The organism is Novosphingobium sp. (assembly GCF_040079535.1).
In the GTDB taxonomy this organism is placed as follows: Bacteria; Pseudomonadota; Alphaproteobacteria; order Sphingomonadales; family Sphingomonadaceae; genus Novosphingobium.
Genome location: NZ_JBEBKB010000013.1, coordinates 1 through 55,658, shown reverse-complemented (window position 1 = coordinate 55,658; position 55,658 = coordinate 1). Strand labels below are relative to the sequence as shown.

Sequence of the window (55,658 nt, the reverse complement as noted above, 5' to 3'; positions counted from 1 at the left end):
GAAGCCCAGCGCCAGCTGTTCCAGCTCTTCCAGACTAAGTACATCCTTGCGGGGCAGGAAAACCTGAGCCTCGGGCATGCAATAGGTGCAGCGCAGATCACAGCGATCGGTGACAGACAGGCGAAGATACCTGATCCGGCGACCAAACTGGTCGATTAAAGGCGCAGTTGTGCTCATGTCGCAGAGCTTACCACAAGTCCGGCCCCGGCGTCATCCAGCACAAGGTACTGCCCGGTAATTCCCTCTGCGGTTTCCAGATAGGCGCAGGCCGCATTCCGGGCCGCCGCACCGCCGCCCGAAATGGCATTGATCCGCGCCGGAGTATGTTCGCGTGCCAATGTCTGCACGATTGCCAGCCTCCAGCCGCTGTGGGTGTAATCGGCGCCATCGAAAGCCAGAACCAGACACCCTTCTCCAGCATCAAGCCGCTGCTTGATCTGAGTTAGGACATCGCAGTGAAACGCCGCCGCCGCCGCGCTGGGGGATTCAGGCAGGCCGGATACGTCCAGCACGGGCATCAGCGCCGCTCGCGCGTTAGCGTCATGCCGATCTTTTCGCCATTTTCGCTGATCGCCAGTTTGACGATCTTGACTGTCACCGCTTCCACGCGCGCGTCCTGAACGAACAGCGTATCGCAGACATGATCGGCCACGGCCTCGATCAGCTTGAAATGCACGCCTGCCGGAAAGGCCGAAGACGCAGCCAACTTGAGGTCCATGTAGTTCTTGCTCGCCTCAAGCGGGGTGTCCGGTTCGTAATGCGGTTGCGCTTTGAGCCGCACCAAAATCGTAAAGCGCAGCGGCTGCGGACGGCCGGTTTCTTCCGAGTATATCCCGGTAAGAACGTTGTGCTCGAAATCGGCGACTTCCAGGATCAGGCTATCAGCCATTCAATCGTTGCTCCACCGGGCGAATATCGCAGTTGGCAGCAGCCGGCCATCAGCGCCGTCTTCTTGCACCGCCAGATCGCCATGCTCCAGTTTGCCGGGCAGGTCGCGGAAAATTTCATCGATTAGCCCGATCAATGCCAAGGATGACATTCGCACCGCATAAACCGTCAGGAACAAAAATTGGCTGTCTGCATCCAAAAGCTGACGGCAATCGGCCAGCAGGCCGGGAAGATGTTCCTCCAGCCGCCATACCTCGCCTTCTGGGCCGCGGCCAAATTTGGGCGGATCCAGAATAATCCCGTCATAACGCTTGCCCCGGCGCACCTCGCGCGCGGCAAATTTACCGGCATCGTCCACAATCCAGCGCACCGGCCGATCAGCGATCCCGGCCAGTTCAGCGTTGGCACGGGCCTGGCTGACTGATTTCTTGCTGGCATCAACATGGGTAACCGGGCCGAACTGGCTTAAGGCCTGGGTGCCAACCCCGGTATAGCCGAACAGGTTCAGCGTGGAGGCATCATTGCGCCCGCCCAGCCGCGCTCCCATCCAGTCCCACACCGGGGCCATATCGGGGAAGAAACCAAGATGGCGAAACGGGGTGCACTGGGCAGTAAATTTGGCTTCATGCCATGCCAGCGGCCAGCCGTCCTGCGGCACTGCGCGGCTTCCATAGGCCCAGCGCCCGCCGCCGTCCTCATCGCTACCCGGCACGAACTCTGCATCGGCAGGCCAGTGTTCCAGCCGCGGAGTCCACATCGCTTGCGGCTCGGGCCGAATGAAGCTGTAGGGGCCATAGCGTTCATATTTGCGGCCATGCCCGCAATCGACCAAACCGTAATCAGCCCAGCCATGCCCCGTCATGATCACGGGATCGAGAATCAATTCGGCCATCAGCCTTGTGCCGCGGCGTGCGCGGCAACATAATCGGCAATTGCAGCATAGTCGCCCGGCAGCTCCACCAAGCGCTCTTCACGCTGGAACAGTTCACCAATCCGGCTGGGTAACGTGGGCCGCTGGCCGGTCGCGCGTTCAACCGCATCGCGGAATTTGGCCGGATGTGCAGTGGCCAGCGTTACCACCGGAACTTCGCGCGCCAGCCCTGCGCTGCGCGCGGCATGAAGGCCGATCGCAGTGTGCGGATCCAGCAACTCGCCGGTGTTTTCCCAGCCCCAGCGGATCGCCTGACTCATTTCGTCAGGCGTAGCCCGCGCTGAAGAGAACAGCCGAGCTGCGCCTTCGCGTTGCAGGTTGGTCAATTGCATCGCCTTGGTGCTTTCGAATCCTGCCATCTGCGCCGCCAGCGCCGCCCCATCGCGTCCGCCCAGATCAAACAGCAGGCGTTCAAAGTTTGAAGATACCTGGATATCCATCGATGGCGCAGCAGTGGGGGTAACCGTGCCCGCTGAATAATCGCCGGTTGAAAGCGCCCGGTGCAGAATATCGTTGACGTTGGTAGCCACGATCAACCGCGCCACCGGCAGCCCCATCTGCGCCGCAACATAGCCGGCAAAGACATCGCCGAAATTGCCGGTCGGCACGGCAAATGCCACTTCGCGGCGCGGCGCACCCAATTGCAGGGCGGCAGCAAAATAATAGACCACTTGCGCCATCAGGCGTGCCCAATTGATCGAATTGACCGCGCCGATCCGAAAGCGCCCGGTCATCGCGGTGTCGCCAAACATCCGCTTCACAATGGCCTGGGCATCATCAAAGGTGCCGTCCATGGCGATGTTGTGGACATTGGGAGCCAGCACCGTAGTCATCTGCCGGCGTTGCACATCTGAAACGCGGCCCTTGGGGTGGAGCATGAATATATCGATCTTGGCCCGCCCAGCCACGGCATCGATCGCTGCCGATCCGGTATCACCGGAAGTCGCGCCAACGATCGTCAGCGGATCACCGCCCCGGCCCAGAAATTCTTCAAACAGCAGCCCCAACAGTTGCAGCGCCACATCCTTGAACGCCAGCGTCGGTCCATGAAACAGCTCTAGCAGCCAGTTCTGCTCATCCAGCTGCTTGAGCGGGGTCACCGCCTTGTGCGCAAAGCGGCCGTATGCCTGCGTGGTGAGTTCAAGCAGGCGTTCGTAAGTCAGGCTATCGCCCACGAACGGCGCCATGATCCGCGCAGCCAGCTCGGCATAAGGAAGCCCGGCCATTGCGGCAATCTCATCGGCTGAGAAGCGCGGCCATTCGCGCGGCAGATAGAGCCCGCCATCGCTGGCCAGGCCAGCCAGCGTCGCGCCTTCGAAATCCAGCACCGGAGCGCCACCGCGGGTTGAGACATATTCCATGATCGGCGGCGTTAGCGATAGTGCGTGCAATTGAAAACCCCGCAAGCCCGCGCAGACTTATCGAAAATTGCTATGCGCCCCGCCGCCGCTTGCGCAGCGCGAGCGCGTAGATCACCAGCGCGGTGGCGGCGAACAGGAACCACTGGATCGCATAGGACCAGTGGTTGTTGGCAATGTTTGACAGATCGGGCCGGGCATTGGCCTGAAGACCGGCAAGCGGCGGATCGGCCAGGATATGCCATTGCTGCCGGTTGGTCATGCTTTCGGGCACGACAATCCCGGTAATCGCGCCGCCGCTCCACTGCACCGGTGATGGTGCCGAAGACCATCCTCCTGTCACGTTCACCTGGCCGCTGCGTCCAGCCGGCGTGTGAAATGTGCATTGAAAAATGTGAACCCAGCCGGGCTTACCCTGATCGTTGCGGCCTGCCTTGGGTCGATCCACGCCGCCATGATCGCACAGCACGCGCACGGGAGCATAGGCATCGGGATAGTCGTACAACTGGTCCCGGTTCATGTCGAACCCGTCTGGCGGATCGGCCAGGGCAGTCTCGAACTGCGTCAGCATGGTGTCCTTCTGATGCATCCGGTCAAGCTGCCAGAACCCCAGCCGGACCATCACCGCCACCGCCGCTAGCACCAGCAGCGTTGGAATCACCGGAACGCGCTTCAGGATCATGGCTTGCGCAGATCTTCGCCAGCAGCCTCAGCCGCACCGCGCTGAAATTCTGCCGCCAACAGCGCTGCCTTGGCAAGCCGAAGGCCCCACAGCGTTGCACCCAGGATCATTGGTGCCCAAAGCACCAGATGAACCCACAGCGGCGGTTCAAACGTCGATTGGACCCACAGCGCCAAACCAACGACGATTGCGCCGATTACCATGGTCAGAAACGCCGCTGGGCCGTCGCCGACATTGAAGCTTTGGTAATCGAGCCCGCAAGAGCCGCATTTCGGTGCGAACCCAGTCAGCCCACGAAACAGACCCTTGGCCCCGCATTTCGGGCAGAGCGCAAAAAAGGCAGCCTGGGCAATGCCCGGCTGCCCCTTTTGATCAGGCGGAACGCCAGTCAAATCAGTGGACCGGGTGGCCCCAGCCGCCCCAGACATAGACTGCGATGAACAGGAACAGCCACACCACGTCAACGAAGTGCCAGTACCACGCCGCCGCTTCGAAGCCGAAGTGGTGCTTGGGAGTGAAATCGCCGTTGTAGGCGCGCTTGAGGCAGACGATCAGAAAGATCGTGCCGATGATCACATGGAAACCGTGGAACCCGGTGGCCATGTAAAAGGCGCTGCCATAGGTGTTCTGACCGAAGGCAAACGGTGCACCGGCATATTCATAGGCCTGGATACCGCTGAACAGCAGGCCCAGCAGAATCGTGGCCCACAAGCCCTTTTTCAACCCATCGCGATCACCATGGATCAGGCTGTGGTGCGCCCAGGTAACCGTAGTGCCCGAGCACAGCAGAATCAGCGTATTGAGCAACGGCAGATCAAACGCGTTCATCACCGCTTCGATCGCCTTGGGCGGCCATTGCCCGGCTACAACTTCAGACAGGGCCGATGGGAACAGCGAAAAATCGAAGAAGGCCCAGAACCAGCCGACGAAGAACATAACTTCTGAAGCGATAAACAGGATCATGCCATAACGCAGATGCAACTGCACCACCGGGGTATGGTGGCCCTGATGCGCTTCAGTGATTACTTTCGACCACCACTGCCACATGGTGAACAGCACGCCCGCAAAACCAAGCGGAAATACGAATTTCCCAACCGGCATATCATGCATGAACATCACCAGCCCGCTGGTCATCACCAGCGCGGTAAGTGCGCCCATCAACGGCATGATATCGGGAGCGAGGATGTGGTATTGGTGGTTGGTCTTGCCGGCCATGACGGATCAGATCCCTGTTATCGAAAATGCCGGCAGGCCGCCCCGCCGACGTAGAATGCAAAGTGCCCTTATCGCGCCGATGTGCCCCGGTCCAGTGCCTTTGATGCGTCTTTCCCCGTCGCTGCCGACTGATCGGTCGATACGTGAAAAGTATAGCTCAGTGTGATCTGTTTGACCTGAGAGGCATCGGCATCGTTCAGGATTGCGGGATCGACATAGTAGTTGACTGGCATACTCACCGTCTGGCCGGGCTGCAGCGTTTGCAGATTGAAACAGAAACATTGGATCTTCATGAAATAGCGCGCCGCATATTCGGGCTCGACATTGAAGCTCGCCACCCCGGTTATCGGCCGGTCAGAAAGGTTCCTGGCGGTGAAATAGGCGAGCTTGCGCTCACCAATCCGCATTTCCGCGGTGACCTGGTCAGGGCCGAACTGCCACGGCATGCCCGCTGCAACATTCCCATCAAACCGTACCGAAATGGTCTGATCGGCCACTTGTACTGCTTCGGCCTCGGTCGTGCTGGCGCGCTGGGTGGTACCGCCAAAACCAGTCGCCTCGCAGAACATCCGATAAAGCGGGACCGACGCGAAACCAAGGCCCAGCATGCTGAGCGCAACCGCGCCGGCATAAAGCGCAACACGGCGATTCCTGCGCGGATCAATCGCGACCGAAAGCGCCATGTTCAGGCCATTCGCTTGACAATGGTGATCGCAAAAAACAGCACTACCAATGCCAGCAAGACCAATCCAAGCGCGGCGTTGCGCCCGCAAATGATACGGCGGCGTTGTTCCATCGGATCAGGTTCGGTCATGCAGAGACTCCAAGGATCAGGCGATCGGCCACCAATGCGCCAAACAGCGCGAAAAGGTAGATGACCGAAAAGGCAAAGAGGCGTTTTTCCGCGCGCATATCGGCATCGTTCGCCGCATTGCGGAAGGTCGCGACTTTCAGGCTGAGGAACAGGAACGCCGTGCCCAGCACCAGCGCGCTCAGGCCATAGATCCACCCGGTAAGCGCAAGCAGAAACGGTGCCATCGCGATCGGCAGCAGCAGAACGGAATAGACCAGGATCTGGCGCCGGGTGCTGTGGTGCCCGGCCACTACCGGCATCATCGGCACCCCGGCTGCGGCATAGTCAGTCTCTACAAACAGTGCGAGCGCCCAGAAATGCGGCGGGGTCCAGAAGAAGATAATCGCAAACAGCAGCACCGGCATCAGGGTGATGTCACCGGTTGCCGCGATCCAGCCGATCATCGGTGGAAACGCCCCCGCCCCGCCCCCGATCACGATATTCTGCGGGGTGCGCGGCTTTAGCCAGATCGTGTAGATCACGGCGTAATACACAATAGACAGCGCCAGAATTGCTGCCGCAAGCCAACCAACGGCCAGGCCCATCACCAGAACCGAGCCGATCGACAGGACCAACCCGAAATCGCGCGCTGCGGTGGGCTCCATCCGCCCGGCCGGCAATGGCCGATCCTTGGTGCGTTTCATCTTGGCATCAAGATCGGCTTCCCACCACTGGTTAAGCGCGCCCGATCCGCCCGCCCCAACCGCAATGCACAGGATCGCTACAAACCCCAGCACCGGATTAACCGAAATGGGCGCAGCCAGCATGCCGCACAGTCCTGTGAAAACCACCAGGCTCATCACCCTGGGTTTGGTCAACGACAGGAAATCGCGCCAATCGGCAGGCAAAGGAATCGGCGGGGCTGAAGCAAAAGGCATGGCGCGGCCTATAGGCCTGTCACACAGCGCTGGAAAGGGGCTAGAGCCGCCCCAGCCAGTCGAGCAACAGCAGGTTCACCGCTTCGGGGCGTTCCTGCTGGGTCCAATGCCCAGCCCCGGCCAGCACATGGCCTTCAACCTTGGGCGCAAACATCCGCATCATCGCCACCGGATCGGCTACTGCGCCGAACAGCGTGGTCGCAGGATCGCGGGTGCCGCCGATGAACAGGCACGGCTGTTCCAGCTGCTTGCCCTGCATTGGCTTAAGCCAATCATAGTCAAGCTCGTGATTCCGATAACGGTTCAGCGGCCCGCGAAAGCCTGATGCCTTGAATTCTGCCTCGTAATAATCGAGGTCAGCCGCGCTCAACCAGGGCACCGGGTGCGGATCGGGCAAGTCCTCTAGAAACGTAGCACCCAGCGGCTTGTTCCAGTAATCGCCCGGCGCCACATCGCCAGAGATCGAATACATCATTCGCGCCACAAAATCGCGCGGGTCCGCCTCGGCCTCAGCTTCGGCAACGCCGGGTTCCTGAAAATATTCCTGATAGAAGAACCGGCCCTGGCTGGTGAAATGTTCCCGGAATACCTCGGTAAAGGGCCGCATCGGCGCGCCTGAAAACGGCACCGATAGCCCCGCGACAGCGCGGATCCGCTCGGGCTGGGTGAACGCTGTGTTCCAGACTATTGGCGCGCCCCAATCATGGCCGATCAGAACCACCGGCTGGTCGGGAGAAAGGAAATCAGCCAGACCGATCAGATCCTGCGCGATGGCTTGCAGCGTATAGTCTTCAACCCTGGGCGGCTTGTCCGAGCCGCCATAGCCGCGCACATCAATCGCGCAGGCCGTGAAACCGGCCTTGGCGATTGGCCCGATCTGATGGCGCCAGGAATACCAGCTTTCGGGGAAGCCGTGGACCATGATGACCAATGGCCCGGTACCCTCGACCACGCAGCGCAAGCGCACCCCGCCAACATCGACAATCAGAAATGGCGGCATTCGCATCCCTCCAAAACAAAGCGCCCCGGCACCTTGCGGGCCGGGGCGCTTTCTGTCCAGCACGAAGGCCGGGATCAATGGTGGTCGTTATCCTCGATCACCGGGAGGGTTTCAAACTGGTGGAACGGCGGCGGGCTGGACAGGGTCCATTCCAGCGTGGTCGCGCCTTCGCCCCAATAGTTCCCTTCGGCCTTCTTGCCGGCGGTAAACGAGTAGATGATGTTGGCAAACCAGATCAGCATCGAGCTGGCCATCACCAGATAGCCCAGCGAAGACCAGTGATTCCAGTATTCATAGGCCGGGGCATAATCCGGATAACGGCGCGGCATGCCTTGCAGACCCAGGAAGTGCTGCGGGAAGAAGATCATGTTCACGCCGATGAAGAACACCCAGAAGTGCAGATGCGCCAGAAATTCGCTGTGCATCCGTCCGCTCATCTTGGGGAACCAATAGTAGAACCCGGCAAACAGCCCGGTCACCGCGCCAAGCGAAAGCACATAGTGGAAGTGGGCAACCACGAAGTAGGTATCATGCACCACATCATCGATTCCGCCATTGGCCAGATAGACGCCGGTCACGCCGCCTACGGTGAACAGGAAGATGAAACCGATTGCCCAGACCATCGGGCTTTTGAATTCGATCGAGCCGCCCCACATCGTTGCAATCCAGCTGAAGATCTTGATACCGGTTGGCACCGCGATCACCATCGTGGCGAGCGTGAAGTACATCTTGGTATCCAGAGTCATCCCGGTGGTGAACATATGGTGCGCCCAGACGACGAACCCGACCACGCCAATCGCGACCATCGCATAGGCCATTCCCAGATATCCGAACACCGGCTTCTTGGAGAAGGTCGAGATGATCTGGCTGATGATGCCGAAGGCCGGCAGGATCATGATGTACACTTCAGGATGGCCGAAGAACCAGAACAGATGCTGGAACAGTTCAGGATCGCCGCCGCCCTTGTGATCAAAGAAGGTGGTCCCAAAATTGCGATCGGTGATCAGCATGGTGATCGCCGCAGCCAGCACCGGCAGTGCCAGCAGCAGCAGGAACGCTGTTACCAGCACCGACCAGACGAACAGCGGCATCTTGTGCAGGGTCATCCCCGGTGCGCGCATGTTGAAGATGGTGGTGATGAAATTGATCGCCCCCATGATCGAGGCCGCGCCGGCCAGGTGGAGCGAGAATATTGCAAAGTCCGTCGCCGGACCAACCGATCCATAGGTCGATAGCGGGGCATAGGCGGTCCAGCCGATCCCGGCGCCGTTACCGGTTGGATCACCGGGGACAAATGCCGAAATCATCAGGCTGCAAAAGCCTGAAACAGTCAGCCAGAACGAGATATTGTTCATCCGCGGGAAGGCCATATCCGGCGCGCCGATCATCAGCGGCACGAACCAGTTGCCAAATCCGCCAATAATCGCCGGCATAACCAGGAAGAACACCATGATCAGGCCGTGCGCGGTGATCAGGACGTTCCACAGATGCAGCTGTGCATCAAAGCTGGCACCCGGTTCACCCAGGAATGCCGCAACTTTGCCCAGCACCTGAATGCCCGGCTCGTTCAGTTCCCAGCGCATCAAGCCCGAAACGGCCCCACCGATGATCCCCGCGAAAATCGCGAAGATCAGGTACAGCGTACCGATATCCTTGTGGTTGGTGGACATGAACCAGCGGGCAAAAAATGCCGGCTTGTGATCATGATCGGCGTGATGGTCGTCGGCGTGAGCCGAAGAGTGTTCAGCGGTGGTGGCCATGGAATTGAACCTTCTTTCGCTCGATTTCTTGGGCGCGCTTAGCGGGCAGGCTTGCCGGCTTCGGCAGGCTTTGCCCCAGCGGCGGGTTTGGTAGCGTCTGCGGCAGCCGGGGCATCGGGAGCCCCATCGATCTTGCCGCCCTGGGCGATGACCCAGGCGTTGTATTTGTCACGAGGAAGCGCCTCGATCACAATCGGCATATAGCCATGCCGCGCGCCGCACAGTTCGCTGCACTGGCCGAAATAAACGCCCGGCTTCTCGATATGGACGAAGCGTTCGTTAAGCCGGCCCGGCACGGCATCGATCTTGAGCCACAGCGAAGGCACGGCAAAGGCGTGAATCACGTCGGACCCGATCACCTGAAGGCGGATGTCTTCGCCCACCGGCACAACAATGCGGTTATCGGCGGCCAGCTGCTCTGGCCCGTCATCGTCAGTGCGAAAGCGTTCGCCCGGCTGAACCTCATTCTTTTCCTTCAGCATATTCGAAATCACTTCGAACCCGCCATTGTCCGGATAAGTATAGGTCCAATACCATTGGTTGCCCGTGGCCTTGATCGTCAGGGCCGTTTTGCCCGGATCCTTGAACTGGGCCTTGAGCAGGCTGACCGAAGGCACCGAAATTGCAACCAAGATCAAGATCGGGAGTCCGGTCCACAGCACTTCCAGCAGCGTGTTGTGCGCGGTCTGCGAAGGAACCGGATTAGCCCGCTTGTTGAAGCGGAAAATCACGATCAGCAGCAACAGCAACACAAAAATCGTGATGATCACCATCACCCAGACCAGCCCGTTGTGCATCGATTGCGCCTGATGGCCGGTGGGCGAAAACTGGGTTTGCACATCCAGCCCGCCGGAAACCGGCATGCCAACGCCTTCGACTGGTTTCATCGGGGTGTAACCGCCCGGCGCAACCTTGAAGTGGGGATCGTTGGGATCAATCGCCGGGGCGGCCGGAGCTGCTGGCGCTGCGATCACAACCGGCGCAGCGGCAACCGGGGCCGCCTTTTCTGCTGCTGCCGCATCAGCAGGAGCGACCGTTGCCGGCGCCGCATGCGCAGCAGACGCGCCAACCATCAGGGCCAGCGACAGTCCAATTGCCTTGAATATGCTTCCCGCTGTGCGGGCAGTATGACCGATCGCCATCGTTCCTCTTGCTTTCGCTTGTTCGGCCGAACGGAGCCCTAACGTGCTTCCCCTCGCCCCCCATGGAATCTCAATTTCACGCGGCCTATACGCGCGCTTTACGGGCACCTCAAGCGCCTCTAGGGGAATTTTTGTTGGTTCGGGAAAACCACCCCTCCCGGTCCTCCAAACATACGAAAGGCGGCGAGTTACAATGCAGGACGAAGAAGTGCTGGCAGAATTCCGGGCCAGCAAGGCCTTGCTCGAAGGGCATTTCTTGCTGTCATCGGGCCGCCACAGCGCACATTACCTGCAATGTGCGCGGGTTCTGGCCGATCCGATGCGCGCTGGAAGACTGGCCGAAGCGCTGGCAGCGCGAATCCCGCGTGAGCTTAGAAAAGAGCTGACCAAGGTTGTTTCGCCGGCCATGGGCGGGGTGATAATCGGCCACGAAATGGGCCGCACGCTGGGGATCGAGGCGATTTTTGTTGAGCGACCCGAAGGCACGTTTGAGCTGCGCCGCGGCTTTTCGATCGAGCCGGGCGAAAAAGTGCTGATGGTTGAAGATGTCGTCACCACCGGCCTGTCGGGCCGCGAAGCGATTCGCTGCATCGAGGAAGCTGGCGGCAAGGTGATCGCCAGCGCGGCGCTGGTCGACCGGTCTGCCGGCTCGGTCGATCTGGGCGTGCCGTTTTTCCCGCTGATCGCCATCAATTTCCCAACCTATGCCGCCGACGAATTGCCGCCTGAACTGGCAGCATCGTCTGCGATCAAACCGGGGAGCCGTGCCAAGCCGTGATTCCAGCAAGCCTCCGCCCCGATAGACTTAGACTTGGCGTGAACATCGATCACGTTGCGACCATCCGCAACGCCCGCGGCTGGGATCATCCAGATCCGGTGCGCGCGGCGGAAATCGTGGCGCGCTGCGGTGGTGACGGGATCACTGCGCATTTGCGTGAGGACCGCCGCCATATCCGCGATGAGGATCTGGCCCGGATCCAGGCCGCGACCAATCTGCCGCTCAATCTGGAAATGGCCGCAACCGACGAGATGCTGGAAATCGCGCTGCGCCACAAGCCGCACGCCGCCTGCATCGTACCCGAACGGCGCGAGGAGCGCACAACCGAAGGCGGGCTGGATGCCGCCGGGCAGCACAACCGGCTCTATCCGCTGATCCAGCGGCTAAGCGATGCCGGGATCCGGGTCAGCCTGTTCATCGCACCTGACGAACGCCAGATCGAAGCCGCGATGATGCTGAAAGCCCCGGTGGTGGAATTGCACACCGGCGAATATGCCCATGCGACGGGCGAAGCGATCGCCGCCGAACTGAAGCGCTTGGCCGATATGGCTGCGCTGGCCGCCAAGAACGGGATTGAGCCGCATGCCGGGCACGGACTGACCTATGAAAACGTCCAACCTGTTGCCGCGATCCCGCAACTGGCCGAGCTCAACATTGGCCATTACCTGATCGGCGAAGCAATCTTCTGCGGGCTGGAGCCAGCGGTGCTTAGGATGCGCGAACTGATGGATGCGGCGCGCCCGTGATCGTCTCAATCGGCTCAGACCTGTGCAACATCGAGCGGATCCAGGCCTCGCTCGACCGCTTTGGCGAGCGGTTTGAGAACCGGGTCTTTACCGAAACGGAACGCGCCAAGGCGGCACGGCGGCCCTTTACCAAAGCTGGCACGCTGGCCAAACGTTTTGCTGCCAAGGAGGCTTTTTCCAAGGCCGTTGGCACTGGGTTCAAGGCTGGAGTGTTCATGAAGGACATCGGCGTGATCAATGCTGCGTCCGGCGCACCCACGCTGCAACTCACCGGCGGCGCTGCCAGCCGCCTTGCCGCAATCGTGCCAGACGGGCATGAGCCGGTGATTCATCTTACTCTTACAGACGACCACCCTTGGGCGCAGGCCTTTGTGGTTATCGAGGCCCGCAAATTGTGACCGAAGACCAAGCAGCCGAGACCATCTGTGCTGATGTAAAAGGGGACACAGAATACGGCGTCCCCACGTCTGCCGTTTCCGCCGAGGATCCCGGCCCCCCGCTGGACTGGATCGGCGAGATCAAGGGGCTGTTCTGGATGCTGTTTGCGGTGCTATCGTTCCACAGTTTTATCGCCAAACCGTTCTACATCCCCTCAATCTCGATGATGCCCAACCTGCTGGTGGGTGACCGGCTGGTGGTTTCCAAATTCCCTTATGGATTCAACTGGGCCTCCGCCAGTTTTCACGTTTTTCCGCGCAGCACGCGGCGGTTTCTGCCGGCAACACCGGGATACGGCGATATCGTGATCGTGGTGCCGCGCAACCGCACCGATGATCTGATCAAGCGGGTGGTCGCTCTGCCGGGGGACCGGATCGCTGTGGTCAATGGCCAGATCGTGCTCAACGGCAAAGCCGTGCCCCAGGCGGTTGAACCAAACGTGCAGCTGGCCGCCGACCCGCAGCTGATGTGCGAAGACCGGGCGGTCCCTTATCACTGCTATGATGAGTTCGCGCAATTTGAACGCAAGCTGCCATCGGGCCGCAAGGTGCTGGAGCTGCCGACCTTGCGCGAAACCTTGCCTGGCGGCGCGACCTATCTGATCATCAAGGACAGGATTGATCCCGAAGCCGATAACATGGCCGAAATCACAGTGCCGATGGGCCACGTCTTTCTGATGGGAGACAACCGCAACCATTCAGCAGACAGCCGCTTTCCAACGGAGCGCGATGGCCTGGGCGGTCCGGTGCCGCTGTCCGATGTGGGCGGGCGGGCCGAATTCATCACCTTTTCGCTCAATGGCGATCAAGGCCGCAGCCCCTATTCGTTCTGGCAGGCCTTGCGTGGGGGGCGTTCGTGGAGCAGCCTGCGACCGGTGCATATCGTGAAAGGCAAGTAATGGCCGAAACCAAAGCCCGCCCAGTTCGATCTGCCAGGCCGCGCAAAGACGCCGCACCAGTTCAAGCCGGGCCAAGCGATATTTCCGATCCGATCCTGCGCGGTGAATTCAAGCGAGCAGCGGTGTGGATCGGGCTGGCGGCTACATTGGCATTGGCAATCTATCTGGCGCAGCCGCTGCTGGTCATCTTTGGCGGGATGGTGTTTGCCGCAATGATCGATGGCGGGGCGCGCCTGCTAGGCCGGGTGCTGCCGATCGGGCGCGGCTGGCGGGTCGGCCTGGTGCTGCTGCTAACCTTGGCTTTCCTGTTCTGGGTGGCGATGTTCGCCGGCACTTCGATCGCGGCAGAAGCAGCGCAGCTGCCCGGCACGGTCAAGGATCAAACGCTCAAGATCTTGTCCTGGCTCAAGGGTCAGGGTGTCCATTTCGATATGCAATCGATGGAAGGCCTGATCGAAAAGGCACTGGGCGGGGTTGGCCAGTTAACCAGTGCGGTCGGCGGGGTGATCGGAGCCTTTACCACTGCATTCCTGATCGCGGTGATGGCAATTTATTTCGCGGTCGAACCGCAGCTCTATCGCCGCGGCTTCGCCTGGCTGCTGCCCAGCAATGAGCGTGAACATTTTGAAGGCACCGCAACGATCATGGGCAAAACCTTGCGCCGGCTGCTGGCTGGACGGTTGCTGGGGATGCTGATCGAAGGCGTGGCCACCTGGGCATTGCTGGCGGCCTATGGCGTGCCGATGGCCGGATTGCTGGGCCTGCTGACTGGCCTGTTGGCTTTTCTGCCCAATATCGGCGCCCCGATTTCTGGTGTGCTGATGGTGCTGGTCGGCTTTTCGGGTGGGGCCGAAATGGGCATCTATTGCGTCATTGTCTATGTGGTGGTGCAGGTGGTGGATGGCAATATCATCGTTCCGATGGTGGCCAAGCATACCGCCGATCTGGCCCCGGCGCTGGTGCTGGGCGCGCAGCTTATCATGGGGGCCTTGTTTGGTCTGCTGGGGCTGATGCTGGCCGATCCATTGGTAGCGATGATCAAGGTTGCGCTTGAACGCCAATCCGAACGCAACGAAAGCGCCTGAACCTTGGCCCGCAAGTTTCTGTACTTCATTGCGTTTTGTATTGTGGCAGTTATTGCGGCCGGCTTTACTCTAAGCCTTTGGCCGGCTGAGCTGACCCGGCTGACCATGACCCCCAGCGTCCAGTTCGAAGCGTTGCCGGCACAGGCCGTAAACGCTTATACCGATCCGGCATTGTGGCATGCCCGCCCTGGCAAGCCGGGCGAGGATCCTGCGCGCTGGCAACCCGAAGGCTTTGTGCCCGATGGCGCGCAGATCGATGCCGCGGTGTTCTTTATCCACCCGACCAGCTACCTCAAACGCGATCACTGGAATGCACCGTTGGATGATCCCGAAGCCAAACGGATCGGGCTAATCGTCACCCGCGCAAATGCCAGCGTGTTCGGCCGCGCCGCCGAAATTTGGGCACCGCGCTATCGCCAGGCTGCATTCGGGGCTTTTGTAACCGACAAGCCCGAAGCGCGGCAGGCGCTGGATCTGGCCTATTCCGATGTGGCCAGCGCCTTTGATGTGTTTGTGGCCGCCCAGCCAAAAGGCCGACCGATCGTGATCGCCGGGCACAGTCAGGGTTCTTTCCTGGCCAAGCGACTGGTGCGCGAGAAGATTGCTGGCACACCGCTGGCTGGGCGATTGGCAGCGCTTTATGCGATCGGCTGGGTGGTTGACAGGCAGCGCGATCTTCCCGCGATGGGTCTTTCTGGCTGCGAAACGAGTGATCAGGCCGGCTGCGTCATCAGCTACCTGAGTTTTGCTGACGACGCCGACACATCGCTGATGCGTGATGCCTATGAACGCTTTGCCGGAACCGGTTCAACCGCCAGGCCAGATTACCTCTGCTCCAATCCGCTTACCGGCGGGATTGGCGGATCGGCTTCGGCCAGCGCCAATATTGGCGCAATCGTTCCAACGGCCACGCTGGAAAGCGCGCTTGTCACCCCCAAACTGGTTGGAGCCACCTGTGCAGCGGATGGATCGCTGCGGATTGGCGCAGGCCCCGATATGGGGCCATTCGTGCTGCCCGGCGGCAACTACCACGTCTATGACTATGCGCTCTATTGGACCAACCTGCGGCAGGATTTTGCCCGGCGGACGACCGCGTGGCAGAGCAAGCACTGATCACCACACTGGCGCGCGAATTTCGCGCAGAACTGCCGCTTGGCGGCGCGCTGCTGGCGCTTGATCTTGGCACCCAGACAATCGGCACCGCGTTCTGCGATGCTGGGTGGCGTTTTGCCTCTCCCGGAAAGACGCTTAAACGCGGAAAATTCGGCGCAGACCGTGAAGTGCTGGCTGTACTGGTGCGTGAACGCAACATCGGCGGGATCGTGATCGGATTGCCGCTTAACATGGATGGCAGCGAAGGCCCGCGTGCACAATCAAGCCGGGCCTATGCCCGCAACATCTCTGCTGCGCTTGATCTTCCGGTGCTGCTCTGGGACGAGCGTTGGTCCACGGCCAGCGCAGAGAGCGCGCTGATCGCCCAGGACATGAGCCGGGCAAAACGCGCTACCAGAATTGATTCCGCCGCCGCAGCCGTAATCCTGCAGGCTGCAATCGACGCCTTGGCGAATTAGCTCACCAGCTCGGCCCGGCGGGCCCTGGCCTCCATTGCCACCAGCCTGCTGCCCGATTGTTCTGCACTGGCCCACAATGCATCACGCTCGGCCAGATCCTGTTGCCTTGCCGCAAGCGCATCCCACGCCGTCAGCCGCAACCGGTCACTGGGGTGTGAACGGGCAAAGCATTCGGCCAAATCGAGCGCTTCGGCACCACCCAAACCCACCGCGATCCGCAAGAAGGCGTCGGCCGATGAGGACGCCAACATGGTAGATATCGATCCCGCTTCCAGATCGAACTTGTATTGATCGAGCCAGCCCTGTGCGCCTTGCACCTGCATGATGTTGAGCGATACCGAAAGCGAATCCGCAGGATACTGTGCATGCACATCTAAATGCGCGCGGTAGAGCTGGATCTTGCCGGGAGACAGGCAGGCTCGCTCAATGAATTTCAGCGAAGGAACCGGTTCACCGCGCCACCCGGCTACCTCCTCGCAGTCATACTCATAATAGTCGCTCCAATACCCGGGGCCGAAATAGCCCAGGGTCAGAAAGCTGAAATTGTGATCATGCGGCAAGCCAATCGCAAAGGCGGCATCTCCGCTGGCACGAACCATGTGTTCATGTGCCGATGGCCAGATATTGGCCCGAATGAAGAAATCACCTTGCGAAGGCACCAGCATGATCACCTGCGGCCCATAAGAGCTTGCCATCACATCTTCGCGGTGGCGGCGGCCCAGTTCGTCAATCAGTATATCGCCCAGGAAATCCGGATCGTTGCCCAACCGGCGCAGCTGTAGCGCAGCATGCTGCAAGCTTTCCTCGTCGGCCAGGTTGCAGCCCTTACTGCGCAGCGCGTCAGCAGTTTCCTCCAGACTCGCCCGGCCGTCATCGGCAATCTCGATCAAACGCGGCATTCGGTGATCCCTTGCAATACTGGGTAGGTTTCAAGCAGCTGCGCTCTTAACGCTCCGGCCGGACCAGACAGCGGATCGGCGGCATCTTCGGCGATAGTGCACAGCGCCGAAAATCCGGTGGAGGTTTCCAGCCCCAGGCATTCTCTTAGCGCTTGCCAGCGCAGTGATTGGCTCGCCTCTTCCTGGGCGATGGCCGCCAGCAACGGGGCGGCATCGCTGCGGCCCATCCGGCCCAGCAGCGCCGCGGCCAGTTCCAGCCTGGTTTCGCGCGGCGATCCCGCTGCCTGGCGCAGGAATTTCCCGTCATCCAATGCAAACTCTCTGGTGAGCGCGCCATCTTGATTGCGGCGCTGCAGCTTTAACGAAACCAGCGCCCCGCTGACCGATTGCACAATCTGGCATTCGCGGGCGCCATCCCGGCTCATCACGTCTCCCGCAGCAATGCATTCCTGCCTGATGCCCAGTTCGGCCCGGCCCGGCAGATCTTGGTCCAGCGTGACCAGGCTGGTTTTTGCCGCTCCAGCCAAAACCAGTTCGTGCGTCTCCCCGGGGGTGAATGTCACCGAAAGCGGTGCAGGTCGGCGCATCAGAGCCGGCCCTTCAGCCACATGCAGTGCCAATGCGGAGCCGCCTGATCGGCACAAGACCAGTGCGGCACCGAAATCGTCAACCCGGTGCCGCAGCGGCACCATCCCAAGCGGCTGCGCGCGCAAGAACGCCAGCATGCATCCGGTAAAATCATCCACCAAGGCCGACCCGTGCGACTGCCCCGGAGCGAACAGCTGCGACAATGCCGGCAGCTCAGTCAGCGCCTCTCCCTGGGCGAACCGCTGAAACTGGCTCTCTACCCCGGTGGCGATTTGGCCGCCGAACCAGCCTCTCAGCAGATCAAGCAGTTCGCTTTGGGTATGGCGCTGCGGAGCATCATTGCTCCGCAGCGCCTGCAGTTCGGGTGAGATATGCATACCGTGACCCGCCGATCAGGTGCCGCTCTGAATAATAATTTCATAGATAACCACCATGATCTCAATGATGGTATCGTCTGAACCGCCAACCCGGCCGGTATGCATGATGCTGCCAAAAGCACTGGTCAGCGTATCAAGATCCGGCAGCGCCGATAGATCAATCTTTGGAAGATTCATGTGCATTCCCCTTGCTCGGTAAACGCGAAGCCGGAACGCCTCGCTGCCGAAATCTGCGCACCGAAAGCATGCCGGTTGAAATTAAAAGATTGTAATCGGCCCTTCGGAGCACCACAGAAGCAATCATGAATTCGCCGGAAACTGCCAAAAGCCTGCACGATCTGCCCGCCGGGTTCGTCTTTGATCCGGCCCGCGCGTCCAAGCTGATGACCCGCCTTGGCCATGGTGGTTGGCTGGGAATAGGCTATCACGATCATGGCCCGGATTGGGTAGAGCTTAGTCTGCCCTGGCGTGAGGAACTGGTTGGGGTTGCACAAACCGGAGTGCTTGCATCGGGGCCGATCATCAGCCTGATGGACAACGCAACATCGATGTCGGTATGGACCTTTTCAGGGCGCTTCGTACCCCACGCGACGCTGGATCTGCGGGTCGATTACATGCGCGCGGCCCAGCCTGGCAAAACCGTGATCGGGCATGGCGAATGCTACAAGCTGACCCGGACCATCGCCTTTATCCGCGGAATTGCCCATGATGGCGATCCTGACGATCCGGTCGCCCATGTAATCGGAACCTTCATGGCCACCCACGGAACATATCTGTGAGCGCGGCGCTGCCTCCGTATGCACAGGCGCTGGGCATTGCGCTTGATCATGACGAGGACGGCGTGCCGATCCTCTTTTTTGACTATTCGGATCGGGTGGCCGGCCGGCCAGGGTTCCTACACGGCGGCGCGATGAGCGGCTTGATGGAAATGGCCGCGATCGCTGCGCTGCGGGCACAGCTGGAACGACGCGGCGAAACGATGAAGCTGAAGCCGGTAAACATCCAGGTGGAATTCATGCGCGGTGGGACAGAGCAGCGGACATTCGCGTGCGGGACCGTTACACGGGCCGGCCGGCGCGTGGCGCTGGTCAATGCCGAAGCCTGGCAGGATGACCGCAAGAAACCGATCGCACTGGCGCAAATGAAAGTGCTGCTCAGCCCCGACGAATAACCACGACACGGCCTTTAAGTGCGGGCGCTTGCTGCTCCGAAGCCAGTTCGTGACGCACGGCATCGGCCCGCGCCCGAACCAACAGTGGCTCGGCCACGGCAGATTCATGGAATACCGCATCGGCGCTTGCCAGCCAGCGCGCCTGACGCAGCGTAAGGTCATCAGGATCATCGGAGTGTACGGTGAATTCGAACCGACCGTCACCGCCATCCACGGCACCTTCCAGCCATGCATCGAACCGGCCCGCGCTGGCTGCATCAAGCGGATCGAGCGGACCGCCGCCAGCAAGCGCATCATCAAGCGCGCGGCGGCGTTCTGCGCCATTGGTCCAGCGCTGGCGCAGGCTGGCCCGCGCTGCGCCAAGTCGTTCGGCCAGATCACCTAGCGACTGCGGCAGAACCCCTTCCAGCCGCATCCGCAGTGCTTTGGCCAACCCGGCTGAAACCCCGCCGGTTCCGACCGCGATCAGCACCGGCCCGCGTTCCAGAATGCTTGGCACGGTGAAATCGCAAAGCTCCGGCCGATCTACGACGTTGACTGCAACGCCGCGCGCCCTGAGCCGCCCGGCAGCGCCTTCCGGCTGATCGAGCGCCACGAAAGCCAGGCAGGCGGCGGCATTCTCATCTGTGGTCAAAGCCGCCCCGGCCCGCTCAAGCAATCGCCGCTTGGCATCAGCTGGCTCGCCCTCGCCCAGTACGATCACCGTCTTGCCGGCGATACGGAATAGCAAGGGCAGGCTATGCATCATTCAAGCCATTCCGGAACACGCTCTGCCGCGGTGATCGCTGCGGGCAGGATCCGATCGGCCACCACCGCAAATTTGGCTCCATCAACCATCACTTCACACACGAAACCGCGGCTGTTGTAAGAACTGGCCATGGTGGCGCCGTATGCCCCGGCCGTGCGGAACACCGCCAGATCGCCGGCCTCCAGCGCATCGATATCGCGGCCCATCGCAAAGGTATCGCCGGTTTCGCAGATCGGGCCGACCACATTGGCGATCATCCGGCTGCCGCTGGGAACCACTGCATCGATATCATGCCAGGCGCCGTACATCGCAGGCCGTGCCAGATCGTTCATCGCCGCATCGACCACCACAAAGGGCGCACCGTTTGAGCTGCGCTTGACCCGGATCACCCGGGTAAGCAGTACGCCGGCATTGCCGCAGATGACGCGGCCCGGCTCGAACATCAAGGTAACGTCCCATTGGCTGCAGACCCGGCCAACCATGGCCCCGTATTCAGCCGGAGAAGGAAACACATCGCCCGCCTTGTACGGTACGCCCAGCCCGCCCCCAAGATCGGCATGGGTCACGCTTTGCCCGCCCGCGCGCAGCTCTGCGATCAATTCACCCAGTTTGATGAAGGCGTCTTCAAGCGGTTGCAATTGCTGAAGTTGGCTGCCGATATGCACCGCCACACCGCGCATTTCGATGCCCGGCAGCACCGCCAGCCGGGTATAGATCCCGGCAGCGCGATCAATCGGGACTCCAAACTTGTTTTCAGCCTTGCCGGTTGAAATCTTCTCATGCGTCCGGGCATCGACATCGGGATTGACGCGCAGCGCGCAGACCGCCCGCAGCCCCCGTGCCGCAGCGATAGCGGCAAGCTCTATGCCCTCTTCCTCGCTCTCGATATTGAATTGTCCGATCCCGGCCTCAAGCCCCTGGACCATCTCTGCGGCAGTCTTGCCTACGCCGGAAAAGACGATATCGGGCCCGGTCATCCCGGCAGCCAGCGCCCGGGCCAGTTCGCCGCCGGAAACCACATCAGCGCCCAGCCCTTCGCGGCTCATCACCTTAAGCACGGCCAGGTTGGGATTGGCTTTGATCGCAAAGGCAATGTGGACCTTGGGCAAATGTGCCAGCCCGGCCTTGAAGGCCCGGGCATGACGTTCCAGCGTGGCGCGCGAATAGACGTAAACTGGGGTGCCAACAGCATCGGCGATTGTGCCCAGCGGCACGTCTTCAGCGCACAGAACGCCGTTCTGATATTCAAAATGATCCATCGGTTTGGGTTCTTACTTATCGTCGGAAGGGGGCAGGTCGAAGGGGTCTTGGAGGCGTTCCTCAGACCGTTTTCGAAGTTCGACGCTGCGTTCCGGCGCAGCTTGCGGGGTGGATTTTAGCAAGGCCACTGCGCCAGGCTTCATTTCAACGCCATAGGGTGCCACTGGCAAGGTCTTGCCAACCGCCGGCTTCAAAGGCGCCGTTGCCCCGCAGCCAGCCAGGCCAAGGATCAGCAAAGGCAACAGCAACCGGCGCATCGTTCTACTCCTGGCCCAGCGCGATCCGTGCTTCGGCCACCCGCGCCCTTACCTGATCGGGCGCGGTTCCGCCATAGCTGGCACGCGAGGCAACCGAGGCATCGACCGACAGCGCGTGATAGACCGATGCGGTAATGCGCGGATCAATCAAGGCAAAGTCCTGCTCGCTCAGCTGGTCAAGGGCCACACCTTTCTGTTCCGCCAGCTTGACCGCAGCGCCGGTGATGTGGTGTGCTTCGCGAAAGGGGATGCCGGCCTGGCGCACCAGCCAATCAGCCAGATCGGTGGCGGTGGCATAGCCAAGTTCGGCAGCGGCGCGCATCCTGCCGGTGCGGAATGTCGCCCCTTCGATCATCCCGGCCATTGCCGCCAAGCACAGCGTAAGCAGGCCCGCCGCTTCGAACACCGGGACCTTATCGTTCTGCATATCCTTTGAATAGGCCAGTGGCAGACCCTTCATCGTCACCATCAGGCTGGTCAGACTGCCGACAATCCGTCCGGCGTGTCCGCGCACCAGTTCGGCCGCATCGGGGTTTTTCTTTTGCGGCATGATCGAGCTGCCAGTCGAAAGGCTATCGGGCAGCGTAACAAAGCCAAACGGCTGGCTGGCCCAGATGATCAGTTCCTCTGCCAAACGTGAGAGATGGAGCGAGGTCTGGGCAGCGCAGGTCAGATATTCGATCGCGAAATCCCGATCAGAAACGGCATCAAGGCTGTTGCGGGTCGGGCGATCAAACCCCAGCGCCCGCGCGGTCATCGCGCGGTCGATCGGAAACCCGGTTCCGGCCAATGCCGCCGATCCCAGCGGGCTCTGGTTGAGCCTGACCCGCGCATCGGCGAAGCGGCTGCGATCCCGCTCAGCCATTTCATAATAGGCCATCAAGTGGTGGCCAAGAGTTACCGGCTGCGCGGTCTGCAAATGCGTGAAGCCCGGCATGATGCTGGCGGCATGCTCATCCGCACGGGCAACCAAGGCCACTTGCAGCGCCATGAGCCCGGCCTTGGCCTGGTCAATCGCGTCGCGGACCCACAAGCGGAAATCGGTCGCCACTTGGTCGTTGCGGCTGCGCGCCGTGTGAAGCCGCCCGGCGGCCGGTCCGATCAGTTCGGCCAGACGGCTTTCGGTGACCATGTGAATGTCTTCAAGATCCCAGTTCTCGGGAACGCCATTGGCCTCATATTCGCCGGCGATAGCCTCAAGCCCGCGGCCAATTGCTGCCGCATCCTCTGCCGAAACGATGCCCCGCTGCGCCAGCATTTCAACATGCGCCGTGCTTGCAGCGATATCTTGCCGCCACAGTGCCTTGTCGAATGGGATCGAGGCATTTATCTCACGCATGATTGCTGACGGCCCGCCCGCGAACCGTCCGCCCCACATCGTGTTGGAGCCCCCAGCCTTGCCAGTTCCTGTATTGTCTTCCCGATCGCTCAAGTTGATTGTCCTTGGCTGTGCCGCAATGCTTGCCGGGTGCGATAGGCAAACCAGCGATAACGCGCAACCGCAAGCATCATCGGGCGCTGCGGCCCAGATCGGCCAGATTGATCGCAGCCACATGGGCAGCCAGCTTCCCGATTTCCAGTTGAAGGACCTGGCCGGGGGCGAACTCAACCTTGCCAGCCTCAAGGGCAAGCCAGTGCTGATCAATTTGTGGGCCACCTGGTGCGCGCCTTGCGTGGCCGAACTGCCCCAGCTGAACCAGCTTGCCGCCGAAAACCCCAGGATCAAGGTGCTAACCGTCAATCAGGATATGGACAAGCTGGACAAAGTGGCAGCCTTCCTGGCCGAAAAGGGCGGTGCAAAGCTTGAACCGTGGATCAACCCCGATAATTCGCTGACATTCCAGTTTGGTGCAGCAACGCTGCCCGCAACGGTCTATTACGATGCGAGTGGACGCGAGGTTTGGCGGATTATCGGGCCACGTGACTGGCTGGATGCTGAGGCCAAGGCGCTGATTGCTGAAGCCAGATAGCGACCTGCTCAGACTGGCGGCCTATGCCGCGTTGTGGCATTTTCAGGAAAATGTCCCCGGGATCCAGTGGCTGTTGGAACCGGGATCACTAAACCGGCAGCGTGCCCCTTCGCTTGCGCTCGGGAGTTTTCGGGAAAATGTCCCCCGGGACCCAGTGGCTGTTGGAACCGGGATCACTAAACCGGCAGCGTGCCCCTTCGCTTGCGCTCGGGAGTTTTCGGGAAAATGTCCCCCGGGACCCAGTGGCTGTTGGAACCGGGATCACTAAACCGGCAGCGTGCCCCTTCGCTTGCGCTCGGGAGTTTTCGGGAAAATGTCCCCCGGACATTTTCCGATTCCGAAAACTGGTGGGCGCTGACGGGCTCGAACCGCCGACCCTCTCGGTGTAAACGAGATGCTCTACCAACTGAGCTAAGCGCCCTGACAGTCCTGAATCAGCGTTGAATCAGGGCCAAGGCCTGCGCCCCTAGCTGAAGAATACGGGTCTGGAAAGGGTCAAACCAATCGAGCGGCATTGCTGCTGCCCAGTTCGGCAAAATAGCGAGCCATGGCATCGGCTGCCTTTTCGGTCAGGGTAATGAAGGCGCGGCGCCGGTCAGTCTCATCGTCAACCCGTTCAAGCAGTCCGGCATCGATCATCTGACCGATCCAGCGCAGCGCGGTGGTTGGCGGGACCCCGCTGGCAATGCAAAGCGATGTGACTGAAACCCGGCCATGCTCTGCCCGCGCGGCGGTTAGATCAAGCAGCATATCCCAGGCCGGATCTCCAAACAGATCGCCGTCAAAAAACCGTGCACGCAATTGCCGCTGCCGAATGATCCGGCGCACCAGCCGTGGATCGGGCAATGGCGGCCGCGTGGCCCGGATCAACCGGGCAGAACTATCTTCCAGATCCTGACCAGCAAAGGCCGGGCGCGGACTTTCAAAGCGGAAAGCACTTTCGCTGCCTTCTGCTGCGCTATCCCCAACCGGGCCTTCCAGCCGTTCAAGCCGCTGGGCAATTTGGCCAACCTGCTCCGTCAGCTTAAGCAAAACCAGCCGGTCTTCCTCGCTCAATTCATGCAGCCGTGATCCAGAAAGCATTCCCAACACGCGGCCCAGCGCCACGACGCGTTCCGCCCGGCTTGGATCCACCAGGATCTGGGGGGACGACTGATCGAGGCAGCCGAACACATCCTCCAAACCCTGAACCGTGGTGGAAACAATCAGCTGGGTGCCCGAATGCGCCGCGCGCAAATCAAGCCGCACCAATGCAGCAAGCGCCGCACTTTCGGGTGCCGGGCAATCGACCAGCACCACTTCGCCCAAGGCCTGCACATCGCCTTCCAGCAAGCCATCCAGATTGCCTGCAGCAACGATCCGAAACCCGGCCGCCTCAGCATCATCGCGCAACTGCGCGGCCAGATGCACCCGATCGGCAAAAATCGAGAGGCCAAGCGGCAATCCGGCCGGATCGTTGGCTGCGCTGGAATATGCGAAATTGGCCTGTGCCATGTGTTCCGACTCCTAATTAGTGAACAAGAGTAGAACAAATAGGGGTTAAGTCAAGATCATCGTAAATTTGGGCCAGGCACATGCCAATCGCGTGCCGTTACTACTTTCAGTTGGCCGCCGCCTCAGCCTTTATCATCCGCGCCAGCATCCGCCGGGCCTGGTTGCTGCCCAGATCGGTCGCAAGATCAAGCTTGCTGCCGTGCGTCTTCATTCCGGCGTGGACATCTGCCAGCACAACCAGATCTTCATTGAAGGCAGCGATGAAATCTTCGGTCAGCGCGGCGCTTTCAGCGGCATCATCAGCGGCGTAATTGCGGACCTGAAACCAGAAATATCGGCAATTATCAGCATCAACCGGTGTGACGAAATTATAGCTATCGATTAGAAAGACACTGGCATCAAGCTGCCCTTCGGGCGCGCCGGTCCCAGCCGGGGCGATCACATCCTTGATCACGGCATGGGCCGGCATGCGCACTTCGTAATGCTGCAAGCGATCAGCCTTGCCTGCAAAGCCAACCCGTTTGGCAAAAAACGGCGCCAGATCATGATCGCGTATCCAACGCGAGACGATCACCCGACCATCGCCCACTTCGGTTTTCACCGGCACACCGATGGTATCGGCGCTGCCAAGCGAGCTGGCGTGGACATAAGAGACATGGCTGGGATCAAGCAGGTTGTCGGTCATCCATTGATAATGGCAGGCCACATCCATTGCCGGACCACGATTGGTCGCCCAACCGGCCGCGTCATAATGCGGAATGTCGATGATCGCCGCTGGATCGGCGCGATCTGGATCGCCCATCCAGATCCAGATCAGGTTCCAGCGCTCCGCCACCGGGAAGGCGCGCACTCGCGCTGTCGCTGGGATAACCGCCTGGCCTGGAATTTCGACGCATTGCCCAGCGGTATCGAAAACCATTCCGTGATAACCGCAGCGCAGCGCACTCCCCACCACGCAGCCCCGCGAAAGCGGCAGGCGGCGGTGCGGGCATGAATTTTCGAGAGCCGCGAGCGATCCTTGCTCCGTGCGAAACAGCACGACCGCTTCGCCAAGGATCGTTCGGGCAAGCGGCTGATCGGCCAATTCATCGGCCCAGGCCGCGACATACCAGGCGCCTCGCAGATACATGGATCCTAGCCCCTGAATGGATCGCGAACCAAAATCGTATCCTCCCGCTCAGGCGAAGTGGATACCAGCGTAACCGGGGTATCAATCAGTTCCTCGATCCGGCGGATATATTTCACCGCCTGGGCGGGCAGATCGTTCCACGATCGCGCGCCGGCGGTGGTGCCGCTCCAGCCTTCCATTTCCTCGTAGACGGGTTCAACCGCCGCCTGATCTGCTGAGTGGCTGGGGAAATAGTCCAGCACTTCACCGCGCAGCATATAGCCAGTGCAGATCCTGATCGTTTCAAACCCATCGAGCACATCGACCTTGGTCAGCGCGATGCCGGTTACGCCGCTGATCGCGCAGCTTTGCCGGGTCAGCACCGCATCAAACCAGCCGCAGCGCCGCTTGCGGCCCGTCACCGTGCCGAATTCATGCCCGCGTTCCCCCAGCCGCTGGCCGGTTTCATCCTCCAGCTCGGTTGGGAACGGGCCCGATCCGACGCGGGTGGTATAGGCCTTGACGATCCCCAGCACAAAGCCTGCGGCGCTGGGCCCCAGTCCTGATCCGCTGGCCGCCGTGCCGCTGACCGTGTTGGAACTGGTGACAAACGGATAGGTGCCGTGATCAACATCAAGCAAAACGCCCTGCGCACCTTCAAACAGGATATTCTTGCCCGCCTTGTTGGCCTGATCAAGTGTGCGCCACACCGGTTTGGCAAAGGGCAATACGAAAGCGGCGATATCCCACAGATCATCAAGCAGGCGCTGGCGATCGATCGGATCCTTGCCAAAGCCCTTGCGCAAGGCATCATGATGCGCGCAGATTCGGTCCAGCTGGGGGCCCAGATCATCCAGATGCGCCAGATCGCAGACCCGGATCGCGCGGCGGCCAACCTTGTCTTCATAAGCCGGGCCAATCCCGCGCCGGGTAGTGCCAATCTTGCCCGCGCCGCTGGCATCTTCGCGCAAGGCATCCAGATCGCGGTGGAATGGCAGGATCAGCGGGGCGTTTTCGGCAACCTGAAGGTTCTGCGGGTTAACATCGACGCCCTGACCCTTAAGCTTGGCCACTTCATCGCGGAAGTGCCACGGATCAAGCACCACGCCGTTGCCGATCAAGGAAAGCGTGCCGGTAACAATGCCCGAAGGCAGCAAGCTTAGCTTGTAGACCTTTTCGCCAACCACAAGGGTATGGCCAGCATTGTGCCCGCCCTGAAAGCGCACAACAGCATCGGCCCGGCTGGCCAGCCAATCAACGATCTTGCCTTTGCCTTCATCGCCCCACTGGGCGCCGATCACGGTGACGTTGGCCAAAGTTACGATCCTCCACCCTGCCATGATGACCCGCAAGCGCCCTTCGACAGGACTCGGCGCAAGGAGTGGACCAGTGCGGCACCCCACGGGGCTGCCAAACGCGCGCGGCCTAGGCGCTTGGCAGGGGTAGAGTCAAGGCGCGGCCGCAAACGATCCGGATGCCAGGCTAGCCCTTCAGCCGTTCAATCGCCCGTTCGATTTTTGGACGGTCTTCGTCGCTGGGATCCAAGGTCAGCGCCTTGCGATAGTAAGTTAGCGCCTTGGACTTGTTTTCACCCACGACAACTCCGCGTTCATAGGCGGATCCGACCGAATAGCAGCCCTTTGGATCCCCAGCTTCGCAAGCCTTCAGATAGAGATCGAAAGCCATCTTCGCGTTGCGCGGCACGCCAACCCCGTTGTCATAATCCCAGCCCAGATTGAAGCACGACTTGGCCTCATCCAGATCGCAGCCCTTGCGGTAGAATACCGCCGCTTCGCTTTCGTCCTTTTCAACCCCTTTGCCAAAATCATAGGTGGTGGCCAGTGTGTAGCAGGCATCGGCGTAGTTGAGCTTGCAGGCCTTGCGGTAAAGCGTGAGCGATTCGTCGATGTCCTTGCCTACCCCATCACCTTCGCCGTGCATGATCCCCAGGTTATAGCAGCCGCGGGCGTCATTGCCTTCGCAGCCCTGGCGATAGAGCTGTGCGGCCTTCTTGTGATCCTTGCTAAGGCCAATCCCATCATCGTAAAGCCAGCCCAGGCTGGTGCAGCCAGCTGGATCACCGGCATCGCAGCCGCGCTGGTAAAGCGCTACGGCAGCCTTCGCATCCTTGGGAACGCCGCGGCCTACTTCGTTAAGATAGCCCAGCCCGGTACAGCCCTTGGCCACCTTGCCATCGCAGGCCTGCGTGTAGAGCGCCGCAGCCTTGGCATAATCGCGATCGACGCCGATCCCCAATTCATAATCAACCGCCAGATTCTGGCAGCCTCGCAGTTCGCCGCCATCGCAGGCCTTGCGGTAGAATCCTGCCGCAGCGGCCTCGTCCTTGGGCTGGCCATCGCCGAAATCCAGCTGCAACGCGATCTGATAGCACCCTTCAGCTGACCCTAGCTGGCAGGCTTTGCGAAAAAGCGGCGCCGCAGCCTCAGGCTTGCCGTCCTTGGCAGCAGCCATGCCGGCCTTAAGCTCAGCCTGGGCATCATCAGCGGAAGCCTGCGCGGGCTGATAAGCCAAAAGACCAAGCATCAACACCAAGCCGGCAATTTTACGCTGCAACTGCATCGGTCCCTCCTGAATTGTTTGTGAAACAGAGACTATTGAACAAGGTTAGACATGGCAATGCTTTGGCCGGCAGTATCAATCAGATCCGCGACAATCGGTGACACTTTGCGGCTGGAACAGAATAGCCATGCACCTATGCTGAATCCCAACAGGAGTAGAGCTATGCGCAAAATCACTATCGCAGGCTGCGCGGCACTGGCGCTGCTGGCCGGAACACTGGCCCAGGCCCGCCCTTTTGATCGTTTGCGCGGCGGTGATGCCTCTGCCCAGATCCCACAACCGCCTGGCAAGCAAGCGCTGGCCTATGGCAGCGACAAATTGCAGACGCTTGATTACTGGCCGGCGCAAACGGGCAATCGCCGCGCTCCATTGGTCATTTTCGTCCACGGCGGCGGCTGGAAACGCGGCAGCAAGGATAACGCATCGGGCAACTTCAAGGCCCCACACTTTACCAGCGCGGGCTATGCCTATGCGTCACTCAACTACCGGCTGGTGCCCGGTGCCACGGTTGAAGATCAGGCCGCAGATGTTGCCCAGGCCATTCGCCATCTGATTGATAATTCGCAGAAGCTGGGATTTGATCCCGGCCAGATCGTGATCATGGGGCATAGTGCGGGCGCGCATCTGGTGGCGCTGGTTGGCACTGATGAGCAGTACCTACGCGGTGCCGGTCTCAGCTTTGCAAGCATCGACGGGGTGATCCCGATCGACGGCGCGGCCTATGATGTGCCGCGCCAGATCGCCGATGGCGGCAATTTCATGCATGATACCTATGTGCAGGCGTTCGGCACCGATCTGGCGCGGCAGCATGCGCTTTCACCAACTTTCCAGGCGCCCGCTCCCAATGCGCCAGCGTTCCTGCTGATCCACGTTATGCGCAAGGACGGTGTGATGCAGAACCAGGCGTTGGAAACCGCTTTGCGCAAAGCCGGAACCCGGATCCAAAGGCGCGAATTTGCCGGCACCGGGATGAAAGGCCACACTGAAATCAACCGTCGGCTGGGCGACCCGGCCTATCCGGCAACCCCGGTGGTGGATGCCTGGCTAAAAGGTGTGTTCGCGCACTAATCCCCCCGCGTCAGGGCAGGATTTTCAGCGCTTCCCCGGCTTCCAGAACATGGGTGCAGCCCAGCGCCTGGGCATCGCAGCACGCGCCCAGTGCGGCCACAGTGCGCCAGCCGATCGCACGCAGGCGGGCGGCGTGATCGGCGTTGTGACCCAGCGGCAAAAACAGCGCATCACGCTTTGCCTCGCTGGCCGCCAGCGCATCGATCAACGCATCGGGATAGAGCGAGAAACCGATCGCCGGCTCGTCTGCGCGCTCAGCAGAATTGCTGTTGATGGTATAGCTGCCACCCCGCCCCAGCAGACCGGGCAATCCTTCGGCATAGATCGTAAAGCCGAACCAGGACTGGTATTCAAAGCCATGCCGCTCACTGGGGTCGAGAGTTAGGCGAGCCTTTCCGGCCAGGCGGGCCGCAATTTCACGCAGCGCGGCGATCCGGCTGGTCAATGCGCCGGTCGTATCGAATCCCGCCAGCCGCTCAATCGCGGCATCGAACGGGCCGATCGCGCTAAGCAGCGGCAAATACGCTTCACCCCCGGCCGCGACCAGTCCGCCGGCATCCTTGGCATCCAGTTCACGCCGCACCGCTTCGATCCGATCTCCATTCAGCGGCAGCGCGCCAATGCCATCAGCTCCCGCCAGCAGGTCAACCAGATCCGGCAAGGTGAAATCTACCGTCAGGTTTCTGGCCCCGGCGGCGGTCAAGGCCTCAATTGCCACCGCCACAACTTCACCAGCAGCGGCCAGACTGTCATTGCCGATCAGTTCGCCGCCCAGTTGCAACCGCTCACGCGTGGGATCAAGCCCATCACCCTTGATCGTCACCACCGGCCCGGCATAGCACAGCCGCAAGGGCCGCGCAGTTGCCGCCAATCCAGTTGAAGCGATCCGCCCCAGTTGCGGGGTCATATCACTGCGCAGCGCAAGCGTGCGCAGGCTGGCCGGATCTACAAACCGGAACATCTTGCGCGCCCGAATTCCGGCCATGCGGCTGGCCAGCGAACGTTCGAATTCAATCATCGGCGGCTGGACGCGATCATATCCGTACGCGTCCAGCACATCGATCACCCCGCGCGTCACCTGCGCGGCGGCAGCGGCGGCGGGCGGCAGGCGGTCTTCAAGACCTTCGGGCAGCAGATCGCGATCGGTATCAGTCATGATGCTTTCCGCCTGCCCCAATTGCGGTTAAAACGCCAGCGCCATAACCCGCTTCACGCCCGGTAGTGCCTTGGCTGCATCAAGCACTTCGCCTTTAACCGGACTATCCACGCTGAGCAGCAACACCGCTTCGCCGCCCGCATCGCGGCGGCCCAGGTTAAACGTGCCGATGTTGATCGCGTTTTCGCCCAGGAGCGTGCCGATCCGGCCAATGAAGCCGGGGGCGTCCTCGTTGACGATATACATCATGTTTCCAGCGAGCTCCGCCTCTACCTTGATCCCGAACAGCTCAACCAGGCGCGGCTCGCTGTTGGAAAACAGTGTGCCTGCCACCGAACGTTCGCCCGCATCGGTTTTCACCGAAACGCGGATCAGGGTATGATAATCGCCCGCCTTCTCACTCTTGATCTCACGCACTTCGATCCCGCGTTCCTTGGCCAGAAACGGCGCATTGACCATGTTGACCGTGGCAGACTGGACCCGCAGGAACCCGGCCAGCACCGCCGCGACGATCGGCTTGATGTTAAGATCCGCCGCAGCGCCTTCGGCATGGATCGAAATTCGCGGGATTGCGCCGGTTGTCAGCTGCCCCACCAGCCCGCCCAGCTGTTCGGCCAGCGCCATATAGGGTTTCAGCTTGGGTGCTTCCTCGGCCGAAAGGCTGGGCATGTTAAGCGCGTTGGTAACCCCGCCAGTTACCAGATAATCGGCCAGTTGTTCGGCCACCTGCAGCGCCACGTTGACCTGGGCTTCGTTGGTGCTGGCCCCAAGGTGCGGAGTGCAAATGAACCCCGGCGTGCCGAACAACGGGCTATCCTTGGCCGGTTCGGTCTGAAATACATCCAACGCCGCCCCTGCGATGTGCCCGCTATCAAGCCCCGCCTTCAGCGCCGCTTCGTCGATCAAACCGCCGCGCGCGCAGTTGACAATTCGCACGCCCTTCCTGGTTTTCGCGAGGTTTTCTGCCGAAAGGATATTGCGGGTCTGGTCAGTCAACGGCGTGTGCAGCGTGATGAAATCGGCGCGGGCCAGCAAGTCGTCCAGCTCAACCTTTTCGATCCCCAGTTCCACCGCGCGTTCGGGCGAGAGGAACGGATCGAATGCAACCACTTTCATTCGCAAGCCCAGCGCCCGCGATGCAACGATCGAGCCGATATTGCCCGCGCCAATCAGCCCCAGCGTCTTGCCGGTCACTTCAACACCCATGAAATCGTTCTTGGGCCATTTTCCGGCCTGGGTTTGGGCATTGGCTTCGGGAATCTGGCGGGCCAGCGCAAAGATCAGCGCAATGGCGTGTTCGGCGGTGGTGATCGAATTGCCGAACGGGGTGTTCATCACCACAACGCCCTGCGCCGAAGCTGCCGGGATATCGACATTATCGACCCCGATGCCAGCCCGGCCGACAACTTTCAGGTTCTTGGCGGCATCGAGCACGGCCTTGGTAACCTTGGTAGAGCTGCGAATTGCAAGGCCGTCATAGTCCCCGATCCGGGCGATCAGTTGCTCGGCCGTTTCGCCGGTTATGACATCCACCTGGCAGCCGCGCTCTTCGAAAATGCGCGCGGCGTTGGGGTCCATCTTGTCGGAAATAAGTACGCGGGGTTTGGTCATTTTTCTCTCGTCATTCCCGCGAAGAGGGAAACCTGGCTCCCCGTTCGCGTATTGAAATTGGGTTGAATTTTGGGCCCCGCTTGTGCGGGGAAAACGAATTCAGAGGCCTGACGCGTTGGCGTATGCCCAATCGAGCCATGGCCCGAGCGCTTCGATATCGGCAGTCTCAACTGTAGCACCGCACCAGATCCGCAAGCCCGGCGGGGCATCGCGATATCCGGCGATGTCATAGGCTGCATCTTCTTGTTCAAGCGCGCCGGCGATGGCCTTGATCATCGCCTCATCAGCACCTTCAACCGTCAGACAAACTGAGGTTTTTGAGCGCGTTGCTGGGTCTGCTGCCAGATGGCCAAGCCAGCTGCGCGCTGCCACAATCTTGTTCAGCGCATCGGCATTGGCGGTGCAGCGTGCCTGCAAACCTGCCAGTCCGCCAACCGATTTGGCCCATTCCAGCGCAAAAATCGCGTCTTCAACCGCCAGCATCGATGGGGTGTTGATCGTCTCACCCTTGAACACGCCCTCGGCCAGTTTGCCCTTCGAGGTCAGCCGGAACACTTTGGGCAGCGGCCAGGCGGGGGTGTGGTTTTCCAGCCGTTCGACCGCGCGCGGGCCCAGGATCAGCACCCCGTGGCCGCCCTCACCGCCCAGCACCTTTTGCCAGGAAAAGGTTGCGACATCGATTTTTTCCCACGGAATATCGTAGGCAAAAACAGCGCTGGTTGCATCGGCGAAGGTCAGCCCTTCGCGGGATTCCGGGATCCATTCCCCATCGGGAACGCGCACGCCGCTGGTGGTGCCGTTCCAGGTGAACAGCACGTCATCGGCAAAATCAACCTTGGAAAGATCGGGAAGCTGGCCGTAATCGGCGCGGTGCACGGTGGGTTCCAGCTGCAATTGCTTGATCGCATCGGTCACCCAGCCCTCGCCAAAGCTTTCCCAGGCGAGGCAGGTAACGCCGCGGGCACCCAGCATGGTCCACATCGCCATTTCGAAGGCGCCGGTGTCTGATCCAGGGACAATCCCGATCCGGTGCGTATCGGGCAGGCGCAGCACTTCGCGCATCAGATCTATGCACAGTTGCAGGCGCGATTTGCCGATCTTGGCCCGATGCGATCGGCCAAGGCATGCGATTGCCAGCTTGTCTGGAGAATAGCCCGGCGGCTTGGCGCAGGGGCCGGAAGAAAAGTACGGACGCGCAGGTTTGCGCGTTGGCAGTGCAGTCATTGTAGTCTCTCCTTACAGAGAGCTCGCGCGGCGTTGGGACCGCGTGGCCCGAAGCGGCCCCTAGTGCTGCAGCGCAGCAAGTCAAGCCGATTACGCCACGCTTCACCGATTATCGCCGGGTCAACCGCGGCATGGTGGTTCTCGTTAACCATTTTCATGGCACCTTTGCGGGCATGCGCGTAGCCTTGTTCATCCCTTTGTTTGCGATGTCGCTATCGGCCTGCCAGATGATTCCCGGCGGGTCAGAGCCGCAGCGCCAGGCGACCCAGCGACCGAGCCAAGCAGTGGCAGTAAGTCCAAAGACCCGCGCCTGCCTGTCTGATCTGGGCAACAAGCGCGCCAGCTTTACCCCGCTGCGCGATGAATATTATGGCGCGGGTTGTTCAACGCTTGGCACGGTCAGGCTTTCCAGCCTGAAGGGCGATGACGCCAATCTGGCGCTGGTTGGGCTTGGGCCGGTGGCCTGCCCGCTGGCCGATACATTTGCCGGATGGGCCCGCTTTGGTGCAGACCGCGCCGCCCAGCAGATTCTGGGCAGCCGGCTGGTCCGGATCGAGACGATGGGCAGCTACAATTGCCGCAATGTTGCCGGCTCTTCGCGCCGCAGCGCTCATGCCACGGCCAATGCCATCGACGTTTCAGGATTTGTCCTGGCCGATGGCCGGCGGATAACCGTTGCAGGCAACTGGGCGGACAAGAGCCCGGCCGTGCGCCGCTTTTTCAGCGCGATCCACACCAGCGCCTGCAAGCGTTTTGGCACCGTGCTGGGCCCGGCCTACAACGCCGCGCACCGCGATCACCTGCATCTGGAATTGGGCGGCAAGGCGGTTTGCCGTTAATCCTTGCAGGCACTGACAAAACCCTTGCACTGCCCGGCCTGAAAGCGCGTCATCAACCCGCGAATCTGGGGTGTATCATCAGACCAATCCTGCTGGGCACACAGATATTCGCGGTGCGGGATCAGATGTTCGTTCAATGTCGGCTCCCACAGCGCAGATGCCGTAAGCAATTGATCGCCGGTATAGAGCAGGTATTCGACATAGTTTTCATAGCCCGCATGCTGCACAGTATCGCGGATCGCGCAATAATCCGGATTGGCCAGTTCCGGGCGGGCAATCGAAAGGTTCAGGTATTCGCGGTAGATATCGCGCGCCGATTGTTCCTGTTGCAATCGGGCCGAGGCATCAATCTGCCACTTCACCCCGATCAGCGCCAAGACCGCGATCAGCATCGTAATCAAGCCTGTCATTGCTTGTATCGCAGGCGCATGGCGTTCAAGCCATCTGATTGGCGATGCCGCCGGCTTGCTCATGGCTGGGCCTTTGGTTGCTGCTGGGTTGCACAGTGGATACCGCCGCCGCTTTCGCCGATCGCATCAACCTCGATCATTTCGACAACCCTTCCTGGATAGAGCCCTTGCAGCACCTCGCGGGCGCGGCCATCAGCCGCTTTATCGCCAAATTGGGCCGCAATCACTGCGCCATTGGCCACGTAATAGTTGACATAGCTAGCCACAAAATCGGGCGCGTTAATGCGGGTTTCAACCGGATCGGCCAGGCGCACAAGCTTCAGCAGCTTGCCATCTGCATCGCGGGCCTTTTCCAGTATCCGCAAAGTCTGGTGGCCTGAGACTGACCACGGATCGTCAGGATCAATCTCAGCCCCCAGCTGGATCAAAACTTTGCCCGGCCCGACAAACCGGGCCAGCGCATCGATATGATAATCGGTGATATCCTTGCCCTTGATTCCGGGTGCCCAGATCATCTTGCGCCCGCCAATTGCCTTAAGCAGCCGCTTTTCAATCTCTGGCAACGCAATGCGGTTGCGGTTGGCGTTGGCCCAGCTGCTGGCGTGGGCCATCACGGTTCCCGCGCCGTCGTGCTCAAGTCCGCCTTGTTCCCCGACCAGACCGCTGGGAACTATCGGCAAGCCTAGCCGCTTCGCTACGCGTTCAGCAACAAGCGCATCGCGGCCGTGGGGCTGCTTGCGGCCCCAACCGTTGAAACGGATGTGGGCAACCGCAAGGCCTCCATCTGCGTCCCGCACGAATGTTGGCCCTGAATCCCGGCACCACAGATCGTCGGTCGGGATGTCCCAAATCTCGATTGCCGGGCCAAGCAGCTTTCTGGCCAATTTGCCATTGCGGGCATCCGCCAGCATGACCACCGGTTCATGGCGGCTGATTGTGTTGGCGAGCTTGGCGATTGCGGCCTGAACCCTTGCCAGCATAGGCCGATCATAAACCGCAAGGCTAACCGGCCATTGCATGAAACACCGCTGATGCGGTTCAGATTCCAGCGGCATTTCATACTGCATCGGCTTCGCCTCAGTCGCTTTTGCGCAGCTGCCCAGCACTGCACCCAGCCCGGCGGCGATTGTCTGGCGCCGATCGAAGAAGCCATTGTTCATAGCCTACCAACCGCACTGCCCAGCAGCAACCGCGAGTAGAACCGGTGAAAGCCAAGCAACAGGCTGAATATGGCCCTATCGGCAGACGACGCTGACGGCACCACAGCCGAGCCGAAGTGCAGCCGGGTGCCTCCTTCAATCGGCATGACCATAAGCCACGAGCGGGTCCGGCCCTGAAAATCGCACAGCAGAATTTCGTCGCCTTGCCGGGATTCAACCGTCCAGGCCGAAAAGCGCGCCGCCTGGCCTGATGCAAGCTGGGCCACATCATCGTCCCCAGCCCTTTTCCCCAGCAACGCACCAAGCAGCCAGCGTTCGGGCCGGAAAGCGCGGCTGGTGTAGAATGCTGTAATCAACTGGCCCAGATCGACACTTCGCGGCACTTCGGCCACATAACAATCGACATGGCCGCCACCGGCCCGGTAACGTTCAAGCAGCGCGCCGGGCGGCAACTGCACTTCCGCCACTGCGCCGTTCATTCGCTGAACATGCTGTAATCAGGCAAGGAATGGAAAGCCTGTTTCAGCGCCTCGCTCCACCCGGCGGAAACCGATTGGTAGTATGGATCCTGCGCGGTGATCCGGCGCTGGTGCGCGGGTTCGAACGTATCCTTTTCCACCACCAGCAGATCAAGCGGCAGCCCGACCGAGAGGTTGGCTTTGATGGTCGAATCAAAGCTGACCATCAGCAGCTTGACCGCATCTTCGAAGCTCATGTCGCGATCATAGCCGCGGATGATGATCGGACGGCCGTATTTTGTCTCACCGATCTGGAAGAACGGCGTATCAAAGCAGGCTTCGATGAAATTGCCTTCGGGATAGATCAGGAACAGGCGCGGTTCGCCGCCCTTGATCTGTCCGGCAAGTATTATCGATGCAGTGAAGGTTCCGGCCGCTTCCTCACCATTTTGTTTGTTGCAGGCCAGGATCGTATCGCGCAGCAACGCGCCAACCTGGGTTGCGGCCTGAAACATCGTTTCTGCTTCCAGCAGCGAATTGTGCCGATCGGCATGGGCCTTGCTGCGTTCCTCGATCTGGCTGACGACCGATTGGGTGGTGGCCAGATTTCCGGCAGTCATGATCGAGATGAACCGCTCACCCGGGACCGACCACTGGAACATTTTGCGGAACACAGAAATATTATCGACACCCGAATTGGTCCGGGTATCGCTCATCATTACCAGCCCTTTATCGAGCATCATACCAACACAATAGGTCACTTCAGCGATCCCCTTTCGCCAGTGCCTACTGGTCTGCGTGCTGCTGTTCAACCGCCAGACGGACTTGAAGCAAGCTTTCCCCAGCTCCGTAGCTTAGCCCGGTGATCGGAGCGGCCTCGCGGTAATCGCGGCCCGTGGCCACCCGCACATAGCGTTCATCAGGGCTGATCCCGTTGGAAACATCAAAGCCAACCCAGCCAAGCCCATCAACATGGACTTCGGTCCAGGCGTGGGTTGCTTCCTGTTCGATCCGGTCGTTCATCATCAGGTAGCCTGAAACATAGCGCGCCGGAACGCCCAGCGCGCGGGCCGCGCCAATGAAGATATGGGCATGATCCTGACAGACCCCCATCCCCAATGCGGCGGCTTCCTCTGCCGCGGTATGCACCTCGGTTTCACCGGGGGCATATCTGACATTTTCCAGCACCAGCGCCGAAAGCCGGTGGAGCATCGCCAGAACATCACTGCGCGGCAAATCGACCGCGGCCATGATTGCGCGCACTTTCGGGCCGGGCCGGGTCAGTGCGGATTGGCCCAGAAATGACCACATCGGCATGTGCCCCGAATGCTGGCCAATCACCCCCGAACTGCCAGAGGTTGCGACCAGTCCGTGGCAATGGACCGATATCCCTGTGCTGCCCGGCTCTACTGAGATCAGCGTGGTGCGGTTGCAGTTGTGATCTTCATATTCGGCTTCAACCCGCCCGCCTGTCAGGTCCATTTGCCAACCCAGAACCTTTTGCCCCTGAGTGCTCTTTGGGGTCAGCCGCAGCCGCTGCAGGCCATGCGCAACCGGCTTTGAATATTCATACCGGGTGGTGTGTTCAATCCGCAGGCGCATCACTTGTAGAACCTGTAATCACGCTCAATCGCCTGGGCCACCTGTTGGTTGCATGCGATGAAGTCCTGGATAAATTCGTGCAATCCGCCTTCAAACACCATTTCGATGCTGGTTTCATGGAACCGCGTGCCCAGCCCACGGAGCAATTCGTGAACCGAAGCTTCATGTCCATACTGATGCGCCAGACCCGCCAGATTTGAGCGCAGCTTATCAACGCAGAAGTGCAAGCTGCGCGGGAACCGGCGATCTAGCAGCAGGAATTCGGCAATCCCCTTGGGATCCATCACCCCGGCGTTGAGCCAGCGATAGGCGCGTTCTCCAGAAACAGCGCGCAGGACCGATTCCCATTGAACATTGTCAAGGCTTGAACCGACCCATGCCAGCGAAGGCAGCAACACATAGTACTTCACGTCGAGGATCCGGGCGGTGCTATCACCGCGCTCAATAAAGGTCCCCAGCCGGGTGAAGTTGTAATTCTCGTTACGCAGCATGGTGCCATCCAACGCACCGCGAACTTGTGTGGCCTGGCGGCGGATCGCGGCCAGAACCTGGCCAAGTGCGGGTTCGCGCACCGGCCGGGCCAGCGCATCCTTCAGCACCATCCAGGCCTCGTTGATCGCTTCCCACACCTCGCGGGTCAGCGCGGTGCGCACCCCCCGGGCATTGGTTCTTGCGCCTTCGATCTGGGCCAGAACCGATCCCGGGTTACTCTTGTCGCGCAGCAGGAAGTTCCACACCCGCTCGCCCGCATAGTCCGGGCCATAGGCCGCCTCAAAACCACTGGTCTGGCCCAGAGTGGCGATAACCGAGCGCCATTCCGCATGCGCCATCGCAGCATCGCGGGTAAGCGCCATGCGGAAACCAGCCTCGATCAGCCGCGCGGTATTCTCTGCGCGTTCGAGATAGCGGGCCATCCAGAAGGCCCCATTGGCGGTCCGGCCCAGCATCAGTCTTCCAGCACCCAGCTATCCTTGGTCCCGCCGCCTTGGGACGAATTGACCACCAGCGATCCCTGTTTGAGCGCGACCCGGGTCAGTCCGCCCGGGGTAATATCGATACCCTTGGGTGAAACCAGCACGAATGGGCGCAGATCAACGTGGCGCGGCGAAAGGCCCGATTTGGCAAAGATCGGAACGGTCGACAACGCCAGGGTTGGCTGGGCGATATAGTTATCAGGCTTGGCGCGCAGTTTGGCGGCGAAAGCCTCGATTTCCTTTTTCGAGCTGGTCGGCCCGATCAGCATGCCATAGCCGCCCGATCCGTGGACCTCCTTGACCACCAGTTCAGCCAGGTGATCCAGGACATAGGCCAGGCTATCTTTTTCAGAGCAGCGCCAGGTTGGCACGTTGGAAAGGATCGGCTTCTCGCCGGTATAGAATTCCACAATTTCGGGCATGAACGAATAGATCGCCTTGTCATCGGCAATTCCGGTGCCAGGCGCGTTGGCAATGGTGATCCCGCCGGCCCGGTAGATATCCATGATCCCCGGAACGCCAAGTTTGCTGGCCGGATTGAAGCTGAGTGGATCGAGGTAATCATCATCGACCCGGCGATAGAGCACGTCGATCGGCTCATACCCCCGCGTAGTGCGCATCGCGACCCGGCCATCAACTACCCTGAGATCGCTTCCTTCAACCAGCTCGGCACCCATCTGATCGGCCAGGAAAGCATGTTCAAAATAGGCTGAGTTGTAGATCCCCGGCGTCAGCACCGCCACGGTCGGCCGATCCCCGGCGCAGCGCGGTGCACAAGCGGCCAGGCTTTTGGCAAGGCGGCGGGGATAGTCTGAAACCCCGCGCACATTCACTTTCGTGAACAATTCCGGAAACATCGCCATCATGGTTTCGCGATTTTCGAGCATGTAAGACACACCCGAAGGGGTGCGGGCGTTGTCTTCCAGCACCATGAAATCATCTGGCCCGGTGCGAACCAGATCGATCCCGACGATGTGGGTATAGACCCCGCCGGGCACATCCATTCCCACCATCTGCGGCAAGAACGCGGCGTTCTGTTCGATCAATCGCTGCGGCACCCGGCCCGATCGGACGATCTCCTGCCGGTGGTAGATATCGTGCAGGAACGCGTTGAGCGCAGTTACCCGCTGCTCAATTCCCTTGGTCAGCTTGCGCCATTCGCGCGCACTGATGATCCGCGGCACCATATCGAACGGGATCAGCCGCTCTTCCCCGGCATTGTCACCATAGACGTTGAAAGTGATGCCAGTGCGGCGGAAGGTAGTCTCAGCCTCTTGCGCCTTGCGCCGCAATGCCGGGGCATCCTGACCATGCAGCCATTCACGATAGCCGGCATAGGCCGGACGCACGCTTCCATCCTCAGCAAACATCTCGTCAAAGCATGGCGGCGATTGGCTCATCCAGTTGCGTCCCCTTCACCGCCATGACTGACGCTTGGCGGTGAAGAGTCAAGCGCTTGCGGCACTTGCGAACAAATCCGGGCGGCCTACTTCGTGTAAATCCGCCCTGATTGCGCCAGGCGTTGCCGCGCGGTGTTGACCGGCACGGCGATCGCGGTGCCCGGATCATAGACCTTGCCCACGCCCTTGCTGCTTGGCGGCACCCACACTTCAACCCAGGTGTTGGAATAGCCATTGGGCTTATAGCGCACCCAATAGCCATCAGGATGCTTGGACCAGCGTGTGGCCGGCAAATCCAGACTGCCCGGACCGCGCGGGGCGACCCCGCCCAGCACCGCCACGCGTTCGATATCGGCATAACTTGATCCCGGCGTAGTCAGCATCCCGCGCATCCGGCTCTCAGCTTCGATCACGGTGCGAACCGGGCCGGGCATTCCGCCGGTGATCGAGGCCAGTTGCGGATTGGTCAGCACGCTCAGCGCAGACCGGTTGAGCCCGGCGAGCTGCCTGGCGCTCAGCAGTTTGGCCGCCACTGCCTTAAGTTTGGGATCAAGCTGTTCAAATTTGGCGCGGGCAACGATTGCCCACAACAGCAGTTGGATATCATGCTGTGCGATTTCCGGATGGGCGACCGAATTCTGAAGGATGCTGGTCACCGCATCCTTGGCCGAACCCTTGACCGGGCCCAGCAGATAGCCATCACCGCCGCCCGGCCCGTGGGTGCCGGCATGCAGGCAATAACTTTGCGCGTGCATGATGTAGTAACCCGGCCCCAGCACAAACCCGCCCTGCGGGCTGCGCGGAAGGCTGGTCAGCTGTCTGGGCTGGCCGGGCGGTGTAAACCCGTCGGTCGATGGATCGCCCCAGATTGCATCCTTGATGTTGGTTGAGATCGGCTGCGGCCCGCTTAGGATATTTGGAATCCCGGGGGCTTTCACCGGCAGATGCCTGACCGCCCCGGTCACGCCGCCAAATTGCGCCTGCGCCGTGGTGGCAGCCAGGCCAATCGCGCCCGCCATCAAGACAAGCGGCAGATAGATCTTGATCGGTTGCATCGGCAAGCTCCTTGAACGGCAGAATATATTGGTCAGGCTATCGGGTCTTTGTTGCAGGACAAATAGGCGATTTGCGTCATGCTTGCGCCCGCCAACGCAATGACATGCAGGTGAAACCGGCATCGATCATTGCGATTGCAGCATTGGGCATGGCGATTACCTTTGCGCCAAAGCCATCCAGCAGTTCAATCAACCGCGGATAGCCGGCACCGACCAGAATGCAGTCACCAAGCCGCAGCACATTGGCCCCGCCAACCTCTTCTGCCGGCACTTCCAGCACCCGGTAATTTGCGTAGATTCCGCTGGCGGAAAGCGCCCTTGTTGCCAGCACGGTTTCCTCATCCACCAACGAGCTGGCAGTCTTGAGGTGGAGCACTTCGGGCGGAGTGGCCGCGATTGTCGCCGCAATCCCCAGCTGGCCCAGCAAGCCTTTAAGGCATTCGGCGCCATCGCTGTCAGTCCGCGCCGAAAGGCCGATAAATGCACCGTCTGGCATCACCAGCACATCGCCGCCATCGGCATAACCATCGGTCTGTTCAAGCACTACCGGAAACCGCGCCGCCAGTTCGCTGCGCAAGAACGCGCCCTCTGCTTCACGGCTTGGCGCGCCGGGCCGCAGCAAGACCGCGCCCTGGGTGAAGACCAGCGCGGGATCTTCAACAAAAATCGCGTCAGGATAGTCTTCCAACGGCTCCAGCTCAGTCACCGCCAGCCCGGCAGCCCGCAGCGCGGCGACATAGCTGCCGTGTTCAGACAGCACATCGGCCAGCACCGGATCAGCCCCGCCGCCTGCGCGCAATCCGCCCACCACGCTATGGCCGGGACGGCGGGCAATGGCATCGGTAAAATCGAAAATCCGTTTCATTGGAGCCTCATCCGCCCTTTAATACAGCATCAACGAAGCGGGGCGAGACGCAAGCGCCCCGCCCCGCCAGCAATATTTGTGCAATTTTTAAAGCTGCAGGCCGAACATCTTGGCCAGAAAAATAGTTACCATCGCGCCTGCTACCGACATCAGGAAACCAGCTGGCTTAAGTTGCGTGCCTGGCTCTTTATCAAGCATTGAGCCGACAAACCCGGCGCCAAACGAGCCAACCAGGCCGACAACCATGGTCATCAGCCAGCCATTTCCATTGTCACCGATATAGAACATTTTGGCCAAGGCACCTGCGATCAGGCCCATCACTGCCATGCTGACGTATTTCATTGTGCTTCCCCTTCAAGACTAGCCGCAGATCCGGTTGCGGTCTGGGCTGAAGCCACACCAGCCGGGCTGGCAAGTCAAGCGAAACTACAAAGTCTTACTTAGCGCAGTCTCCGATCCGTTCGGCCCTGACGCTTTGTTCGACGTGGACCGATTTGCCGCCAGCCATCACCATATCGCCCACCACGGCCACATCGGATCCACTATCGGAATAGGTTCCGTGCGACGTGGCCCGCATATCCATCCCCCGGCCCGAATTGCAGGTAAATACTGCATCGACCTTGCCGCCCGAGGCCTGGAAGCTTTCGTATTGGCAATTTCCCTTAGCCATTTGCTGCTTCACGCCTTCCAGCCCGGCCGCAGATTGTTCGGGCGTGATGCAGTATTCAAAGCTCTGCTGCTTGGGCATCGCCGCGGTGATTTGCGGCGGCAGCCCTTCGGCAACGACCTTCTGGATCGAAACGGTTGTCCGGTATTGGCCGGCCTTTACGCGGAAATCCGCATCAGCCAGATTGCCGTCCGGGATGGTGATCCCGGGCCTATCCCCTGCGCCGTCTTTCCCTGCGCCGGAATTGCTGTCGCTGGATTGGCCGCAGGCGGAAAGCGCCAGCGCGGCGATGATTGAGATGGTGATGGCTGGACGCATGGCTGGTGTGATCTCCCGGTTTTTGAACCGGACACCAGCCTAGCACGCCATCTCAGGGCGGCAAGCCTCAGCGGGAATGGATCAAGCCGCCAGCCGCAATTTTCCTGGTAATGCGGCCAGCCGCTGCGGGGTAAGAAGGCGCAGGAACGTGCGGTGCAAATGTTCAACCACCGCAGGATAAAGCGGCCGTTCAAATTCGATCCCGGCCGAGTGGCCCTTGATCCAGCGGATCACCCCGCACAGGCCTTCAAGGCCCTCGGGCCGGACAACCACCAGATCGCCCACGCCCATGACCAGGCCCAGCGAGTCGATTCGGCAGCCACCTGCAGAAATATCCGAGATAACCACGTGATCGAGGAACCCGCTGCGGGTTCGGCACTTGGCCGGCAAGATCAATGCATGGCGATTGCTGCGGCGCATTTGCAGTACGTTGTCGCGGTCCATTTCGGGCTCCATCCTTCTCACTCCCGCCTTGCCGTAAGGTCACGCAGCGGGCCCGATGGATAACGGCATGTTTGCCCTTGCGATTAAGGGTAGCGCCAACGGGCAGGTCATTGAAACGCGCGCTTGCAGAGCGGCCAAACCTGCGCCAATCTGCCCCCAACAACGGATCTGGAGAGCTGCCATGGACCTCGAATTCAGCCCCGAAGACCTCGCCTTTCGTGACGAGGTACGGACTTTTATCGCCGATCATTATCCCGCGCAGCTGCGCGGAAAGCAGGATGAGGGTGAGGAATTGGGCAAGGATGATTTCCTGGCCTGGCATCGTGTGCTCCACAAGCAGGGCTGGGTCGCCCCGGCCTGGCCGGTTGAGTATGGCGGCACTGGCTGGACCCAGACCCAGCGCTACATCTGGTCCGAAGAAACCGCGCGGGCCGATTGTATCCGGCTGCTGCCGTTCGGGCTCAGCATGGTTGGCCCGGTGATCTACGCATTCGGCACACCCGAACAAAAGGCGCATTTCCTGCCCCGGATCCTCTCGGGTGAGGATTGGTGGTGCCAGGGTTATTCAGAGCCGGGCTCTGGTTCGGATCTGGCTTCGCTGCGCACCAAGGCAGAACGGGACGGCGACGAATATGTGGTCAACGGCCAGAAAACCTGGACCACGCTGGCCCAGCATGCCGATTGGGGATTTTTCCTGGTCCGGACCGATCCCGATGCCAAGATGCAGGAAGGCATATCGTTCCTGTTGATCGACATGAAGAGCCCGGGGATCACCGTGCGCCCGATCATCACGCTGGGCGGTGAACACGAAGTCAACGAAGTGTTCCTCGACAATGTCCGCGTTCCGGTGAGCAACCGGGTGTTTGATGAGAACAAGGGCTGGACCTGCGCCAAGTTCCTGCTCGCCCACGAACGCGTCGGGATTGCCGGGGTCGCATCGTCCAAACGATCGATCGAACGGATCAAGGATATCGCCAAAACCGAGATGGAAGGGGACCGGTCATTGCTGGCCAACCCGTTCTTCAAACGCAAGGTGGCAGAGCTTGAAATTGATCTTGCTGCGCTGGAATATACCGAACTGCGCACGCTGGCCGGAATGGCGGCAGGCCGGGGTCCGGGGCCGGAAAGTTCGGTGCTTAAGATCAAGGGCAGCGAAATTCAGCAGCGGCTGACCGAACTGACGCTGGAAATGGCCGGGCATTATGGTGCGCCCTATTTCCGCGGCTTTGGTGAGGGCGATAACGAACATCCGATCGGCCCGGCCTGGGCCAATCGCGCCGCCCCTACGTATTACAACGCCCGCAAGACCACGATCTATGGCGGATCGAACGAGATCCAGCGCAATGTGATCGCCAAGATGGTTCTTGGGCTTTGAGGAACTGACGACAATGGACCTGAGCACAACCGAAACCCAGGACATGCTGCGCGATACGCTGGCGAAGTTCCTGAACGATACATACTCTTTCGATGCCCGGCAGAAGATGCTGGCCAGCCCTGAAGGCCGCGATCCTGGCATCTGGAAGGCGCTGTCAGCCGAACTGGGGCTGACCTGCGCACCCTTTGCCGAAGAACACGGCGGCATGGGCGGCGGGGCAATCGAAAACATGATCATGATGGAGGAGCTGGGCAAGGTCATCGCGATCGAGCCTTGGTTGCAAACCGTGGTGGCCGGCGGCGGTGCATTGACGGCTTCGGGCGGCGCGCTGGCCAAGGCGACTATCCCCCAGATCATCAGCGGCGATTGCCTGATCGCGTTTGCCTATGCCGAGCCGCAGGGCCGCTATAACCTGGCGGATATCGGCACCAGCGCCAAGGCAGATGGCGCGGGCTTTGTCCTGAACGGCCATAAGTCTGTGGTTTATGGAGCGTCCTGGGCCACCCACCTGCTGGTCAGCGCCCGCACTGGCGGCGGCCGGCGTGAGCGCGATGGCGTGGAGCTGTTTCTGGTTGAGGCGGGCAGCGCCGGGATTTCACGCCGCGATTATCCCACGGTCGATGGCTTCCGCGCTAGCGAAGTCTATTTTGAAAACGTCGCCATCCCCGGTGAAGCGCGGCTGACCGGCGGGATCGAGCTGATCGAACAAGTGGTCGATCAGTGCACCATGGCGATCTGCGCCGAAGCCACCGGCATCGCCCGCACCATGCTGGCCCAGACGGTGGAATATACCCAGCAGCGCAAACAATTTGGCCAGCCGATCGGCAAATTCCAGGCGCTGCAACACCGCATGGCTGATATGCTGGTTGAGGCCGAGCAGATCGCCTCGATGAGCCTGATGGGCACTCTGCGTCTGGGTGAGCAGGCCCATGCCCGCAAGGTTGCGGTGTCTGCCGCCAAGTCCAAGATTGCCCGCAGCCTGAAGTTCGTCGGGCAGAGCGCGGTCCAGACCCACGGCGGGATCGGGATCACGATGGAGCTTGGCATCGGCCACTACTTCAAGCGCGCGACGATGCTTGAGAACCAGTTTGGCGGGGCCGACTATCACCTTGAGCGGTATGAGGCGCTGGCTTTGGCTGACTAAGGGCCATCATCCATGCAACAACTTGAAGGCCGGGCGGATATCCTCCCGGCCTTCAATATATCCGCACCGCCAGGAACGATCCCGCCAGTGCAGCGGGATAGGGTGGCAGCAACAGATCGCCCGCTTCATACCATGCCCCGTCCCCGGCCAGCGCCACCAGCATCGCGGCATCGGCCGGGCCAGCCGCGCGCTGCACCGCATGCTGCGCGGTGCCGCGCGTGGTCATTACGTTGAGCGCCTGCACCGCGCCGCCTTCCAGCCGCACCGCCGCCGCCGCCTCGCCCGCAAAGCTGGTCCAGTCACCCGGTGCCAATTTCCGTTCCGCACCATCAACGATCAGCGTCACCCGGTCTGGCCCCAGCAGGCAAAAGGTCCGATCAACCCCTGCGAAGGCAGAGAACGGCGCAGCCCGATCAAGCGCCGCCACGCTGATCCGCGCGTCTTGTCCAGACCACAGCGTGCGCGTGCGCCCGGCCCCGTTGCGCCATGGTTCCTCTGCGCAATCACGCAGGCGGATCAGGCGCAGCGGCGCGGCCAAGGCGCGCTCAGCAACCCCAGTTGCACGATAGCGCCGATCCGCCGCTGATCGCCACGATCTGCATCGATCCGCCGCAGCCATCATCGCTCAGCTCGGCATAGTCCGGCGCGCGCGGCGCTCCAAAGCCCAGCCGGGCCAGCGTTGTGCGGACCTTGTCGGGCTGATCAAGGAAGGTCATCGTCCGCTCATACCCGCCATCGCTTTCCGGTACGATCGTGGCGGTGCTGGTCAGCCGGCTCAGCTTCAGCCCGTGCCAGGTGGTGCCTTCGGGAAAGCGCAGCCAGGCGTGCTTGGTTTCCATCCCATCGGCCGCAATGCTGTTCTTCACATTCAGCGCCAGCGGGTTTTCAAACGCATCAAGCCTTACGGTGATGCCTTTGCCGCTGCCCAGATCCGCCGCCGAATCGAGCTTCTTGTAAATCGCCTCGAGCGCGCCCGCCGCCTTGCAATTGTTGGCTGCGGCAAAAGCCAGCGAGCCATCGAGCGCGGCCGGCAAGGGCGCTTCCTGCGTTGGCGCAGCACTGGCCAGCGCGGCATCGCTGGCAACCGGTGTCGCGATCGAACCGCCACTCAATTCGGGATCAACCTTGCCGCCCACCAGCGTCGATCCAAACCATGCCGCCGCCGCCAGCAGCGCAGCCACCGGCAAGGCCAGCAGCGCCCACCCCATCGCCGTGCGCCGCGCCGGCTCCTCAGCATAGGCCGGGCTATCCCAGGCCGGCGCCGCATCGGGAATTGCCGGCGCTACCGGAGCGACAGGGGCCGCAGCCGGCGCATCGGGCGTATCGGCCATGGCCAGCACCCGGGCCTTCTGCGCCGCAAACTCCTGATCGGTCAGCGCCCCCGCCTTGTGCAGTTGGGTCAGCCGTTCAAGTTGTTCGATCCAGTCAGACATAGTGGCCCCTCGGCAAGTGGATTCGCGTTTCGCGCCAAGGGCTATCCCGTCCGCAACCAAGTGCCAAGCGGATAAGCCCCGCCCCGCCAGACACCGCAATTGCGTTATAATGAGGCCGGGTGTTCATAGCCCCAAAGCGGCACCAGTTTCCTCTTCAGGACATCCCGATCTTATTGCGCTAGGGCGGCATAAGCGTTGATGCACCAGGCGAGGGTCCATGCAGTTTCATAATTTCGATAGCGAAGCATTCCGCCGCGACAGTTGGCAGCAGCAACCGATGGTAATCCGCGGGGCATGGCTGGCTTGGTCCAATCCGCTGGAACCGGATGAACTGGCTGGTCTTGCTTGCGAGGATGAGATCGAAGCCCGGCTGGTAATAGGGGGGGCGGGTGACTGGGTGCTTGAGGACGGCCCCTTTGCCGAAGATCGGTTTGCCGCCCTGGGGGACAGGCCATGGACGCTGCTGGTGCAAGCGGTCGATCATCAGGTGCCCGCGGTTGCCGCCCTGATCGAGCCGTTTCGCTTTGTACCCAATTGGCGGATCGACGATGTTATGGTCAGCTATGCCACCGACGGGGGCGGGGTCGGGCCGCATTTTGATCAGTATGACGTGTTCCTGATCCAGGGCCTTGGTAAACGGCGCTGGCAAGTGGGCAAGCGCTGCGATGAGACGACCGAACTGTTGCCGCACGAAGACCTGCGGTTGCTTGCTGAATTCGAAGCGACTGACGAATGGGTGCTTGAGCCCGGCGACATCCTCTATGTCCCGCCCGGCTATGCGCATAATGGCGTTGCGATGGGTGATGATTGCATGACCTATTCGGTTGGCTTCCGGGCCCCTTCGCGCGCTGAACTTGTTGGCCACTGGTGCCAGTCCTTGATGGAGGATTTGTCCAGCGATGATCGCTATGGCGATCCGGGGCTGGCTGAACAGGCCAATCCGGGTGAAATAACCGCCCCGGCAATTGCCGCCCTGCATGCGATGGTGACCGAAGCGATGAGCGATAAGGCGGCCTTCGCGCGGTGGTTTGGGGAATACAACAGCGCCCCCAAATATCCCGAAATCGATTGGGCGCCTGAAGTGCCGCTGGCCGTTGCCGACTTGAGCAAAATGGTGGCCGATGGCCAAATCCTGTGCCGCAATCCCGCCAGCCGTTTTTCGTTTATCCGACAAGCCGGCGGCGCGGTGCTGTTCGTGGATGGCGAAAGCTATGAATGCGCGGGCGATTTATCAGGCTTGGCAGAGCAGCTTTGCGGGACGGATGCGATTGTGGTCGATGCCGGGTCAGATGCGCAGCTTTGCCTCATCGCCGGGCTGCACAACCGCGGATGCCTGGGCTTTGACGACGAGGAGTAACGCAGGGCTACGGCGTTACTTTCATCATCCTCAAAGCGGCACCGCCGGACGGGGACGAGCAATAGCCTATCCCCGGGATAAGCCCCGCCTCAGCGTGCCAACAGCGCCTTGAGATAGCCGCCCGTGTAGCTCTTCTTGTTGGCCGCAACCGCCTCTGGCGTCCCCTCGGCCACCACCAGCCCGCCGCGCACGCCGCCTTCTGGACCCAGATCGATCACCCAGTCTGCCACCTTGATCACATCGAGGTTGTGTTCGATCACCACCACCGAATTGCCCTGATCGACCAGCCTTTGCAACACCTCCAGCAGCTTTCGCACGTCTTCGAAGTGCAAGCCGGTGGTTGGTTCATCAAGGATATAGAGCGTTTGCCCGGTTGAGCGGCGGCTGAGCTCCTTGGCCAATTTGACCCGCTGCGCCTCTCCCCCGCTCAAAGTCGTGGCCTGCTGGCCAACCTTGACATAGCCCAGGCCAACCTCGTTCAGCATGTGCATCTTGTCACGGATCGGGGGGACGGCCTTGAAGAATTCCTCGGCATCCTCGATTGTCATATCAAGCACATCGGCGATTGAGTGGCCCTTGAACTTCACTTCCAGCGTTTCGCGGTTGTAGCGCTTGCCGCTGCATTCCTCGCACGTCACATAAACATCGGGCAGGAAGTGCATCTCGATCTTGATCAGGCCGTCGCCCTGGCACTTTTCGCAGCGCCCGCCCTTGACGTTGAAGCTGAACCGGCCGGCCTTGTATCCGCGCGCGGCGCTTTCGGGCAGGCCCGCAAACCAATCGCGGATCTGGGTGAAGGCGCCGGTATAGGTGGCGGGGTTGCTGCGCGGGGTGCGGCCGATTGGGCTCTGGTCAATCTCGATCACCTTGTCGCACATTTCCAGCCCGGTGATCTTGTCATGCGGCCCCGCGATCACCCGCGCGCCATTGAGCGCGCGCGCGGCCCCGGCGTAAAGCGTATCAAGCGTGAGGCTGCTTTTGCCGCTGCCTGAAAGGCCGGTGATGCAGGTGAACGTGCCCAGCGGGATCGAAACGGTGACATTGCGCAGGTTGTTGGCCCGCGCGCCGTGGACGGTAATTTGGTGGCCGTTGCCCGTGCGGCGCTGTTTGGGCACTTCGATGGCCCTTGCGCCAGACAGGTACTGGCCGGTCAGGCTTTCTGTGCTGGCCAGGATATCGGCGAGGCTGCCTTGCGCAACGATATGCCCCCCATGGACCCCGGCGCCCGGGCCCAGATCGACGATATGATCGGCATGGCGGATCGCGTCCTCATCGTGCTCTACCACGATCACCGTATTGCCCAGATCGCGCAGCCGCTTGAGCGTTTCGAGCAGCCGGTCATTGTCGCGCTGGTGCAGGCCGATGCTGGGCTCATCCAGCACATAGAGCACACCCGAAAGCCCGCTGCCGATCTGGCTGGCCAGCCGGATCCGCTGGCTTTCCCCGCCGCTCAGCGTGCCGCTGGTCCGGCTGAGATTAAGGTAATCGAGCCCGACGTTGTTGAGGAAGCCCAGCCGTTCGTTGATTTCCTTGAGGATCGCCTTGGCAATCTGGCTTTGCTGGCTGGTCAGCTGGGCATCCAGATCCAGAAACCATTGCACCGCCGCCGCCACCGAAAGCATGGTGATGGTGCTGATGTCTTCGCCCGCCACCTTTACGCTCAGCGCCTCAGGCTTGAGCCTTTTCCCCTCGCAGGTCTCGCACGGCTGCGCGGTTTGGAACTTGCTCAGCTCTTCACGCATCCAGGCGCTTTCGGTTTGCAACAGGCGGCGGTTCAGGTTGCCGATCACCCCTTCGAAGGCCTTTTGCACCGTGTAGCTTTTCTTGCCATCGGTGAACGTCAGGCCGACCGGACGTCCGGCAGTGCCGTGCAGAATCACGATCCGCACTTCGGCCGAAAGATCCTGCCACGGTGTATCCAGGCTAAAGCCGAATTCGGCGGCGAGTGAGCTCAACACCTGCATGTAATAGGGTGAAGGTGGGTTGCTTTTGGCCCACGGCACCACCGCGCCCTGCTTAAGGCTGAGCGCTTCATTAGGCACCACCAGCTGCGGATCGAACAACAGCTTTTCGCCCAGCCCATCGCAGGCGGGGCAGGCCCCCATCGGCGCGTTGAAGCTGAACAGCCGCGGCTCAAGGCTTTCAATCGTGAAACCGCTGACCGGGCAGGCGAACTTTTCGCTGAAGACGATCCGGTTTGATGGGAGGCCGGCGCCCTTCATTGCGCCGCCCGCTTCCTCAGCCTCGCGGCCCGGAACCACGCCATCGACCAGATCGAGATAGACCAGGCCATCGGCCAGTTTCAGGGCCTGCTCAAAACTGTCGGCCAGCCGGGTTTCGATGCCGCCCTTCACCGCGATTCGATCAACCACCACCTCGATGTCATGCTTGTATTTCTTGTCGAGCGCGGGGGCATCTTCAACCGCGTAAAGCGCGCCATCGATCCGCACGCGGGTAAAGCCGGCCTTCTGCCATTCGGCCAGCTCCTTACGGTATTCGCCCTTGCGGCCGCGCACGGCGGGGGCCAGCAGATAGGCCCGCGTCCCCTCTGGCAGCGTCATCACCCGGTCAACCATCTGGCTGACTGTTTGCGCCGCGATCGGAAGGCCGGTGGCGGGCGAGTAGGGCACGCCGACCCGCGCCCACAGCAGCCGCATATAATCATAGATCTCGGTTACCGTGGCGACGGTAGAGCGCGGATTGCGGCTGGTGGTCTTCTGCTCGATGCTGATCGCGGGCGAAAGCCCATCAATATGTTCAACATCGGGCTTCTGCATCATCTCAAGAAACTGGCGGGCATAGGCCGACAGGCTCTCAACATACCGGCGCTGCCCTTCGGCATAGATCGTATCGAAAGCCAGGCTGCTTTTGCCGCTGCCCGAAAGCCCGGTGATCACGATCAGACTGTCACGCGGCAGCGTGACGTCAAAGCCTTTGAGGTTATGTTCGCGCGCGCCGCGCACAACGATATGGGAAAGAGACATGGCCTGCGCTGTTCCACATCTGTTCGGGTAGCGCAAGGGCTGCTTGCAATGGCGGGGCCAAGCACCTAACCATTGGCAGCCACCCACCAAAAGCGTGCGGGCAACGCGTGTCGCCACGTCATGCGCAAGACACATGGGCAAGCGGGTTTGCAGCCCCGTTTACGGTTGCATTGGCCCACTTTCCCTGTCTTGCCCTAGCACCGGGAGAGAGATCATGCGCGCAGTTCGTTGGTCGTTGGTGGGAATGGGCGCTGTTCTGGGCCTTTCCCTGCTTGAGCTGGTTCCCGCCGCTGCCCAGGAAGCCGCCCCTGCGCCGCCGCAAGTCCGGCTTCAACGGATCCCGGTGCCTGCTCCTGAAGCGACACCAACCAGCGAGCCGAGCGCTGAGCCCACCCCGGCACCAGCGCTTCCGCCTGCAACTATCAGGCGCCCCGCCCCATCGGCACCTCCGATCAGAACCGCAACGCAGCCCGCGCCAGCGCCGCCGCCGGTTGTGCGGCCGTTTCGGATGCGTCCGGTTCAGGTCCGCACCGCAAGCCCAACGCCCATTCTGATCAGCCCAGCGGCTATTCGGCAGACCGAGATTGTCCGGCCAGCAGCAATGTCTGGCGGCGATGTGCCCGGCTCGGTCACGATGCGGCGCAGTACAAGCTCTGCGGTGATGCGCGCGTTGCCGGTGGTTCGACGGTATCAATTGCCGCAGCTGCGGGCCAACCCCATCGTCACACTGGGCAGCGCGCAGCTCAATCTCTCGCCTGTTTTCGACAATCCCCAGGCGCTTCCAAACGTGGCCCAGCGGGTTCGCGCGGCACCTGATCTGGCGGTGATGATTTCGGATGATCTCCAGATCACCGAAGTCAGCCAGGGCCTGGTTATCCGCAGTTTCATGACCTACCGGATCAACCCTGGAACCTGCACTGACAGCAGCCGGCGGGCCCGCCTGGCGCAGACCGGCCTTGCCTGCGCCAAGGCGCTGCCATTGGCTGCGCGGCCGGCGGCTTTCTCCAATCCAGCCGATCCGCATTACGTAGCCGATCCAGCCATGCGCGCCGAGGCGCTTGCGGCCGCCAATGCCCAATCGGCAAAACTGGCGGCGGAGCTTGATAACCAGGTCAAGTCAATCCGGGCGGCATTGGCCGATCCGGCCCAGCGCGCCAATTTCGATGCAGAGCTGGGTCCCGGCACCGCTGACCGGCTTGATGCGATGAGCGACGATCAGCTCAAGACAGAGATCGTCAATTCTGGCGATACATCGATCGAGCAGGTGCTTTTTGTGCCCAAGGCGCTCAGCGTCAATCCGGCATTTGGCGCGAAATTCAACTTCACCGCGGCGCCGTCATCGCCCCCGGAACCTGAAACCAAGACTGCCGTCAGTGCGTCCGCACCGATTGCAGATCACATCTACCTGACTGGTTTTACGATGGGCAAAGACTATGAATGGTCAATGCGGATCGAGAAATCGATCAAGATGTGTGTGCTGGGCTGCAAGACCACATACTACGCCGAAGTCCATGCCGGGTTCAACTATGCCCTTGGACTGCGCTTTCCGGTTACACTGGGCGGAACCTACAGCTATGATCCAGATCCGGAAAACCCGGCGAATGCAACCGCATCGCTAAGGGCTGATTATCATCCGATCAATGGCAGTCCGCAGGACTATTCGGACGCAGGCCTGGATCAAGCCAGAATCTATGACGGCAAGGAATTTGTCGCCCAATTCAGCGCCCATGCCGGCGCTGGCTATAGCCTGCCCTTTGCCGGATCGGCCAACATCGACATTCCGGTCGAATTCGATTTCACGACGTTTCTGGAAGACGATTTCAAGGACGGCCAGTTTACCCCGCCGGTTCCTGGTTCTGGCACCGGGCCGAGCATGGACAAGGTCTTTACCGATATCGATCTGATTGGCGGCGCTGGCAATTTTGGCGTGGTGGGCGCGCAGGTCTTTCCCGCTGTCAAGATCATGCTGGTTTCCGACAGCCTGACATTTACCGTCCACGACTATCAGAACAACACCGATACGGTGATCAGCACTTCGGGCCAGAAAATCCCGCTGGGGATCAGGGCCAAGGATCAATCAAGCAGCTTTTCGATCGGCGATCCCACATACAGCCTTGGCCTGAACGTTACGCCAGGGATCAATGCGCGGCTGTTCGTGGATGTTGCAGTCTGGTCGCACAATTGGGATTTCCCGGTCTGGTTCCCGCAGCTTTCGCTAACGATCCCGGCAGAGGGTGTGGCCTTTGGCTGCCACGCCGGCACCGCCTGCAAGCGCCGCTACGTCTATTCCCCGAACGGGCATGTTGAACTGGAAGCTGCCGAAGCCGGCTTTGATACCGATCTGGCCAATTGGGGCGATGCATTTGAGGCCCGCTATATTGGTGAGTGTGCCGATGAAACCTGCCAGTTCGGGATCAGGTTTATCCGCCAGGGCCGGATCTATGGCGCGCGCCACAAGCACGATGCAAACCCGGCGCTGACCATCCAGGACAAGGCGATCCTCGATTACCTGGGCGGCGCCGATGCCGAAGCCAAATCCGTAATCGACGATTCCCAAAAACGCCAGACTACCAATGCCGCCAAATCGTTTGGCACCTTCTGGACCCTGTGGTGGTCAAAGCAATGCTCGGACAAGATCTGCCTCGACAAGGTCAAAGCCATTTCCTTCCTCGCCCAACTTGAAGCGGTTTCGCAGCAGAACCTGAACCCCGATATGTCAACCAACGAGGTCATCGGGATGGTCGGAAAGAAATTCGCGCCGGTTTTCGAAGCCGAAATCAAGGCATCGAAGGCACGGGTCGCAGCCGAGGAAGCCGCCCAGAAAGCGCGCGTAACCAGCCGGACAAGTTTTGTGCCGGTGCGAATTCGCACTCAATAGGGACGGGCCGCGCGCGCTCCATCAAACAGTACACCAGAACCGTGGCGCAAAAGCACAAGGCGTTCAGTGTTGCGACAGTTAGCACGGCGCAAATTCGGATCCGGGCTGCGCGGATCTGGTTTGCTTTTGTTGGAATATTTAGGGGCTTTGCATGATTGATACGCGGTTCAGAAAATCGGTCTCTGGGCGGGCGATGGCCTGGTTTGCGCTGCCTTTGGCGGCGATAGTTCCGTTGGCCGTGGCGCCAGACGCGCCTTTGCCGTTTGGCTTGGCCCAGGCTTTAAGCACCGCCGGACAGGCCCAGGCCGCAACCGCCAAAGCCAAGCCGAAGAGCAAGAAAAAGGCGGCCACCCGCAAGAAAGCCGCCGCCGCGGCCACCACCAAGCGGGTTTGCACCACCACCAAGGTAAAGGGCCGCAAGGTTACCAAGTGCAAGACCGTGAAGCTTGTGCCAGCGCCGGTGGTGATCACTGCTCCGCTGGTTATCGAAATGATCCCCGCCCCGCCGCCGGTCTATATCGCGCCGCCGCCCGCGCCGCCGCCGGTCCAGCCGCAATCCTA

60 protein-coding genes and 1 tRNA gene (1 of these 61 running past the window's edge) are annotated in these 55,658 nt (G+C 60.9%); 17 read left to right on the top strand and 44 right to left on the bottom strand.

What is annotated here, in order from left to right; translation table 11 throughout:
- The 14 genes from moaA to coxB form a co-directional block, all read right to left on the bottom strand.
- A protein-coding gene (gene moaA / locus ABL914_RS06440; protein WP_391562340.1) for a GTP 3',8-cyclase MoaA crosses the window boundary here: on the bottom strand, positions 1-177 show its 5' portion. 828 nt of this gene lie to the left of the window's left edge; the window shows 177 of its 1,005 coding nt (coding positions 1-177); it begins with the start codon at positions 175-177; its stop codon lies off the left edge, out of view.
- Entirely contained in the window at positions 174-518 is a 345-nt protein-coding gene (locus ABL914_RS06435; protein ID WP_391562339.1) for a Rossmann fold domain-containing protein, read from the bottom strand. The genes moaA and ABL914_RS06435 overlap by 4 nt, the downstream gene beginning before the upstream one ends.
- The gene (locus ABL914_RS06430) at positions 518-889 is read right to left on the bottom strand and encodes a dihydroneopterin aldolase (protein ID WP_391562338.1); all 372 of its coding nucleotides are present in this window, start codon (positions 887-889) and stop codon (positions 518-520) included. Before ABL914_RS06430 ends, ABL914_RS06435 begins: the two co-directional genes overlap by 1 nt.
- Entirely contained in the window at positions 890-1,780 is an 891-nt protein-coding gene (locus tag ABL914_RS06425) for a class I SAM-dependent methyltransferase (protein WP_391562337.1), read from the bottom strand.
- Entirely contained in the window at positions 1,780-3,180 is a 1,401-nt protein-coding gene (gene thrC / locus ABL914_RS06420) for a threonine synthase (protein ID WP_391562336.1), read from the bottom strand. Before thrC ends, ABL914_RS06425 begins: the two co-directional genes overlap by 1 nt.
- A 70-nt stretch (positions 3,181-3,250) precedes the next feature.
- Entirely contained in the window at positions 3,251-3,859 is a 609-nt protein-coding gene (locus ABL914_RS06415) for an SURF1 family protein (protein ID WP_391562335.1), read from the bottom strand.
- Complete coding sequence (locus tag ABL914_RS06410) at positions 3,856-4,251, bottom strand: DUF983 domain-containing protein (protein ID WP_391562334.1); 396 nt, start codon at positions 4,249-4,251, stop codon at positions 3,856-3,858. The genes ABL914_RS06415 and ABL914_RS06410 overlap by 4 nt, the downstream gene beginning before the upstream one ends.
- A 1-nt stretch (position 4,252) precedes the next feature.
- A complete protein-coding gene (locus ABL914_RS06405) occupies positions 4,253-5,074 on the bottom strand; it encodes a cytochrome c oxidase subunit 3 (RefSeq protein ID WP_391562333.1) in 822 nt (273 codons plus the stop codon).
- 68 nt (positions 5,075-5,142) lie between these two features.
- Positions 5,143-5,757 carry a cytochrome c oxidase assembly protein gene (locus ABL914_RS06400; RefSeq protein ID WP_391562332.1) on the bottom strand — a complete coding sequence of 205 codons (615 nt, stop codon included), beginning with the start codon at positions 5,755-5,757 and terminating at the stop codon, positions 5,143-5,145.
- A 2-nt stretch (positions 5,758-5,759) separates the two neighbouring features.
- The gene (locus tag ABL914_RS06395) at positions 5,760-5,888 is read right to left on the bottom strand and encodes a hypothetical protein (protein ID WP_391562331.1); all 129 of its coding nucleotides are present in this window, start codon (positions 5,886-5,888) and stop codon (positions 5,760-5,762) included.
- The gene (locus ABL914_RS06390; protein WP_391562330.1) at positions 5,885-6,805 is read right to left on the bottom strand and encodes a heme o synthase; all 921 of its coding nucleotides are present in this window, start codon (positions 6,803-6,805) and stop codon (positions 5,885-5,887) included. Before ABL914_RS06390 ends, ABL914_RS06395 begins: the two co-directional genes overlap by 4 nt.
- Positions 6,806-6,845: 40 nt before the next feature.
- Positions 6,846-7,805 carry an alpha/beta fold hydrolase gene (locus tag ABL914_RS06385; RefSeq protein WP_391562329.1) on the bottom strand — a complete coding sequence of 320 codons (960 nt, stop codon included), beginning with the start codon at positions 7,803-7,805 and terminating at the stop codon, positions 6,846-6,848.
- 74 nt (positions 7,806-7,879) lie between these two features.
- Entirely contained in the window at positions 7,880-9,565 is a 1,686-nt protein-coding gene (gene ctaD, locus ABL914_RS06380; protein ID WP_391562328.1) for a cytochrome c oxidase subunit I, read from the bottom strand.
- A 38-nt stretch (positions 9,566-9,603) separates the two neighbouring features.
- Positions 9,604-10,707, bottom strand: a complete 1,104-nt coding sequence (gene coxB, locus ABL914_RS06375; protein WP_391562327.1) for a cytochrome c oxidase subunit II — start codon at positions 10,705-10,707, stop codon at positions 9,604-9,606.
- Positions 10,708-10,900: 193 nt separating this feature from the next.
- On the opposite strand from coxB, the gene pyrE reads away from it, so the two are divergent.
- Genes pyrE through ruvX form a run of 7 tightly spaced genes read left to right on the top strand, consistent with a single transcriptional unit; the run spans position 10,901 to position 16,223 of the window.
- Entirely contained in the window at positions 10,901-11,485 is a 585-nt protein-coding gene (pyrE, locus tag ABL914_RS06370) for an orotate phosphoribosyltransferase (RefSeq protein ID WP_391562326.1), read from the top strand.
- Positions 11,485-12,231, top strand: a complete 747-nt coding sequence (locus tag ABL914_RS06365; RefSeq protein WP_391562361.1) for a pyridoxine 5'-phosphate synthase — start codon at positions 11,485-11,487, stop codon at positions 12,229-12,231. The genes pyrE and ABL914_RS06365 overlap by 1 nt, the downstream gene beginning before the upstream one ends.
- Complete coding sequence (acpS, locus tag ABL914_RS06360; protein ID WP_391562325.1) at positions 12,228-12,629, top strand: holo-ACP synthase; 402 nt, start codon at positions 12,228-12,230, stop codon at positions 12,627-12,629. The genes ABL914_RS06365 and acpS overlap by 4 nt, the downstream gene beginning before the upstream one ends.
- The gene (gene lepB / locus ABL914_RS06355; protein WP_391562324.1) at positions 12,626-13,567 is read left to right on the top strand and encodes a signal peptidase I; all 942 of its coding nucleotides are present in this window, start codon (positions 12,626-12,628) and stop codon (positions 13,565-13,567) included. Before acpS ends, lepB begins: the two co-directional genes overlap by 4 nt.
- Complete coding sequence (locus tag ABL914_RS06350) at positions 13,567-14,652, top strand: AI-2E family transporter (RefSeq protein ID WP_391562323.1); 1,086 nt, start codon at positions 13,567-13,569, stop codon at positions 14,650-14,652. The genes lepB and ABL914_RS06350 overlap by 1 nt, the downstream gene beginning before the upstream one ends.
- A gap of 3 nt (positions 14,653-14,655) precedes the next feature.
- Positions 14,656-15,765, top strand: a complete 1,110-nt coding sequence (locus ABL914_RS06345) for a DUF3089 domain-containing protein (protein WP_391562322.1) — start codon at positions 14,656-14,658, stop codon at positions 15,763-15,765.
- Entirely contained in the window at positions 15,747-16,223 is a 477-nt protein-coding gene (gene ruvX, locus ABL914_RS06340) for a Holliday junction resolvase RuvX (protein ID WP_391562321.1), read from the top strand. The genes ABL914_RS06345 and ruvX overlap by 19 nt, the downstream gene beginning before the upstream one ends.
- Here the strand turns inward: ruvX and ABL914_RS06335 are convergent.
- The 3 genes from ABL914_RS06335 to ABL914_RS06325 are packed head-to-tail and all read right to left on the bottom strand — an operon-like array spanning position 16,220 to position 18,264.
- Entirely contained in the window at positions 16,220-17,122 is a 903-nt protein-coding gene (locus tag ABL914_RS06335) for a transposase (protein ID WP_391562320.1), read from the bottom strand. The two genes, ruvX and ABL914_RS06335, sit on opposite strands and share 4 nt — an antisense overlap.
- Positions 17,110-18,087: a hypothetical protein gene (locus ABL914_RS06330; RefSeq protein ID WP_391562319.1), complete on the bottom strand. Its 978-nt coding sequence runs from the start codon at positions 18,085-18,087 to the stop codon at positions 17,110-17,112. The genes ABL914_RS06335 and ABL914_RS06330 overlap by 13 nt, the downstream gene beginning before the upstream one ends.
- Positions 18,088-18,102: 15 nt before the next feature.
- On the bottom strand, positions 18,103-18,264 hold the full coding sequence (locus tag ABL914_RS06325; protein ID WP_391562318.1) for a hypothetical protein: 162 nt from the start codon (positions 18,262-18,264) through the stop codon (positions 18,103-18,105).
- A gap of 125 nt (positions 18,265-18,389) precedes the next feature.
- Here ABL914_RS06325 and ABL914_RS06320 point away from each other — a divergent pair, with 125 nt between their 5' ends.
- Both ABL914_RS06320 and ABL914_RS06315 read left to right on the top strand, forming a co-directional pair.
- Complete coding sequence (locus ABL914_RS06320) at positions 18,390-18,866, top strand: PaaI family thioesterase (RefSeq protein ID WP_391562317.1); 477 nt, start codon at positions 18,390-18,392, stop codon at positions 18,864-18,866.
- The gene (locus ABL914_RS06315; protein WP_391562316.1) at positions 18,863-19,258 is read left to right on the top strand and encodes a PaaI family thioesterase; all 396 of its coding nucleotides are present in this window, start codon (positions 18,863-18,865) and stop codon (positions 19,256-19,258) included. The genes ABL914_RS06320 and ABL914_RS06315 overlap by 4 nt, the downstream gene beginning before the upstream one ends.
- On the opposite strand, the gene ABL914_RS06310 is transcribed toward ABL914_RS06315, so the two are convergent.
- From ABL914_RS06310 to argH, 4 genes are read right to left on the bottom strand one after another with little or no spacing between them, the layout of a single operon-like run.
- Positions 19,242-20,006: a siroheme synthase gene (locus ABL914_RS06310; protein ID WP_391562315.1), complete on the bottom strand. Its 765-nt coding sequence runs from the start codon at positions 20,004-20,006 to the stop codon at positions 19,242-19,244. The two genes, ABL914_RS06315 and ABL914_RS06310, sit on opposite strands and share 17 nt — an antisense overlap.
- Positions 20,003-21,265 (bottom strand): diaminopimelate decarboxylase, encoded by a 1,263-nt coding sequence (gene lysA / locus ABL914_RS06305; RefSeq protein WP_391562314.1) that lies wholly within the window; start codon positions 21,263-21,265, stop codon positions 20,003-20,005. Before lysA ends, ABL914_RS06310 begins: the two co-directional genes overlap by 4 nt.
- A gap of 12 nt (positions 21,266-21,277) precedes the next feature.
- Entirely contained in the window at positions 21,278-21,523 is a 246-nt protein-coding gene (locus ABL914_RS06300) for a hypothetical protein (protein ID WP_391562313.1), read from the bottom strand.
- Positions 21,524-21,527: 4 nt separating this feature from the next.
- The gene (gene argH, locus ABL914_RS06295) at positions 21,528-22,901 is read right to left on the bottom strand and encodes an argininosuccinate lyase (RefSeq protein WP_391562360.1); all 1,374 of its coding nucleotides are present in this window, start codon (positions 22,899-22,901) and stop codon (positions 21,528-21,530) included.
- 55 nt (positions 22,902-22,956) lie between these two features.
- Here argH and ABL914_RS06290 point away from each other — a divergent pair, with 55 nt between their 5' ends.
- Positions 22,957-23,493 carry a TlpA family protein disulfide reductase gene (locus ABL914_RS06290; protein WP_391562312.1) on the top strand — a complete coding sequence of 179 codons (537 nt, stop codon included), beginning with the start codon at positions 22,957-22,959 and terminating at the stop codon, positions 23,491-23,493.
- Between the two features lie 345 nt (positions 23,494-23,838).
- Here the strand turns inward: ABL914_RS06290 and ABL914_RS06285 are convergent.
- The 5 genes from ABL914_RS06285 to ABL914_RS06265 all read right to left on the bottom strand — a co-directional run bounded on the left by ABL914_RS06285 (position 23,839) and on the right by ABL914_RS06265 (position 28,675).
- Positions 23,839-23,914 (bottom strand) — tRNA-Val (locus tag ABL914_RS06285).
- Positions 23,915-23,988: 74 nt separating this feature from the next.
- Positions 23,989-24,987, bottom strand: coding sequence for a winged helix DNA-binding protein (locus tag ABL914_RS06280; protein WP_391562311.1), 999 nt, complete (start codon positions 24,985-24,987; stop codon positions 23,989-23,991).
- 106 nt (positions 24,988-25,093) lie between these two features.
- The gene (locus ABL914_RS06275; protein WP_391562310.1) at positions 25,094-26,116 is read right to left on the bottom strand and encodes a Rieske 2Fe-2S domain-containing protein; all 1,023 of its coding nucleotides are present in this window, start codon (positions 26,114-26,116) and stop codon (positions 25,094-25,096) included.
- Positions 26,117-26,121: 5 nt separating this feature from the next.
- Entirely contained in the window at positions 26,122-27,411 is a 1,290-nt protein-coding gene (locus ABL914_RS06270) for an adenylosuccinate synthase (protein WP_391562359.1), read from the bottom strand.
- A 166-nt stretch (positions 27,412-27,577) separates the two neighbouring features.
- Entirely contained in the window at positions 27,578-28,675 is a 1,098-nt protein-coding gene (locus tag ABL914_RS06265; RefSeq protein WP_391562309.1) for a tetratricopeptide repeat protein, read from the bottom strand.
- 162 nt (positions 28,676-28,837) lie between these two features.
- Between ABL914_RS06265 and ABL914_RS06260 the strand changes: the two genes are divergently transcribed.
- Entirely contained in the window at positions 28,838-29,743 is a 906-nt protein-coding gene (locus ABL914_RS06260; protein ID WP_391562308.1) for an alpha/beta hydrolase, read from the top strand.
- A gap of 10 nt (positions 29,744-29,753) precedes the next feature.
- Here the strand turns inward: ABL914_RS06260 and ABL914_RS06255 are convergent, their stop codons facing one another.
- The 3 genes from ABL914_RS06255 to ABL914_RS06245 all read right to left on the bottom strand — a co-directional run bounded on the left by ABL914_RS06255 (position 29,754) and on the right by ABL914_RS06245 (position 33,734).
- Complete coding sequence (locus ABL914_RS06255; protein ID WP_391562307.1) at positions 29,754-30,899, bottom strand: ATP phosphoribosyltransferase regulatory subunit; 1,146 nt, start codon at positions 30,897-30,899, stop codon at positions 29,754-29,756.
- A 27-nt stretch (positions 30,900-30,926) separates the two neighbouring features.
- Entirely contained in the window at positions 30,927-32,510 is a 1,584-nt protein-coding gene (serA, locus tag ABL914_RS06250; RefSeq protein ID WP_391562306.1) for a phosphoglycerate dehydrogenase, read from the bottom strand.
- A 99-nt stretch (positions 32,511-32,609) separates the two neighbouring features.
- Positions 32,610-33,734: a phosphoserine transaminase gene (locus ABL914_RS06245; RefSeq protein ID WP_391562305.1), complete on the bottom strand. Its 1,125-nt coding sequence runs from the start codon at positions 33,732-33,734 to the stop codon at positions 32,610-32,612.
- Positions 33,735-33,865: 131 nt separating this feature from the next.
- Here ABL914_RS06245 and ABL914_RS06240 point away from each other — a divergent pair, with 131 nt between their 5' ends.
- A complete protein-coding gene (locus ABL914_RS06240; RefSeq protein WP_391562304.1) occupies positions 33,866-34,573 on the top strand; it encodes an extensin family protein in 708 nt (235 codons plus the stop codon).
- Here ABL914_RS06240 and ABL914_RS06235 read toward each other — a convergent pair.
- The 12 genes from ABL914_RS06235 to ABL914_RS06180 all read right to left on the bottom strand — a co-directional run bounded on the left by ABL914_RS06235 (position 34,570) and on the right by ABL914_RS06180 (position 43,926).
- On the bottom strand, positions 34,570-34,983 hold the full coding sequence (locus ABL914_RS06235) for a hypothetical protein (RefSeq protein ID WP_391562303.1): 414 nt from the start codon (positions 34,981-34,983) through the stop codon (positions 34,570-34,572). The genes ABL914_RS06240 and ABL914_RS06235 overlap by 4 nt on opposite strands.
- Before the next feature lie 59 nt (positions 34,984-35,042).
- A complete protein-coding gene (locus tag ABL914_RS06230; protein ID WP_391562302.1) occupies positions 35,043-36,143 on the bottom strand; it encodes an agmatine/peptidylarginine deiminase in 1,101 nt (366 codons plus the stop codon).
- Positions 36,140-36,622 carry a hypothetical protein gene (locus ABL914_RS06225; RefSeq protein WP_391562301.1) on the bottom strand — a complete coding sequence of 161 codons (483 nt, stop codon included), beginning with the start codon at positions 36,620-36,622 and terminating at the stop codon, positions 36,140-36,142. The genes ABL914_RS06230 and ABL914_RS06225 overlap by 4 nt, the downstream gene beginning before the upstream one ends.
- Complete coding sequence (locus tag ABL914_RS06220) at positions 36,619-37,362, bottom strand: peptidase (protein ID WP_391562300.1); 744 nt, start codon at positions 37,360-37,362, stop codon at positions 36,619-36,621. Before ABL914_RS06220 ends, ABL914_RS06225 begins: the two co-directional genes overlap by 4 nt.
- A gap of 25 nt (positions 37,363-37,387) precedes the next feature.
- On the bottom strand, positions 37,388-38,203 hold the full coding sequence (locus tag ABL914_RS06215) for a transglutaminase domain-containing protein (protein WP_391562299.1): 816 nt from the start codon (positions 38,201-38,203) through the stop codon (positions 37,388-37,390).
- Positions 38,203-39,150 (bottom strand): alpha-E domain-containing protein, encoded by a 948-nt coding sequence (locus tag ABL914_RS06210; protein WP_391562298.1) that lies wholly within the window; start codon positions 39,148-39,150, stop codon positions 38,203-38,205. The genes ABL914_RS06215 and ABL914_RS06210 overlap by 1 nt, the downstream gene beginning before the upstream one ends.
- The gene (locus ABL914_RS06205; protein ID WP_391562297.1) at positions 39,150-40,577 is read right to left on the bottom strand and encodes a circularly permuted type 2 ATP-grasp protein; all 1,428 of its coding nucleotides are present in this window, start codon (positions 40,575-40,577) and stop codon (positions 39,150-39,152) included. Before ABL914_RS06205 ends, ABL914_RS06210 begins: the two co-directional genes overlap by 1 nt.
- Before the next feature lie 86 nt (positions 40,578-40,663).
- Entirely contained in the window at positions 40,664-41,632 is a 969-nt protein-coding gene (locus ABL914_RS06200) for a hypothetical protein (RefSeq protein ID WP_391562296.1), read from the bottom strand.
- Between the two features lie 76 nt (positions 41,633-41,708).
- Positions 41,709-42,497: an arginine deiminase family protein gene (locus ABL914_RS06195; RefSeq protein WP_391562295.1), complete on the bottom strand. Its 789-nt coding sequence runs from the start codon at positions 42,495-42,497 to the stop codon at positions 41,709-41,711.
- Positions 42,498-42,584: 87 nt separating this feature from the next.
- Entirely contained in the window at positions 42,585-42,839 is a 255-nt protein-coding gene (locus tag ABL914_RS06190; protein WP_391562294.1) for a GlsB/YeaQ/YmgE family stress response membrane protein, read from the bottom strand.
- 94 nt (positions 42,840-42,933) lie between these two features.
- Complete coding sequence (locus ABL914_RS06185) at positions 42,934-43,482, bottom strand: DUF3617 domain-containing protein (RefSeq protein ID WP_391562293.1); 549 nt, start codon at positions 43,480-43,482, stop codon at positions 42,934-42,936.
- An 81-nt stretch (positions 43,483-43,563) separates the two neighbouring features.
- Positions 43,564-43,926 (bottom strand): PilZ domain-containing protein, encoded by a 363-nt coding sequence (locus ABL914_RS06180; RefSeq protein WP_391562292.1) that lies wholly within the window; start codon positions 43,924-43,926, stop codon positions 43,564-43,566.
- A gap of 181 nt (positions 43,927-44,107) precedes the next feature.
- Between ABL914_RS06180 and ABL914_RS06175 the strand changes: the two genes are divergently transcribed.
- Both ABL914_RS06175 and ABL914_RS06170 read left to right on the top strand, forming a co-directional pair.
- On the top strand, positions 44,108-45,301 hold the full coding sequence (locus ABL914_RS06175; protein ID WP_391562291.1) for an acyl-CoA dehydrogenase family protein: 1,194 nt from the start codon (positions 44,108-44,110) through the stop codon (positions 45,299-45,301).
- Between the two features lie 13 nt (positions 45,302-45,314).
- Complete coding sequence (locus ABL914_RS06170; RefSeq protein WP_391562290.1) at positions 45,315-46,445, top strand: acyl-CoA dehydrogenase family protein; 1,131 nt, start codon at positions 45,315-45,317, stop codon at positions 46,443-46,445.
- Positions 46,446-46,497: 52 nt separating this feature from the next.
- On the opposite strand, the gene ABL914_RS06165 is transcribed toward ABL914_RS06170, so the two are convergent.
- Complete coding sequence (locus ABL914_RS06165; RefSeq protein ID WP_391562289.1) at positions 46,498-46,983, bottom strand: HutD family protein; 486 nt, start codon at positions 46,981-46,983, stop codon at positions 46,498-46,500.
- 7 nt (positions 46,984-46,990) lie between these two features.
- Positions 46,991-47,878 (bottom strand): SHOCT domain-containing protein, encoded by an 888-nt coding sequence (locus ABL914_RS06160; RefSeq protein WP_391562288.1) that lies wholly within the window; start codon positions 47,876-47,878, stop codon positions 46,991-46,993.
- A gap of 217 nt (positions 47,879-48,095) precedes the next feature.
- On the opposite strand from ABL914_RS06160, the gene ABL914_RS06155 reads away from it, so the two are divergent.
- Entirely contained in the window at positions 48,096-49,235 is a 1,140-nt protein-coding gene (locus ABL914_RS06155) for a JmjC domain-containing protein (RefSeq protein ID WP_391562287.1), read from the top strand.
- Between the two features lie 89 nt (positions 49,236-49,324).
- Here ABL914_RS06155 and uvrA read toward each other — a convergent pair whose 3' ends face one another.
- On the bottom strand, positions 49,325-52,219 hold the full coding sequence (gene uvrA, locus ABL914_RS06150; protein WP_391562286.1) for an excinuclease ABC subunit UvrA: 2,895 nt from the start codon (positions 52,217-52,219) through the stop codon (positions 49,325-49,327).
- 214 nt (positions 52,220-52,433) lie between these two features.
- On the opposite strand from uvrA, the gene ABL914_RS06145 reads away from it, so the two are divergent.
- Both ABL914_RS06145 and ABL914_RS06140 read left to right on the top strand, forming a co-directional pair.
- The gene (locus ABL914_RS06145) at positions 52,434-55,097 is read left to right on the top strand and encodes a hypothetical protein (RefSeq protein WP_391562285.1); all 2,664 of its coding nucleotides are present in this window, start codon (positions 52,434-52,436) and stop codon (positions 55,095-55,097) included.
- A gap of 151 nt (positions 55,098-55,248) precedes the next feature.
- Positions 55,249-55,658: hypothetical protein (locus ABL914_RS06140; RefSeq protein ID WP_391562284.1), on the top strand; the 410-nt coding region annotated here is incomplete at its 3' end.

Coding starts and splice junctions, on each gene's coding strand:
- ABL914_RS06435 (WP_391562339.1), bottom strand. CDS start 518: ATGCCCGTGCTGGACGTATCCGGCCTGCCTGAATCCCCCAGCGCGGCG.
- ABL914_RS06430 (WP_391562338.1), bottom strand. CDS start 889: ATGGCTGATAGCCTGATCCTGGAAGTCGCCGATTTCGAGCACAACGTT.
- ABL914_RS06425 (WP_391562337.1), bottom strand. CDS start 1,780: ATGGCCGAATTGATTCTCGATCCCGTGATCATGACGGGGCATGGCTGG.
- thrC (WP_391562336.1), bottom strand. CDS start 3,180: ATGGAATATGTCTCAACCCGCGGTGGCGCTCCGGTGCTGGATTTCGAA.
- ABL914_RS06415 (WP_391562335.1), bottom strand. CDS start 3,859: ATGATCCTGAAGCGCGTTCCGGTGATTCCAACGCTGCTGGTGCTAGCG.
- ABL914_RS06405 (WP_391562333.1), bottom strand. CDS start 5,074: ATGGCCGGCAAGACCAACCACCAATACCACATCCTCGCTCCCGATATC.
- ABL914_RS06400 (WP_391562332.1), bottom strand. CDS start 5,757: ATGGCGCTTTCGGTCGCGATTGATCCGCGCAGGAATCGCCGTGTTGCG.
- ABL914_RS06395 (WP_391562331.1), bottom strand. CDS start 5,888: ATGACCGAACCTGATCCGATGGAACAACGCCGCCGTATCATTTGCGGG.
- ABL914_RS06390 (WP_391562330.1), bottom strand. CDS start 6,805: ATGCCTTTTGCTTCAGCCCCGCCGATTCCTTTGCCTGCCGATTGGCGC.
- ABL914_RS06385 (WP_391562329.1), bottom strand. CDS start 7,805: ATGCCGCCATTTCTGATTGTCGATGTTGGCGGGGTGCGCTTGCGCTGC.
- ctaD (WP_391562328.1), bottom strand. CDS start 9,565: ATGGCCACCACCGCTGAACACTCTTCGGCTCACGCCGACGACCATCAC.
- coxB (WP_391562327.1), bottom strand. CDS start 10,707: ATGGCGATCGGTCATACTGCCCGCACAGCGGGAAGCATATTCAAGGCA.
- pyrE (WP_391562326.1), top strand. CDS start 10,901: ATGCAGGACGAAGAAGTGCTGGCAGAATTCCGGGCCAGCAAGGCCTTG.
- ABL914_RS06350 (WP_391562323.1), top strand. CDS start 13,567: ATGGCCGAAACCAAAGCCCGCCCAGTTCGATCTGCCAGGCCGCGCAAA.
- ABL914_RS06335 (WP_391562320.1), bottom strand. CDS start 17,122: ATGCCGCGTTTGATCGAGATTGCCGATGACGGCCGGGCGAGTCTGGAG.
- ABL914_RS06330 (WP_391562319.1), bottom strand. CDS start 18,087: ATGCATATCTCACCCGAACTGCAGGCGCTGCGGAGCAATGATGCTCCG.
- ABL914_RS06325 (WP_391562318.1), bottom strand. CDS start 18,264: ATGAATCTTCCAAAGATTGATCTATCGGCGCTGCCGGATCTTGATACG.
- ABL914_RS06320 (WP_391562317.1), top strand. CDS start 18,390: ATGAATTCGCCGGAAACTGCCAAAAGCCTGCACGATCTGCCCGCCGGG.
- ABL914_RS06310 (WP_391562315.1), bottom strand. CDS start 20,006: ATGATGCATAGCCTGCCCTTGCTATTCCGTATCGCCGGCAAGACGGTG.
- lysA (WP_391562314.1), bottom strand. CDS start 21,265: ATGGATCATTTTGAATATCAGAACGGCGTTCTGTGCGCTGAAGACGTG.
- ABL914_RS06300 (WP_391562313.1), bottom strand. CDS start 21,523: ATGCGCCGGTTGCTGTTGCCTTTGCTGATCCTTGGCCTGGCTGGCTGC.
- argH (WP_391562360.1), bottom strand. CDS start 22,901: ATGTGGGGCGGACGGTTCGCGGGCGGGCCGTCAGCAATCATGCGTGAG.
- ABL914_RS06280 (WP_391562311.1), bottom strand. CDS start 24,987: ATGGCACAGGCCAATTTCGCATATTCCAGCGCAGCCAACGATCCGGCC.
- ABL914_RS06275 (WP_391562310.1), bottom strand. CDS start 26,116: ATGTATCTGCGAGGCGCCTGGTATGTCGCGGCCTGGGCCGATGAATTG.
- ABL914_RS06265 (WP_391562309.1), bottom strand. CDS start 28,675: ATGCAGTTGCAGCGTAAAATTGCCGGCTTGGTGTTGATGCTTGGTCTT.
- ABL914_RS06260 (WP_391562308.1), top strand. CDS start 28,838: ATGCGCAAAATCACTATCGCAGGCTGCGCGGCACTGGCGCTGCTGGCC.
- ABL914_RS06255 (WP_391562307.1), bottom strand. CDS start 30,899: ATGACTGATACCGATCGCGATCTGCTGCCCGAAGGTCTTGAAGACCGC.
- serA (WP_391562306.1), bottom strand. CDS start 32,510: ATGACCAAACCCCGCGTACTTATTTCCGACAAGATGGACCCCAACGCC.
- ABL914_RS06245 (WP_391562305.1), bottom strand. CDS start 33,734: ATGACTGCACTGCCAACGCGCAAACCTGCGCGTCCGTACTTTTCTTCC.
- ABL914_RS06240 (WP_391562304.1), top strand. CDS start 33,866: ATGGTGGTTCTCGTTAACCATTTTCATGGCACCTTTGCGGGCATGCGC.
- ABL914_RS06235 (WP_391562303.1), bottom strand. CDS start 34,983: ATGACAGGCTTGATTACGATGCTGATCGCGGTCTTGGCGCTGATCGGG.
- ABL914_RS06230 (WP_391562302.1), bottom strand. CDS start 36,143: ATGAACAATGGCTTCTTCGATCGGCGCCAGACAATCGCCGCCGGGCTG.
- ABL914_RS06225 (WP_391562301.1), bottom strand. CDS start 36,622: ATGAACGGCGCAGTGGCGGAAGTGCAGTTGCCGCCCGGCGCGCTGCTT.
- ABL914_RS06215 (WP_391562299.1), bottom strand. CDS start 38,203: ATGCGCCTGCGGATTGAACACACCACCCGGTATGAATATTCAAAGCCG.
- ABL914_RS06210 (WP_391562298.1), bottom strand. CDS start 39,150: ATGCTGGGCCGGACCGCCAATGGGGCCTTCTGGATGGCCCGCTATCTC.
- ABL914_RS06205 (WP_391562297.1), bottom strand. CDS start 40,577: ATGAGCCAATCGCCGCCATGCTTTGACGAGATGTTTGCTGAGGATGGA.
- ABL914_RS06200 (WP_391562296.1), bottom strand. CDS start 41,632: ATGCAACCGATCAAGATCTATCTGCCGCTTGTCTTGATGGCGGGCGCG.
- ABL914_RS06195 (WP_391562295.1), bottom strand. CDS start 42,497: ATGAAACGGATTTTCGATTTTACCGATGCCATTGCCCGCCGTCCCGGC.
- ABL914_RS06190 (WP_391562294.1), bottom strand. CDS start 42,839: ATGAAATACGTCAGCATGGCAGTGATGGGCCTGATCGCAGGTGCCTTG.
- ABL914_RS06185 (WP_391562293.1), bottom strand. CDS start 43,482: ATGCGTCCAGCCATCACCATCTCAATCATCGCCGCGCTGGCGCTTTCC.
- ABL914_RS06180 (WP_391562292.1), bottom strand. CDS start 43,926: ATGGACCGCGACAACGTACTGCAAATGCGCCGCAGCAATCGCCATGCA.
- ABL914_RS06175 (WP_391562291.1), top strand. CDS start 44,108: ATGGACCTCGAATTCAGCCCCGAAGACCTCGCCTTTCGTGACGAGGTA.
- ABL914_RS06170 (WP_391562290.1), top strand. CDS start 45,315: ATGGACCTGAGCACAACCGAAACCCAGGACATGCTGCGCGATACGCTG.
- ABL914_RS06160 (WP_391562288.1), bottom strand. CDS start 47,878: ATGTCTGACTGGATCGAACAACTTGAACGGCTGACCCAACTGCACAAG.
- ABL914_RS06155 (WP_391562287.1), top strand. CDS start 48,096: ATGCAGTTTCATAATTTCGATAGCGAAGCATTCCGCCGCGACAGTTGG.
- uvrA (WP_391562286.1), bottom strand. CDS start 52,219: ATGTCTCTTTCCCATATCGTTGTGCGCGGCGCGCGCGAACATAACCTC.
- ABL914_RS06145 (WP_391562285.1), top strand. CDS start 52,434: ATGCGCGCAGTTCGTTGGTCGTTGGTGGGAATGGGCGCTGTTCTGGGC.